General features: G+C 63.8%; 64 protein-coding genes and 1 pseudogene (1 of these 65 only partly in view). 40 read left to right on the forward strand and 25 right to left on the reverse strand.

Going from position 1 to position 52,098, the window contains the following annotated elements:
• Window positions 1–163 precede the first annotated feature (163 nt).
• Window positions 164–589, reverse strand: coding sequence for an ArsR/SmtB family transcription factor (locus tag NYP07_RS20425; protein WP_268153583.1), 426 nt, complete (start codon window positions 587–589; stop codon window positions 164–166).
• Between the two features lie 151 nt (window positions 590–740).
• Between NYP07_RS20425 and NYP07_RS20430 the strand changes: the two genes are divergently transcribed.
• Genes NYP07_RS20430 through arsH form a run of 6 tightly spaced genes read left to right on the forward strand, consistent with a single transcriptional unit; the run spans window position 741 to window position 3,973 of the window.
• Complete coding sequence (locus NYP07_RS20430; protein ID WP_268153584.1) at window positions 741–1,061, forward strand: ArsR/SmtB family transcription factor; 321 nt, start codon at window positions 741–743, stop codon at window positions 1,059–1,061.
• An 11-nt stretch (window positions 1,062–1,072) separates the two neighbouring features.
• Entirely contained in the window at window positions 1,073–1,543 is a 471-nt protein-coding gene (locus NYP07_RS20435) for an ArsI/CadI family heavy metal resistance metalloenzyme (protein ID WP_268153585.1), read from the forward strand.
• Between the two features lie 7 nt (window positions 1,544–1,550).
• Complete coding sequence (locus tag NYP07_RS20440) at window positions 1,551–2,045, forward strand: arsenate reductase ArsC (RefSeq protein WP_268153586.1); 495 nt, start codon at window positions 1,551–1,553, stop codon at window positions 2,043–2,045.
• Between the two features lie 8 nt (window positions 2,046–2,053).
• Window positions 2,054–2,557, forward strand: coding sequence for an arsenate reductase ArsC (locus NYP07_RS20445; RefSeq protein WP_268153587.1), 504 nt, complete (start codon window positions 2,054–2,056; stop codon window positions 2,555–2,557).
• A gap of 2 nt (window positions 2,558–2,559) precedes the next feature.
• Window positions 2,560–3,249 (forward strand): aquaporin, encoded by a 690-nt coding sequence (locus NYP07_RS20450; protein WP_268153588.1) that lies wholly within the window; start codon window positions 2,560–2,562, stop codon window positions 3,247–3,249.
• Window positions 3,242–3,973: an arsenical resistance protein ArsH gene (gene arsH, locus NYP07_RS20455; protein WP_268153589.1), complete on the forward strand. Its 732-nt coding sequence runs from the start codon at window positions 3,242–3,244 to the stop codon at window positions 3,971–3,973. Before NYP07_RS20450 ends, arsH begins: the two co-directional genes overlap by 8 nt.
• Window positions 3,974–4,208: 235 nt before the next feature.
• Here arsH and NYP07_RS20460 read toward each other — a convergent pair whose 3' ends face one another.
• Window positions 4,209–4,526 (reverse strand): ArsR/SmtB family transcription factor, encoded by a 318-nt coding sequence (locus NYP07_RS20460; RefSeq protein WP_268153590.1) that lies wholly within the window; start codon window positions 4,524–4,526, stop codon window positions 4,209–4,211.
• A 242-nt stretch (window positions 4,527–4,768) separates the two neighbouring features.
• On the opposite strand from NYP07_RS20460, the gene NYP07_RS20465 reads away from it, so the two are divergent.
• Genes NYP07_RS20465 through NYP07_RS20525 form a run of 13 tightly spaced genes read left to right on the forward strand, consistent with a single transcriptional unit; the run spans window position 4,769 to window position 17,022 of the window.
• Window positions 4,769–5,725, forward strand: coding sequence for a ferritin-like fold-containing protein (locus NYP07_RS20465; RefSeq protein WP_268153591.1), 957 nt, complete (start codon window positions 4,769–4,771; stop codon window positions 5,723–5,725).
• Between the two features lie 51 nt (window positions 5,726–5,776).
• Complete coding sequence (locus NYP07_RS20470; RefSeq protein WP_268153592.1) at window positions 5,777–6,682, forward strand: permease; 906 nt, start codon at window positions 5,777–5,779, stop codon at window positions 6,680–6,682.
• A gap of 14 nt (window positions 6,683–6,696) precedes the next feature.
• Window positions 6,697–7,140, forward strand: coding sequence for a hypothetical protein (locus tag NYP07_RS20475; protein ID WP_268153593.1), 444 nt, complete (start codon window positions 6,697–6,699; stop codon window positions 7,138–7,140).
• Window positions 7,141–7,142: 2 nt separating this feature from the next.
• The gene (locus tag NYP07_RS20480) at window positions 7,143–8,354 is read left to right on the forward strand and encodes an SDR family oxidoreductase (RefSeq protein WP_268153594.1); all 1,212 of its coding nucleotides are present in this window, start codon (window positions 7,143–7,145) and stop codon (window positions 8,352–8,354) included.
• Window positions 8,355–8,365: 11 nt separating this feature from the next.
• Window positions 8,366–9,235, forward strand: coding sequence for a transporter substrate-binding domain-containing protein (locus tag NYP07_RS20485; protein WP_268153595.1), 870 nt, complete (start codon window positions 8,366–8,368; stop codon window positions 9,233–9,235).
• Between the two features lie 42 nt (window positions 9,236–9,277).
• Complete coding sequence (locus NYP07_RS20490) at window positions 9,278–10,021, forward strand: amino acid ABC transporter ATP-binding protein (protein WP_268153596.1); 744 nt, start codon at window positions 9,278–9,280, stop codon at window positions 10,019–10,021.
• A 9-nt stretch (window positions 10,022–10,030) separates the two neighbouring features.
• The gene (locus NYP07_RS20495) at window positions 10,031–10,753 is read left to right on the forward strand and encodes an amino acid ABC transporter permease (protein WP_268153597.1); all 723 of its coding nucleotides are present in this window, start codon (window positions 10,031–10,033) and stop codon (window positions 10,751–10,753) included.
• A 2-nt stretch (window positions 10,754–10,755) separates the two neighbouring features.
• On the forward strand, window positions 10,756–11,496 hold the full coding sequence (locus NYP07_RS20500) for an amino acid ABC transporter permease (protein WP_268153652.1): 741 nt from the start codon (window positions 10,756–10,758) through the stop codon (window positions 11,494–11,496).
• A complete protein-coding gene (locus NYP07_RS20505) occupies window positions 11,483–11,956 on the forward strand; it encodes an OsmC family protein (protein WP_268153598.1) in 474 nt (157 codons plus the stop codon). Before NYP07_RS20500 ends, NYP07_RS20505 begins: the two co-directional genes overlap by 14 nt.
• Window positions 11,957–11,994: 38 nt before the next feature.
• Window positions 11,995–12,720, forward strand: coding sequence for an ABC transporter ATP-binding protein (locus NYP07_RS20510; RefSeq protein WP_268153599.1), 726 nt, complete (start codon window positions 11,995–11,997; stop codon window positions 12,718–12,720).
• Window positions 12,717–15,071 (forward strand): ABC transporter permease, encoded by a 2,355-nt coding sequence (locus NYP07_RS20515; protein WP_268153600.1) that lies wholly within the window; start codon window positions 12,717–12,719, stop codon window positions 15,069–15,071. Before NYP07_RS20510 ends, NYP07_RS20515 begins: the two co-directional genes overlap by 4 nt.
• Window positions 15,068–15,847 carry an outer membrane lipoprotein-sorting protein gene (locus NYP07_RS20520; RefSeq protein ID WP_268153601.1) on the forward strand — a complete coding sequence of 260 codons (780 nt, stop codon included), beginning with the start codon at window positions 15,068–15,070 and terminating at the stop codon, window positions 15,845–15,847. The genes NYP07_RS20515 and NYP07_RS20520 overlap by 4 nt, the downstream gene beginning before the upstream one ends.
• Complete coding sequence (locus NYP07_RS20525; protein WP_268153602.1) at window positions 15,844–17,022, forward strand: hypothetical protein; 1,179 nt, start codon at window positions 15,844–15,846, stop codon at window positions 17,020–17,022. Before NYP07_RS20520 ends, NYP07_RS20525 begins: the two co-directional genes overlap by 4 nt.
• 5 nt (window positions 17,023–17,027) lie before the next feature.
• Here the strand turns inward: NYP07_RS20525 and NYP07_RS20530 are convergent, their stop codons facing one another.
• From NYP07_RS20530 to merR, 3 genes are all read right to left on the reverse strand, one after another.
• Window positions 17,028–17,444: an ArsR/SmtB family transcription factor gene (locus NYP07_RS20530; RefSeq protein ID WP_268153603.1), complete on the reverse strand. Its 417-nt coding sequence runs from the start codon at window positions 17,442–17,444 to the stop codon at window positions 17,028–17,030.
• Window positions 17,445–17,546: 102 nt separating this feature from the next.
• Window positions 17,547–17,999 carry a DUF5990 family protein gene (locus NYP07_RS20535; protein WP_268153604.1) on the reverse strand — a complete coding sequence of 151 codons (453 nt, stop codon included), beginning with the start codon at window positions 17,997–17,999 and terminating at the stop codon, window positions 17,547–17,549.
• 247 nt (window positions 18,000–18,246) lie between these two features.
• The gene (merR, locus tag NYP07_RS20540; protein WP_268153605.1) at window positions 18,247–18,645 is read right to left on the reverse strand and encodes an Hg(II)-responsive transcriptional regulator; all 399 of its coding nucleotides are present in this window, start codon (window positions 18,643–18,645) and stop codon (window positions 18,247–18,249) included.
• Window positions 18,646–18,721: 76 nt separating this feature from the next.
• On the opposite strand from merR, the gene NYP07_RS20545 reads away from it, so the two are divergent.
• Genes NYP07_RS20545 through NYP07_RS20555 form a run of 3 tightly spaced genes read left to right on the forward strand, consistent with a single transcriptional unit; the run spans window position 18,722 to window position 19,577 of the window.
• Complete coding sequence (locus NYP07_RS20545; protein WP_268153606.1) at window positions 18,722–19,063, forward strand: mercuric transporter MerT family protein; 342 nt, start codon at window positions 18,722–18,724, stop codon at window positions 19,061–19,063.
• Window positions 19,064–19,074: 11 nt separating this feature from the next.
• A complete protein-coding gene (gene merP, locus NYP07_RS20550; protein ID WP_268153607.1) occupies window positions 19,075–19,353 on the forward strand; it encodes a mercury resistance system periplasmic binding protein MerP in 279 nt (92 codons plus the stop codon).
• Entirely contained in the window at window positions 19,350–19,577 is a 228-nt protein-coding gene (locus NYP07_RS20555; RefSeq protein ID WP_268153608.1) for a GDCCVxC domain-containing (seleno)protein, read from the forward strand. The genes merP and NYP07_RS20555 overlap by 4 nt, the downstream gene beginning before the upstream one ends.
• Before the next feature lie 67 nt (window positions 19,578–19,644).
• On the opposite strand, the gene cadR is transcribed toward NYP07_RS20555, so the two are convergent.
• Window positions 19,645–20,106, reverse strand: coding sequence for a Cd(II)/Pb(II)-responsive transcriptional regulator (gene cadR / locus NYP07_RS20560; protein ID WP_268153609.1), 462 nt, complete (start codon window positions 20,104–20,106; stop codon window positions 19,645–19,647).
• Window positions 20,107–20,393: 287 nt separating this feature from the next.
• Here cadR and NYP07_RS20565 point away from each other — a divergent pair, with 287 nt between their 5' ends.
• The 6 genes from NYP07_RS20565 (at window position 20,394) to NYP07_RS20590 (ending at window position 30,621) form a co-directional block, all read left to right on the forward strand.
• A complete protein-coding gene (locus tag NYP07_RS20565; RefSeq protein ID WP_268153611.1) occupies window positions 20,394–22,469 on the forward strand; it encodes a heavy metal translocating P-type ATPase in 2,076 nt (691 codons plus the stop codon).
• Window positions 22,470–22,526: 57 nt separating this feature from the next.
• Window positions 22,527–24,467, forward strand: a complete 1,941-nt coding sequence (locus tag NYP07_RS20570) for a cytochrome c/FTR1 family iron permease (RefSeq protein ID WP_268153612.1) — start codon at window positions 22,527–22,529, stop codon at window positions 24,465–24,467.
• 50 nt (window positions 24,468–24,517) lie between these two features.
• Entirely contained in the window at window positions 24,518–24,904 is a 387-nt protein-coding gene (czcI, locus tag NYP07_RS20575) for a cation efflux protein, CzcI family (protein WP_268153613.1), read from the forward strand.
• Window positions 24,905–24,973: 69 nt separating this feature from the next.
• On the forward strand, window positions 24,974–26,191 hold the full coding sequence (locus tag NYP07_RS20580) for a TolC family protein (RefSeq protein WP_268153615.1): 1,218 nt from the start codon (window positions 24,974–24,976) through the stop codon (window positions 26,189–26,191).
• A gap of 15 nt (window positions 26,192–26,206) precedes the next feature.
• Window positions 26,207–27,442, forward strand: coding sequence for an efflux RND transporter periplasmic adaptor subunit (locus NYP07_RS20585; protein ID WP_268153616.1), 1,236 nt, complete (start codon window positions 26,207–26,209; stop codon window positions 27,440–27,442).
• Between the two features lie 14 nt (window positions 27,443–27,456).
• A complete protein-coding gene (locus tag NYP07_RS20590) occupies window positions 27,457–30,621 on the forward strand; it encodes a CusA/CzcA family heavy metal efflux RND transporter (RefSeq protein WP_268153617.1) in 3,165 nt (1,054 codons plus the stop codon).
• A gap of 705 nt (window positions 30,622–31,326) precedes the next feature.
• Here NYP07_RS20590 and NYP07_RS20595 read toward each other — a convergent pair.
• From NYP07_RS20595 to NYP07_RS20605, 3 genes are all read right to left on the reverse strand, one after another.
• Window positions 31,327–32,310: an IS5 family transposase gene (locus tag NYP07_RS20595; protein WP_268153618.1), complete on the reverse strand. Its 984-nt coding sequence runs from the start codon at window positions 32,308–32,310 to the stop codon at window positions 31,327–31,329.
• 40 nt (window positions 32,311–32,350) lie between these two features.
• Entirely contained in the window at window positions 32,351–32,605 is a 255-nt protein-coding gene (locus tag NYP07_RS20600) for a helix-turn-helix domain-containing protein (RefSeq protein ID WP_268153619.1), read from the reverse strand.
• Between the two features lie 70 nt (window positions 32,606–32,675).
• Window positions 32,676–32,978: a helix-turn-helix domain-containing protein gene (locus tag NYP07_RS20605; protein WP_268153620.1), complete on the reverse strand. Its 303-nt coding sequence runs from the start codon at window positions 32,976–32,978 to the stop codon at window positions 32,676–32,678.
• A gap of 184 nt (window positions 32,979–33,162) precedes the next feature.
• Between NYP07_RS20605 and NYP07_RS20610 the strand changes: the two genes are divergently transcribed.
• Genes NYP07_RS20610 through NYP07_RS20620 form a run of 3 tightly spaced genes read left to right on the forward strand, consistent with a single transcriptional unit; the run spans window position 33,163 to window position 34,224 of the window.
• Window positions 33,163–33,663, forward strand: coding sequence for a hypothetical protein (locus tag NYP07_RS20610; protein ID WP_268153621.1), 501 nt, complete (start codon window positions 33,163–33,165; stop codon window positions 33,661–33,663).
• The gene (locus NYP07_RS20615) at window positions 33,660–34,001 is read left to right on the forward strand and encodes a hypothetical protein (RefSeq protein WP_268153622.1); all 342 of its coding nucleotides are present in this window, start codon (window positions 33,660–33,662) and stop codon (window positions 33,999–34,001) included. The genes NYP07_RS20610 and NYP07_RS20615 overlap by 4 nt, the downstream gene beginning before the upstream one ends.
• Before the next feature lie 13 nt (window positions 34,002–34,014).
• Window positions 34,015–34,224 (forward strand): hypothetical protein, encoded by a 210-nt coding sequence (locus tag NYP07_RS20620; protein ID WP_268153623.1) that lies wholly within the window; start codon window positions 34,015–34,017, stop codon window positions 34,222–34,224.
• Between the two features lie 210 nt (window positions 34,225–34,434).
• Here the strand turns inward: NYP07_RS20620 and NYP07_RS20625 are convergent, their stop codons facing one another.
• From NYP07_RS20625 to istA, 6 genes are all read right to left on the reverse strand, one after another.
• Window positions 34,435–35,133: a hypothetical protein gene (locus tag NYP07_RS20625; RefSeq protein ID WP_268153624.1), complete on the reverse strand. Its 699-nt coding sequence runs from the start codon at window positions 35,131–35,133 to the stop codon at window positions 34,435–34,437.
• Window positions 35,134–35,232: 99 nt separating this feature from the next.
• Window positions 35,233–35,811, reverse strand: coding sequence for an RES family NAD+ phosphorylase (locus tag NYP07_RS20630; RefSeq protein WP_268153625.1), 579 nt, complete (start codon window positions 35,809–35,811; stop codon window positions 35,233–35,235).
• A gap of 9 nt (window positions 35,812–35,820) precedes the next feature.
• Window positions 35,821–36,279 carry a hypothetical protein gene (locus tag NYP07_RS20635; RefSeq protein WP_268153626.1) on the reverse strand — a complete coding sequence of 153 codons (459 nt, stop codon included), beginning with the start codon at window positions 36,277–36,279 and terminating at the stop codon, window positions 35,821–35,823.
• Between the two features lie 36 nt (window positions 36,280–36,315).
• Complete coding sequence (locus NYP07_RS20640; protein WP_268153627.1) at window positions 36,316–36,825, reverse strand: hypothetical protein; 510 nt, start codon at window positions 36,823–36,825, stop codon at window positions 36,316–36,318.
• A 411-nt stretch (window positions 36,826–37,236) separates the two neighbouring features.
• Window positions 37,237–37,965, reverse strand: coding sequence for an IS21-like element helper ATPase IstB (gene istB / locus NYP07_RS20645; protein WP_268153628.1), 729 nt, complete (start codon window positions 37,963–37,965; stop codon window positions 37,237–37,239).
• Window positions 37,959–39,491: an IS21 family transposase gene (istA, locus tag NYP07_RS20650; protein ID WP_268153629.1), complete on the reverse strand. Its 1,533-nt coding sequence runs from the start codon at window positions 39,489–39,491 to the stop codon at window positions 37,959–37,961. The genes istB and istA overlap by 7 nt, the downstream gene beginning before the upstream one ends.
• A gap of 635 nt (window positions 39,492–40,126) precedes the next feature.
• On the opposite strand from istA, the gene NYP07_RS20655 reads away from it, so the two are divergent.
• Complete coding sequence (locus NYP07_RS20655; protein WP_268153630.1) at window positions 40,127–41,203, forward strand: hypothetical protein; 1,077 nt, start codon at window positions 40,127–40,129, stop codon at window positions 41,201–41,203.
• A gap of 158 nt (window positions 41,204–41,361) precedes the next feature.
• Here NYP07_RS20655 and NYP07_RS20660 read toward each other — a convergent pair whose 3' ends face one another.
• The 4 genes from NYP07_RS20660 to NYP07_RS20675 are packed head-to-tail and all read right to left on the reverse strand — an operon-like array spanning window position 41,362 to window position 43,949.
• Entirely contained in the window at window positions 41,362–42,537 is a 1,176-nt protein-coding gene (locus NYP07_RS20660) for a hypothetical protein (protein ID WP_268153631.1), read from the reverse strand.
• Window positions 42,530–42,988 carry a DCC1-like thiol-disulfide oxidoreductase family protein gene (locus NYP07_RS20665; RefSeq protein WP_268153632.1) on the reverse strand — a complete coding sequence of 153 codons (459 nt, stop codon included), beginning with the start codon at window positions 42,986–42,988 and terminating at the stop codon, window positions 42,530–42,532. The genes NYP07_RS20660 and NYP07_RS20665 overlap by 8 nt, the downstream gene beginning before the upstream one ends.
• Before the next feature lie 5 nt (window positions 42,989–42,993).
• Entirely contained in the window at window positions 42,994–43,332 is a 339-nt protein-coding gene (locus NYP07_RS20670; protein ID WP_268153633.1) for a thioredoxin family protein, read from the reverse strand.
• Between the two features lie 8 nt (window positions 43,333–43,340).
• The gene (locus NYP07_RS20675; RefSeq protein WP_268153634.1) at window positions 43,341–43,949 is read right to left on the reverse strand and encodes a DUF6624 domain-containing protein; all 609 of its coding nucleotides are present in this window, start codon (window positions 43,947–43,949) and stop codon (window positions 43,341–43,343) included.
• Window positions 43,950–44,301: 352 nt separating this feature from the next.
• Here NYP07_RS20675 and NYP07_RS20680 point away from each other — a divergent pair, with 352 nt between their 5' ends.
• Entirely contained in the window at window positions 44,302–44,631 is a 330-nt protein-coding gene (locus NYP07_RS20680) for a helix-turn-helix domain-containing protein (RefSeq protein WP_268153635.1), read from the forward strand.
• 238 nt (window positions 44,632–44,869) lie between these two features.
• Here the strand turns inward: NYP07_RS20680 and NYP07_RS20685 are convergent, their stop codons facing one another.
• Both NYP07_RS20685 and NYP07_RS20690 read right to left on the reverse strand, forming a co-directional pair.
• The gene (locus NYP07_RS20685; protein ID WP_268153636.1) at window positions 44,870–45,169 is read right to left on the reverse strand and encodes a BPSL0761 family protein; all 300 of its coding nucleotides are present in this window, start codon (window positions 45,167–45,169) and stop codon (window positions 44,870–44,872) included.
• A complete protein-coding gene (locus NYP07_RS20690) occupies window positions 45,166–45,555 on the reverse strand; it encodes a helix-turn-helix domain-containing protein (protein WP_268153637.1) in 390 nt (129 codons plus the stop codon). Before NYP07_RS20690 ends, NYP07_RS20685 begins: the two co-directional genes overlap by 4 nt.
• A 141-nt stretch (window positions 45,556–45,696) precedes the next feature.
• On the opposite strand from NYP07_RS20690, the gene NYP07_RS20695 reads away from it, so the two are divergent.
• The 4 genes from NYP07_RS20695 to NYP07_RS20710 all read left to right on the forward strand — a co-directional run bounded on the left by NYP07_RS20695 (window position 45,697) and on the right by NYP07_RS20710 (window position 48,149).
• Window positions 45,697–46,224: a hypothetical protein gene (locus tag NYP07_RS20695; RefSeq protein ID WP_268153638.1), complete on the forward strand. Its 528-nt coding sequence runs from the start codon at window positions 45,697–45,699 to the stop codon at window positions 46,222–46,224.
• Window positions 46,221–46,595, forward strand: a complete 375-nt coding sequence (locus tag NYP07_RS20700) for a hypothetical protein (protein WP_268153639.1) — start codon at window positions 46,221–46,223, stop codon at window positions 46,593–46,595. The genes NYP07_RS20695 and NYP07_RS20700 overlap by 4 nt, the downstream gene beginning before the upstream one ends.
• Window positions 46,596–46,761: 166 nt before the next feature.
• Window positions 46,762–46,917 (forward strand): hypothetical protein, encoded by a 156-nt coding sequence (locus NYP07_RS20705; protein WP_268153640.1) that lies wholly within the window; start codon window positions 46,762–46,764, stop codon window positions 46,915–46,917.
• 206 nt (window positions 46,918–47,123) lie between these two features.
• Window positions 47,124–48,149, forward strand: coding sequence for a hypothetical protein (locus NYP07_RS20710; protein ID WP_268153641.1), 1,026 nt, complete (start codon window positions 47,124–47,126; stop codon window positions 48,147–48,149).
• Between the two features lie 16 nt (window positions 48,150–48,165).
• On the opposite strand, the pseudogene NYP07_RS20715 reads toward NYP07_RS20710, so the two are convergent.
• The 4 genes and pseudogenes from NYP07_RS20715 to NYP07_RS20730 all read right to left on the reverse strand — a co-directional run.
• A pseudogene (locus tag NYP07_RS20715) lies at window positions 48,166–48,567 on the reverse strand (RES family NAD+ phosphorylase); the annotation flags it as partial.
• Between the two features lie 12 nt (window positions 48,568–48,579).
• Entirely contained in the window at window positions 48,580–48,744 is a 165-nt protein-coding gene (locus tag NYP07_RS20720; RefSeq protein ID WP_268153642.1) for a hypothetical protein, read from the reverse strand.
• Between the two features lie 9 nt (window positions 48,745–48,753).
• Entirely contained in the window at window positions 48,754–49,269 is a 516-nt protein-coding gene (locus NYP07_RS20725; protein ID WP_268153643.1) for a hypothetical protein, read from the reverse strand.
• Entirely contained in the window at window positions 49,250–49,756 is a 507-nt protein-coding gene (locus NYP07_RS20730) for a hypothetical protein (RefSeq protein ID WP_268153644.1), read from the reverse strand. The genes NYP07_RS20725 and NYP07_RS20730 overlap by 20 nt, the downstream gene beginning before the upstream one ends.
• Window positions 49,757–49,936: 180 nt before the next feature.
• On the opposite strand from NYP07_RS20730, the gene NYP07_RS20735 reads away from it, so the two are divergent.
• The 3 genes in view from NYP07_RS20735 to NYP07_RS20745 are tightly spaced (each overlapping or abutting the next) and all read left to right on the forward strand, a layout consistent with a single transcriptional unit that may run on beyond the window.
• Window positions 49,937–50,899 carry a LysR family transcriptional regulator gene (locus NYP07_RS20735; RefSeq protein ID WP_268153653.1) on the forward strand — a complete coding sequence of 321 codons (963 nt, stop codon included), beginning with the start codon at window positions 49,937–49,939 and terminating at the stop codon, window positions 50,897–50,899.
• Window positions 50,896–51,948 carry a tyrosine-type recombinase/integrase gene (locus NYP07_RS20740; RefSeq protein ID WP_268153645.1) on the forward strand — a complete coding sequence of 351 codons (1,053 nt, stop codon included), beginning with the start codon at window positions 50,896–50,898 and terminating at the stop codon, window positions 51,946–51,948. Before NYP07_RS20735 ends, NYP07_RS20740 begins: the two co-directional genes overlap by 4 nt.
• Window positions 51,949–52,098, forward strand: partial view of a Tn3 family transposase gene (locus NYP07_RS20745; RefSeq protein WP_268153646.1) — the 5' portion only. The gene runs 2,955 nt beyond the window's last position; 150 of the gene's 3,105 nt are visible here — the first part of the coding sequence; its start codon is at window positions 51,949–51,951; its stop codon lies off the right edge, out of view.

The following is a 52,098-nucleotide window of genomic DNA, read 5'->3' on the forward strand; positions in this document are numbered from 1 at the left end:
GTGGTTGCGGCGGGGTCTTCTGCTCATACTCTCGTTCCTTTGTCGCCTCGCTCTCACGGGCCGATCAATGAACCGAGTTTCCACTCATCGCCGTGTTCAGATTTCCGGCACCAGCTCTGAGTGGTTCGCATGGCAGTCCTGCTCGTTGGGTTTGGCTGTGATGTCAGCGAGGTGCTTTGTCGTCGGCCGGGTGTTCACACGTGCCGTCGCAAAGAGACGAAAAGGCCGTTGCGCAGGCCGAGGGGTCGCCGTTGCAGCAGTCGGACATCAGGTACTCCAGCAACCAGCGCATGCCCGCCATGCCTGCTCGGTAGACGACGGAGCGGCCCTGTCGGGAGCTAGTGACGAGCTGCGCACGGGCAAGGATCGCCAGATGGCCTGACGTAGTGTTCTGAGGGCACTGCAGCGCCGCGGCCACTTCGCCCACGGTCAGCCCGCAGGGCTCGTGGCTCACCAGCAGACGGAAAGTGGCCAGGCGGGTCTGCTGCCCCAGCGCAGCCAGGGCGCCAAGGGCTCGCGCGCCGGAAGTGCCGAGATCCTCTGGCGCTGCAACAGAAGCTTCTGCAGATTCAAGGACTTCACTGCTCATGTAGCGACATATCGGGATACCTGGAGATATCGCTAGTTTTCCGTTCGCTTGTGACGGACGCGTGACAGATCCGTGAACCGAACGGCCTACGACGCCGCGGTGCGACCCGGTCGGCTTTTCAAATCTACGTTATTTCCACTACAATCGAACAATGGAAGAAAAAGACGTCGTGCGCCTGCTTGGGGCGCTTGCGCAGGAACACCGCCTCAGAGTCTTCAGGGCTTTGGTGGTGACGGGGCCTGCCGGCCTCACACCCGGCGTGATCGCCGAGGGCACCGGGTTGGCGCCAGCCACGCTGTCGTTCCACCTGAAGGAATTGGTGAACTCCGGCCTTGTGACCCAGGAGCGCCAAGGTCGCCACCTGATCTACCGGCCGTCTTTCGAGCACATGAACTCGCTGCTCGCCTACCTGACCCAGAACTGCTGCCAAGGCAAGGCCTGCCTCGAACCGGCGGCGGCGTGCGACTGCTGAGCAGACCTCAGATGAAACGCTTTCACGTACACCTGAACGTCGAGAACCTCGCCCAGAGCGTGGCCTTCTATTCCAAGCTTTTCGGTGCCGAGCCGACCCGCGTCGAGGCGGACTACGCAAAGTGGATGCTGGAAGACCCACGCATCAATTTCGCGATCTCGACCCGCGGCAGCCAGGCAGGCATCGACCACCTGGGCTTCCAGGCCGACAGCGCCGAGGAACTGGCCGAGCTGAAGGCCCGCGCGCAGTCGGCTGACGTGGCGTTGCTCGATGAAGGGGCGACCAGCTGCTGCTACGCCGAGAGCGAAAAGCACTGGATCACCGACCCGCAGGGCATCGCCTGGGAGCACTTCCACACGCTGGGCAATATTCCTGTCTTCAGCGAGAAGCAGGATCCTGCTCCGGCGGCGAGTGCCTGTTGCGCGCCGCGCGGCAAGCCCATCGGCATTCCCGTGAAGTCGTCTTCTTCCTCTTGCTGCTGAGACCGCAATGTCTGACCGCGCTTACAACGTTCTCTTCATCTGCACCGGCAACTCGGCGCGCTCTGTCATGGCCGAGGGCCTGTTGAATGGCTTGGCCAACGGCCGTTTCAAAGTCTACTCAGCCGGCAGTCATCCCAACGGCACGGTCAACCCGCTGGCCTTGCAGACGCTGGCCTCGCTGCATCTCCCCACTGAGGGCTATCGCAGCAAGAGCTGGGACGAATTCGCCAAGCCGGGTACGCCCATCATGGATTTCGTGTTCACCGTCTGCGACTCGGCCGCCGGCGAGGTGTGCCCCATCTGGCCGGGCCAGCCCATGACCGCCCATTGGGGAGTGACCGACCCCGGCCACGCGGAAGGCAGCGACGCTGTCAGGCTGCAGGCCTTCCTGGACGTCGCCATCACCCTCAAGCGCCGCATCGAATTGCTGCTGGCGTTGCCCATCGCCAAGCTGGAACCCCTGGCCATCCAAGACGAAATCAAACAGATCGGCACTCGCTGAGCGCTCCCATGACCACCCACGTCCTCATCCTCTGCACCCACAACTCCGCCCGCAGCGTCCTCAGCGAGGGCATGCTCAACCACTGGGCCCAGAAGCTCGACAAGGACGTCAAGGCGCATAGCGCTGGCAGCGCCCCGAGCGGTCGCATCAATCCGTTTGCCGTCGAAGCACTGCAGAACGCAGGGGTGGACACCAGCGGGTACTACAGCAAGAGCTGGGACCAGTTCAGCCAGGACGGCGCGCCACCGCTGTCCATCGTCATCACCGTCTGCGACAGCGCCGCAGCTGAGCAGTGCCCGGTGTTCTTCGGCGGCAACGGCCAGCCGGTGAAGGTGCACTGGGGCTATCCCGACCCGTCCAACGCTGAGGGCGGCGACGAGGGCAAGCGCCGCGCTTTCGAGCTGACGCGCCAGGCCATCGGCTACCGCATGCTGCAACTCCTGCAGTTGCCCTTCGAGGACCTGAGCAAGGCTGAACTGCAGCAGGCCCTGGTCGAGATCTACAAGAGCTGAGCATGAGCCTGTCCCGCAAACTCCTCGCCGAAGGATTGGGCACGGCGCTGCTGCTGGCCGTCGTGATCGGCTCTGGAATCATGGCCGAGCGCCTGTCCGGCGGCAATGTCGCCATCGCGTTGCTGGCCAACACGCTGGCTACCGTCGGCGGCCTCTACGTGTTGATCGAGGTCTTCGGCCCAATCAGCGGCGCGCACTTCAACCCCGCTGTTAGCGCCGTCATGGCTTGGCGCGGCGAGTTGCCCGTCGGCGCCCTCGTGCCCTACATCGCTGCCCAGCTCGTTGGCGCCATGTTGGGCGCGTGGCTCGTGCACGCCATGTTCGACATGAGCATCGTGCAGTTCTCCACCAAGCTGCGCACCGGCACCGGCCAGTGGATCGCCGAGGGCGTCGCCACCTTCGGCCTGCTGCTCGTCATCCTGCGCGCGCCGGCCGGCCGTGTCTCTGCGATGGTGGCGGCCTATATCGGCGCGGCCTACTGGTTCACGGCGTCAACCTCCTTCGCCAACCCGGCCGCCGTTTTCGGCCGCATGTTCAGCGACAGCTTCGCCGGCATCGCGCCCAGCAGCGCGCCGGGCTTTGTCGGCGCTCAATTGATCGGTGCGGCCGTGGCTGTAGTTGTCCATCAACTGCTGTCGGCACCGGCCACTGCGGCCGAGTCGACCGCCGCTGGCGAGGCCCGCCATGTCTGAGCCACTGTTCCCCGACGCCACCTTCCCCGCGCTGCGAGCCGACCTATTCGACGTGCCTACGCAGGAACGGCTGGCCGTCTCGGTGCCGCCGCAGCACCGCCCGCGCTTCTTGATGCTTTACGGCTCGCTGCGCGAGCGCTCCTACAGCCGGCTGCTGACCTTCGAGGCCGCCCGCCTGCTGGAGGCCATGGGCGCGGAGGTGCGCATTTTCAATCCCAGCGGCCTGCCGCTGCCCGACGACGCGCCAGACACCCATCCCAAGGTGCTGGAGCTGCGCGAGCTGGCGGCGTGGTCCGAAGGCATGGTCTGGTGCTCACCCGAGCGACACGGCGCCATGACCGGCATCATGAAGGCGCAGATCGACTGGATTCCGTTGTCGTCCGGCTCCGTGCGGCCCACGCAAGGCAAGACGCTGGCCGTCATGCAGGTGTCCGGCGGCTCGCAGTCCTTCAACGCCGTCAACCAGATGCGCGTGCTGGGTCGCTGGATGCGCATGCTGACCATCCCCAACCAGTCTTCCGTGGCCAAGGCCTTCGCCGAGTTCACCGAAGACGGTCGCATGAAGCCCTCGTCTTTCTACGACCGCGTCGTGGACGTGATGGAGGAGCTGTTCAAGTTCACGCTGCTGACCCGCGACCTCGGGCCCTATCTCGTGGACCGCTACAGCGAGCGTAAGGAGAGTGCCGAGGAACTGTCCAAGCGCGTGAACCAGCGCGCGATCTGACACCCCACGGGGCCACGGCCCCGTTTCTCTGGCACAGGTAGTTGCTATTCACATCCAAATGCCCGAGTCCTCAGCTGGCAGCCTGCTGCGCGAAGTCGCCCGCATGTACACCCGCGCCCGGCGGGGCGTGGCGCGACGTGAGCTGGCGGCAGCCCGAGGTTGCAGATTTGGAGTGCAACGCATTGAAGTCGGCTGCCACGCCTCCGCTGGGGTGCCTTGACCCGCAGGACGTGAGCTACTCGACCTGGGGGCAGGCGTGCGACGACTGAGTTCCCTTGCGGCAGCTCTGGGTCAGATAGCTAACGACGGAGTCCATCCGGCCGCAGTCCGCGCGGTAGATCAGATTCCGGCTGGCACGCTGTTGAGTCACAAGGCCGGCGTTGACCAGTTCCTTGAGGTGAAAAGACAGCGTGGCCGGCGCCACTCCCAAAGCTTCATGAATCGCGCCAGGCGTCAATCCAGCGTCGCCGACCACCACCAGCGCGCGGAACACCTGTAGGCGCATCGGTTGCGCCAACGCAGCCAACCCCTTGACGACATCAGCTTCTTCCATATTTCCGTCTTTATGGAATCAATTTGACATTGCAAGCACGCGTGAGGTGGCAGAAGTGCCGGAAATCTCCCCCTGAGATACGGGGGTAGACGCCGGTGAGAGTGGAGCGATCGGTGCGAACGCAGGTCGTGGTCCCGCGGCGCCGTTTCTCCCATGAGACAGCACCCATTTCTCAGATCTGAGTGCGTCCCGAAATCCATGATCTACACGCTTCCAGGTGCATAAGAACTAAGCAACTAGGGATGTGTGCAGAAGACGGCCTTGTCTATTATGAGCATGCATGCACACACCTGCACGCATTTTTATTTTTAACCGGAGCGGTCATGGATGCAATGGCACAAACGCAGGGCGGGTCGCGAGACGCGGCTCTGCAAGCACTTTCCAGTTCGCGTGCAGAGCGGCACGGCAAGGACAAGCGGTACTTCGACCTGATGGCCTACATCGTGTCGAACACGATCTCTGGCGAGATCATGGCTGTCGAGAACTACTCGGAGATGGTCCCCATCATGGGCGACACCGAGGCCAAGATCGAGACGGTCAAGCAGGCCAACGAGGAGTCCAAGCACATTCGCATGCTGGCGAGCCTGGGCAAGCGTCTGGACTACCCGGTCAAGACCGAGATCGTCGAGCCGCAGTGGAAGGCGATTCGCGGCCACTTCTCCTCCGCGGTCAAGAAGAAGGACCTGGCGGCCTGCCTGATCATCCAGGACCTGATGACCGAGACCATGGCCATCGTCTTGTACAAGACGCTCGGCCGCGACACGGACTCCGACACCGCGCAGGTTGCCGGCCTGATCCTGTCCGACGAGATCGAGCACCTGGGTATCGGCGCCCGCCGCATCAAGGCCATGCTCGAGAAGGATCCCGAAACGGTGCACGACGCACTCGTTTGGGCGCATCACCGCGTGATGCCCGAGCTGTTCAGCATGATCAGCACGAGCTGCCACTCGCTGTGCGCCGAGCTGTCCGTCGACTGCGGCGGCATCGGCCTCGACAGCATCGCCACGGACATCGAGAAGCTGCGTGTCGACGCCCTCGATGCCTACATGGAGACGCTGGATCTCGTCGGCTTTGACCACAAGGTCACGATGCCGCTGATCGCCAGCATGTCCAGCTACGGCGTGCAACCCAAGGCGGACCTGCGTCTGCGCTCGGATGCGCCTTCGGCCTGCAGCACGCAAGCCGGCGCCTGCTGCTGAGTCGTCGAGCTAGACAGTAAATGAGGCGGCGCTATGAATGACTTGAGAGCGATGCTCGAGTTCATCGTCTATGAAGGCGCAATCCTGGCGCTGCTCTTCTTCACCATCGCGTTCGCGGTTGCGATGCTCCAGCAAAGTCTGGGCAACAAGCTGAATGACGCGCTGGGGAAGACTTCGCTTGAAACAGGCACGGTGCTGGCGGCGACCGCCGGGGCAGTCACGCCGTTCTGTTCATGCTCGACCGTGCCTGTGCTGTCCGGCATGTTGCGGGCGAGGGTTCGCTTCGGCATTTGCTTCACCTTCCTGATCTCGTCGCCGGTGATCAACGAGGGCGTGCTGCTGGTGCTGCTGCGGGAGTTCTCGCTGGCGATTGCAGTCGTGTTCCTGCTGGTGGCCGGCCTGCTGTCGATCGCATTCGGCATCGCGCTGGATCGGCTTGGGTTTGCCAGGTTTCTGCGGCTTGCCGGGCCGGGCTTCGACATCGATGACGCCGTGAGGGTGAGTTCGCCAGGCGGGGCTCCGGCGACGCCGTGGGGCATGCGTGCGCGCTTCGCGGTCATGGCAGCGCTCAACGAGTTGCGCGCCTCAGGACCCTACCTCGCGGTTGGCATCGCGATCGGCGCCCTGATCTACGGCTATGTGCCGGAAGACGCCATCGCGCAACTGCAGCACCAGTTCCCCGGGCTGCTGCTAATCCTGGTGATGGCCATTGCGGGCCTGCCGTTCTACGTCAACGCGACCATGGTGATTCCGATTGCCGTGGCGCTGCTTGGCAAGGGCGTCGCCATCGGCCCCGTCGCTGCTTTCCTGGTGTCCGCCGCGGGCACCAGCATCCCCGAAATGATCCTGCTGACGAAGCTCTTCCGCGCTCCGTTGGTGGTGTCGCACGTGGTCGCCATCGTCGTATCGGCCACGGTCATCGGCGTCGTCCTCGAGTGGGCGTCGCGGTTCATTTAACAAAGGAGACGAAGGTGTTCAACCCCAGCAATCTGCTCAAGATGATCTTGCCCTGCTGCGCAACCGGATCGTCTGACCCCGGAGCGATGAAGGCCCTGCTCGACAAGAACAACATCGGCATCCTTTCTGCCGCCTGCTGCGACTCGACCGCAGGCGCCAAAGACGAGGGCTTGAAGAAGAGCCTGCGGGAGGCGATGGAGAAGTCGGGCGACAACCGCGCCGTCATCGTCGACACGATCACCAGCGCCCAGCAGCAGTTGCGCAGCCTTGAAGCACAAGCCGACCCCGGCCAGAAGCAGCTGATCCAAAGCGTGGTCACGCTGTTCCAAGCCAACGGCCTCTCGATCTTTCCGCTCCTGATCATCAACGGTCGCGTCGCCTTCTATGGCGGCATCCCGACCGCGGAAATGATTCAAGAGCGCCTTGAAAAACAACCCTTGACCGCATTGGGTGCCTGACCATGGACAAGACACTGCGCGCCGTGCCCTTTACGGCCAGCCACATCCTCGTGACCGGCGCGACCGGCTACATGGGTGCACTGATCGTTGCCTCGTTGTTGCGCGATACGGCAGCGCAGGTCACTTGCCTCACGCGGTCCATGCATGACCGCCAGGCACTGCTCGAGCCCATCATCGAAGAATGGATGGCGCAAGGCCCGGAGCCCTGGACGCCCGAAGTGGCCCAGCGCATCGCGCAAATCCAACTGCCTGCCGATCTCGCCGACGTGCCCGACCTCGGGCCGCAGCTGGACGGTGTCGACGAGATCATCCATTGCGCGGGCTGCCTGGACTACTACGACCTGCCCAAGCTGCAGGAGGTCAACGTTGCCTACACCGCGCACCTGCTGATCCTGGCAAGGCATCTGACCTTGAAGCGCTTCGTCTACATCTCGACGGCGTATTCGTCGGGCTATCAGCCTCACATCACCGCCGAAGCGCAACTGCCCGACCCGCCGGCCGATCCGACGCAATACACGCGCACCAAGCGCGACGCCGAGCGGCTGGTCGCCGCGAGCGGCGTGCCTTTCCTGATCATCCGCCCGTCCATCCTCATCGGCAGCAGCACCACGGGCCGCTACAGCGGCAAGCGCTACGGTCTGTACCAGCAGTGGATGGGGCTCGAGCGCCTGGCATGCGATCGCTATCACGCCGAGTTCCACACCGTCGCGCCCGAACTGCCCTTGAATGTCCTTCATCAGGACGCCTTCTGCGACGCATTTAAGGACGCCTATCACTGGCTGCCCAACGGCGCTTGGATGAATCTCGTGTCCAACCCGCAGACCTCGCCATCGATGCGAGACCTCTGGGACATGTGGTTCGAGGTCACGCGCCCGCAGACCATTTACTACTACGCCGGCTTCGACGACGTGCCGTTCAAGGCGATCCCGACCCGGCAGCGCGCCTACCTGACCTTCGCCCAGGTCAATCTGGAAATCGCCTCGCATCACTGGCAGTTCGAGACGCAGTGGCTGGATCTGCTGAAGGCCGCTGGGCTGCAGTTCGCCGACGCGACGGTGGACTCGGTGCGGATCTGCCAGAACCGGTTCGTCCAGTCTTCCGAGCAAGTGGGCAAGTACCTGGCGGCGCACGGCGCGGAACTCGCTCCGCATCCGAAGGTCATCGAGGTCCCCTCCGAAACAAAGGTGGCTGAGCGCGCGGTCGCGCACAGCTGAGAAGTGTTGCCATGAATCTCCGACTCCCCACTCTCGCCGCCACACTCGCTCTCGGCCTTGCGCTCGTCGCACCTGGCCTGGCCGCGGCGCAGGGCATCCTCGAACGCGTCAAGCAGGCCGGCGTCGTCCGCATCGGCACGGGTAACGACACGCCGCCGATGAACTACCTCGACGACACCGGTAAGTGGACCGGCTTCGACGTGGAGCTGGGCGATGAGATTGCCAAGCGCCTGGGTGTGCGCGTCGAGCGCGTCGCGGTCAACAACAAGACGCGTATCGCCTTCCTCGCCAACGGGCAGATCGACATGGCACTGTCGAACATCAGCCGCACGCTCGGGCGCGAGGAACAGGTCGACTTCGTCGATCCGCCGTACCTTTTCACCGCCAAGGTCTTCTACGCGAAGAAGGGCCGCTTCAAGTCCCTGGCCCAGCTGGGTGGGAAACGCATCGGCGTGAACCAGGGATCTAACGCCTTCACGGCGGCGCCGGCCGAGCTGGCCAAGCACTCCAAGCTTGAACCGCAGATCCTGTCCTTCCAGAAGAACGCTGAGTGCTTCCTCGCGCTCAAGCAGGGAAAGATCGACGCGTTCACGCAGGACACCCCCATCATCGCTGCGGTCGTCGGCGCAGAGGGCTCCGCGTTCGAGGCTGTCGGCGCTGGCTACAGCCCTGGCCTCTACTCGATTGGCGTGCCGCAGAACGACAGCAAATGGCGCTATGCCGTCAGCGTCGCGCTGCAGTCCGTCATCAAGGACGGCACCTACGAGCAGCTCTATCAGGCCTGGTTCGGGCCCAAGGGCAAATATCCCCTGCCACTCAACGCGCGCCCCCGCCTGCCCGCCGATGTCTACGGCGAAGCAGCCATGGTCTGGCCGGACTGAGTCCTTGCATCTGAGCTGATCCCAGCGCTCCAGGGAGGAGTCATGATCGATTGCAAATGTGTGATCAAGCGCCTGGCGGGACGTGAAGTCCTCAAGGGTGTCGACCTGCACGTCGTCAGTGGCGAGACGCTGGTCCTGTGCGGCCCAAGCGGCGCAGGAAAGACGACCTTCCTGCGCGCCATCAACGGCCTCGAGCCCATCGACGGCGGAAGCATCACGATTGACGGCTGCCCGGTGTGGCCGAGCAAGAGGGGGGCGCGCGAACTCAAGGGCAAGGTCGGCATGCTGTTCCAGCACTTCAACCTGTTCGATCACCTGAGCGCCCTGGACAACATCTGTCTGGCACCGCGGCAGGTTCTCGGCGTGTCCAAGGCGGAGGCCGAGCGACGAGCACTGGAGCTCCTCGACGATCTCGGACTCGCAGGCAAGGGGGCCCATCACCCATCGCAACTATCGGGCGGCGAGAAGCAGCGCGTGGCGCTGGCGCGCTGCCTGGCGATGAAGCCCTCGGTGATGCTGCTGGACGAACCGACCTCGGCGCTCGATCCGGCCAGAACCGCGCAGATCGCGGAACTCGTGCGCAAGCTCAAGAGGTCCAACGTGGCGACCATCATCGTCAGCCACGACCAGCAGTTTGCCTATGAGGTTGCCGATCGCATGGTGTCGCTCGAATCCGGGCGCCTGGTGAACCTGCACGACGACTCATCCTGCTGTGCGGCCGTTGCATCGCTGAAGCATGCCGCGCGCTCGATGCGCCCCAGCTTCTCTGCACCTGCGCCGGTCTGAGGCATCGCCATGATGACCTACGACTTCGACTGGGCGTTCCTGGCCAAGCCGCAATTCCGCGACATGGTCTTGGATGGCATCGCGAGCACGGCCGCCCTGGCCGTGCTCTCCGGTCTGCTGTCGTTCCTGCTGGGCAGCCTGCTTGCTGCAGCGCGCCTGTGGCCGTCGGCCTGGGTGCGCGTCCCGGCCAACTCGGTCGCGGAGGTCGTGCGCAACATCCCCGCGCTGTTCTGGATCCTCTTCTTCTACTTCGTGTTGCCGGAACTGCTGCCGGATCCCATGGGCGCGGCACTGCATGCCTGGGGCGGTTACTCCTTTGCCGCTGGTGTCATGGGACTGGCCGTCGACAACGGCGTCTACCTCTCCGACATCGTTCGCAACGGAATGATCAAGGTGTGTCGAGGGCAGCGAGACGCCGCTGCCAGCTGTGGCATGTCGGTATGGCAGGAGTGCATGTGGGTGCTGTGCCCACAGTCGCTGCGAAACATGATGCCGGCGATCACGAATCGCATGATTCACAACTTCAAGAACACGTCGCTGTGCGTGGCGATCGCGCTGCCGGAGTTGACGTGGGCCACGCAGCAGATCGAGTCGATCACTTTCAAGGGCCTCGAGGCCACGCTGGTCGCCACTGCCGTCTATGCGATCGGCTCCTTGCTCATCGCATCGGCGATGTCCTATCGGCGCCGCATCAAGCTGGATGCGCCAACCGCTGCTGATGCAGCCGCGTGACCATGGACCTGCGGCTTTTCCTCATCGGCACCTTCCCCGAAGGCGTCATCGGCGGTCTTGGACTGAACTTGATGATCGCCTGCTCGGCATTCATCACGAGCTTCTTGCTCGGCCACATGCTGGCAGTCGGCCGCCTGAGCCGTCTTGCCCCGCTGCGGTGGGCGTGCACGGGCTATATCGAGCTCGTACGTTCCGTTCCGCTGCTGATCGTGCTCTTCTGGTTCTTCTTCGCGGTGCCCATCCTGCTGAAGACGCCCGCGTCCCCGATTTGGACGGCGCTGATCGCGCTGACCGCCTATGGCGCGGCCTACCAGGCCGAGTACATCCGATCAGGCATCCGCTCTGTCGCCGCTGGCGAGATCGAGGCCGCCCGATCGCTCGGACTATCCGCCGCCAACGTCTGGCTGCAGGTCATCTTGCCGCAGGCCCATCGCCGCATGCTGCCGACCTACGCCAGCTACTTCACCTCCATGTTCAAGGACAGCTCGGCGCTGTACCTCGTAGGCCTCGTCGACCTCATGCAGACAGGCTTGATTGCCGCCGAACGCAACCCCGACCGCATGTTGCAGTCCTACCTGACTGTGGGCGGCCTGTTCTTCATCGTTTGCTGGCTGGGCACGCGCGCCGGGAAGTTCCTCGAATGGAAGTTCGCACTGCGTGATCCCGGTTCGGCTGGCTCAAGCGCGCACCCACCCTCGCCGTCACCCAACCCCATCAAGGAGAACAAGCATGCACATGCGTAATCAGACTGAGCGCCACTTTGGCGCTCGTATCGAGTTCGTCGAAGGCTTCAAGTTCAAGTCGCAGGCGTTCGAAGGCGAGGCCCTGCATGGCGCGCCGGTCATCACCGATGAGCCCGATCCTGTCGGCAGCAATGCCGGGCCGTCCACGCCTTCGATGCTGGCGATGGCCGTCGGGCACTGCCTCTCGGCGAGCCTGGTCGAGACGCTCCGGCACACGGGCATCTATGTCCTGTCCTTGTCCACCGAGGCCATTGCCATCGTTGTTCCCAACGATGAAGGCAACCCGCGGATCAAGGAGATCAGGGTCACGATCACGCCGGTCGTGGAGAAGCCGTCCGGGAACATCGCCCGCTGCATCGCGGTGTTCGAGAACTACTGCACCGTGTGCCAGTCGATCCGGCCGGCCATTCCGGTGCATGTCGAAGTCCCGGTCGTCATCAAGTCGCCCGTCGCGGCCTGAGCCGAGAGCGTCAAACAACCAAGCAAGGAGACACCAAGATGTCCAAGCAAGAGCAAGTCGTCGTTGCCGTGAGCGGCCTGACCAAGGGGTATTCACAGGGCGGCGCCAACGTCGCGGTGCTCAACGGGTTGAAGATGTCGATCCGGCGCGGCGAGTCCGTGGCCATTCTTGGAGTCTCTGGAACTGGCAAGTCCACCTTGCTCAACATCCTCGGCGGCATCGACCCGGCGGACAGCGGTCAGATGTCGGTCGAAGGACAGGACATCGTCAAGCTCGACGCCGAGGGACTGGCGCGGTATCGGCGCGAGAAGGTCGGCTTCATCTTTCAGTTCTACAACCTGATCCCGACGTTGACTGCGGTCGAGAACGTCATGACCGGCTGGGAAGCAGCAGGCAAGCCTTCCAACCTGGGCGACAAGGCCGCGCGGGACATCCTGGCCTCGCTGGGCTTGCGCGACAAGCTGGACCGTTTTCCCGAGCAGTTGTCGGGCGGTGAGCAGCAACGGGTCGCCATTGCGCGCGCCCTGGTCAAGCGGCCCGCCATCGTGCTCGCCGACGAACCCACCGGCAATCTGGACCCCAAGACGGCGGCGGCCACGACGGAGCTTCTGCTGGAGCAGGCCAGGCAGTTCGCGAGCGCATTGATCATCGTGACGCACAACCCGTCCATTGGCCAGCACACCGACCGCACGCTCGTCCTGCGCAATGGCGTCCTGGAGGAGCAGCAGCACGCTGCTTCGGCCCCAGAGGCGTACGCAGCATGATCGCGCGCCAACTTGTCGCAGCCATGCGCCGCGCGGCATGGCAGATGAAGGGGCGACTCTTTGCCGCCGGACTGATCATGGGCACGGCGCTCGCCATGTTCGTTGGCGTGTACAGCGCCATCGACAGCCTCTTCGACTCGAGGGCGGGTTGGTACAAAGAGTTCAACGTCGCCAAGCTCGAGTTGCGTGTTGTTCCCGAAGACAACATCAACATTCCGAGGCTTGAGGGCATCGATGGCGTTCAGGCCGTCGAGCGCCGTTTGATGCTTCCCGGCAATATCGATACCAAGGCCGGCGCCAAGCTCTACGCGGTGATGATCGCGACGGAGAAGTCGCCCATCGTGAACCGGCTGCGCATTGACGAGGGGCAGGATCTCGATCCGTCTCAACCGACGGCTGTGGTGATCGAGCGGTCGATGGCGCAGCATCACGACTACAAGGTGGGCGACAAGTTCCGCCTCAACATCGGCAAGGATCACTACGACCTGACCGTGCGCGGCATCGCCATGTCGCCTGAGTTCCTGATCGACAGCGCGAACCCGAACTTCTTCCTGCCCAGCAAGGGCTCGCTGGGCGCCGTATTCGTTCCCTACTCCCTGGTGCAACCCCGCCTGGGCTACCAGTTGGTCAACAGCCTGCTCGTCGACATCAAGGACGGGGCAGACCATCGCGCCGTTGAGAAAGCGGCCCTGAAGGCGCTCAGCAAGAAGGTCACGGTTGAGGAAAGTCTGCCGCTGGAGCGGCAGTTCGGTCACCTCTATCTCGAGCTGGACCTCGGTGCGTTCGAGATCTTCGTGCCCGCCATCGTGCTGATCTTCGTGTTGACCGCGTTGGTGATCACGGTGTTCCTGCTGTACCAATGGATCAACGAGAAGAAGGCCGAGATCGGCGTGATGATGTCGATCGGCTATCGGACGCGGGACATCATGCTGTCCTTCGCGATGCCGGCGGCCCTGATCGGGATGATCGCCATCATCTCGGGCACCTTGCTGAGCTTCGTTCTCCTGTACGGCTTCGGGACGGACTACGCCAAGGCCCTCGGCCTTCCAGAGCCCAACCTGACCCTGCGCGCGTTGCCCCTCGTCCAGGGCTATCTCGGCTTGTTAGCGATCCTGATCGTCGCGACCGCGATCCCCTTGCGCAGCATCCTGCGCATGACGCCTCGAGAAGCGGTGCGCGGCAACACGCAAGACAGCGGCACCGTCGCAGGCAAGGTCAGCGCAGGACTCGGTCGACTCAGCCAATCGGTGGCTTGGCGCTATGCCGTGCGCAACCTGCAACGCGGCAAGGGCCTGGCCCTGATGTCTGTCGTGGCGGTGGCCTTGTCTCTGGGCGCCTCGCTGTCCTACTTTGTTTCGCTCACCTCCTTCGAGCAGAGCATCGTGAAGCGATTCAGCACGGACGATTGGGACGTCGCGGTCGACTTCCTCGCGCCCGTCTGGACGGACGAGCTCGCCGACATCAAGAAGACGGCTGGTGTAACGCGTACCGACGCCTACCTGCGTGGGACCATCAAGGTCCAAAAGGGCGACAAGGTCGAGCCGTCCTTCCTGCTCGGCATCGATCCCGCAAGCGGCGCCCGTCAGCTGCGCATGATTGCCGGCCGCAAGGTGCAGGCGGGTGAACGAGACGCCATCGTGCTTGAGCGCAAGACGGCGGACACCCTGGGCGTGGGCGTCGGGGACGAGGTGTCCATCGATGTGAGGGACAAGGCCTGGAAGACCAAGGTCGTCGGCATCTTCTCCGGCGTGCTGCCCGGCGAGTCCTACGCGTCGCTGGCTGATGCCCAGGCTTGGTTTGACATGGACGACCAGGTCACGGGCATGTTCCTGAAGACCGGCGCAGGCTTCGGGCAACTCGACGAGCTCTACAAGCTCGACCGAGTGGGCCGAGTGACCTCGAAGGCGAACCTTGTCCACGAGTTCGTCGTCCACCTGAAGGAGATCGCCGGCATCGTGTACCTCGCCTTCATCTTCAGCCTCCTGGTGGCGGTGCTGTTCCTGTTCTCCACCACGGCCTATGGGGTGCTGAGGCGGCTGGCCGAGTATTCGACGCTGCGCACGATTGGCTTCGCCGACCGCACGGTCCTCAAGATGATCCTGTTCGAGGTTGCCACCATCGGCGCCGTTGGCACCGTGGTCGCCGTCGCGGCCGGCATCGCGATATCCACTGGGCTGAATGGCGTGTTGAGCAATGCGTGGTTCCAGGTCGATACGACCATCACGCTGCAGGACATGCTGGTCGTGCTGCTGCCCGCACTGATCTTCCTGCCTCTGACGGCCATTCCTCCCTTCAAGACCATTGTTCGCGCCGGCATGGTGCCGACGCTTCGCCGGAGGGCGTTCGGATGAGCAAGCAGACCTACATCACCACAGCCCTGCTGGTGCTGGCTTCGGCAGTCAACGCTGCCGACGGCAACAGCGTCATCAAGGATTCCGAGCGGCGCATCAAGAGTGCCACCGAGAAGACCATCTATCGGATGGAGCTGCTGGACGGCGCCGGGCAGGTCCAGCAGACGCGCGGCATCGAGCTGTACTACAAGAAGGTCGAGGGAACCGAGACCACGCTGTTCAAGTTCACGACGCCCCCGGTCATCCAGGGCACCGGCCTGCTGATCGTGGATGGTGGCAAACCAGTCAACGACATCTGGATGTACCTGCCGGCGACGCGCAAGATCCGTCGCATCGCCGGGTCGGAGAAGTCCAACTGGTTCATGGGTACCGAGTTCACCCATGAAGATTTCGAGGACTACAAGACCAGTGCCTACAGCTTCACGCTGGACAAGGAAGACGAAGCCTGCGGCGAGCAGCAAAAGTGCTTCGTCGTGACGGCTTCGGCTAGCGATGCAGCCGAGAAAGAGGCGTCTGGCTACGGCAAGAAGACGTACTGGATCGAGAAGCAGACGCTGTATCCCGTCCGGATCGACTACTTCGACAAAGCAGGCGCGCCAGCGAAGCGGCTCGACGTACGAAAGCTGGCCAAGTCGGGCGAATACTGGCGGCCGCAGGTCTACGAAATGCGCAACCTGGCCAACGGCAGGACCACGCGCCTGACCGCTTCCTCTCGCGAGGTTGACGGCAAGCTGGATGACTTCTACGTGTCCCAGCGCTATCTGCGATCCGAATGAGGCCAGCCAAGTGCGCTGCCTGGGCGCCGCTGGTTGCGAGCCTCTTGCTGGCTTCTGGCGCGCAAGCGTCTGACGCCACCTGGGGGCTGAAGTCGACAGCCCTGGTCGGCACACCAATCGCGGACGCCGGCGACCGCTCCAGCCGGCTGACCTTGGAGCCATCCCTGAAGTGGCAGGTGCAAGGCATCGAGCTTCGCGCCAGAGAGCGCCTGCGCCGCATCGCCGGCGCGGGCGCTCATCGCGGGGACGCTGACCTGCGCGAGCTCACGGCAGCATGGCGCGGGGATGACATCACCGTGACCGTGGGAGCCCAGCAGTTGAACTGGGGGCGTATGGACATCCTGCGGGTAACCGACGTGATCAATCCTATCGACACCTACGACTTGTTCTACGAAGAGCTGCCCGAAGCCAAGCTCGCGCAGTGGATGGCCAACTTCGAGTGGCAGGGCGAAGGTCAGACACTGCAGTTCATCGTCTCGCCTCAGGTGCCCGTCGACCGTCTGCCGACCCAGGCCATGGGCCTGCCCGTCCAGACGGATCGGCCGTCTACGTCGCTGAGCAACGCCACGCTTGCCGTCCGCTACGGCGTGGAAGCCGCCGGGTGGAACGCGGATTTCCTGGCTCTGCATGGATGGCTCTCTGCACCGACCTTGCAGCCCGTGATCGAGTCGACTGGGCCCAAGCTGCTCGGCCGGCTGTCACGGCAGACGGGTGTCGGTTTCTCCGCAGACAAACCCGTCGGCCCGGCTGTCATTCGCCTGGAAGCGTTGTACGCGCGCATAACGCCCGAAGTTGATGCCGTGGGAACTGCGCCTGGCACCAGGACGCAGGCCTCGTTCGGATTGGGTGTCGACGTGAGGCACGGCCCATGGTTCTTTGCGGCGCAAGCCATCGCGGCCCACGACCGAGGCACGACCGCCGGCTCCGGCAACAACGCCTTTCTGAGCCTCATCGTGCAACGGAAGTGGCTTCAGGATCGCCTGGCGGGCCGGGCAATGCATATCCGCGATTCCAGGAACGGGTCGTCGTGGAGCTCGTTGCAAATGGCCTATGAACTCACCGCCAACCAGCTGCTGCAGCTGCAATGCGATCGGTTCGACGGCGCGCCATCGACGCCATTCGGCGCTTTTGCAGACCGAAGCCGCGTTGCCGCGTCGGTCAGGTTGCAGTTCTAGGGTGTTCAGCGAAGCTGATCTGGGGGGCAGCAAACCTGGGCGGCATGTCGCAGATGCGACAGGAGCAATTCGAGCTTGCCAATGATGGCGGGACCATCGAGCTCGTACTCCGTGAACCGTTGGACGCGGTGGCTGCGCACGAAGCCGGCTTGCTCCAGAAACGCGAGGTGCCTGGACACCACCGACCGATCCTGGACGAGGTGTTGGGCGACCTCCTGGACGTTCGAACGGCCTTCCTGCAGCAGGATCAAAACGATCTGCTGGCGAACTGGCTCCGCAATGGCCTTGAAGAAGTTCGCATCGAGCGTACTGGCCAGCGCTTCGACGGCGTTGTTCTTGGCCCGCTTTGATATGGCGCGTGGCTTGGGTTGCTCTGTCGCCACCGGTGCTTCCATATCTCGAGGTTTCTTGGCGACCAACATGGCTGTGATGCTAACTGTGAGTGGATGCCCGTGCCAAGGCGCGGATGTTTGCAAAGATCAAAAATGAAACGTCTGCCGGCTCACAGAGGCCGGCCTGAAGAGCTACAGCTTCACCGTTAGGCGCCACGAGATCGCATGAGGCCGAATGCTGGCGCATACCGGCCCCCCATCGCCAGCCGTTCCAAGAATACGAGCTTCGATGGCGCAGGCTGGGTCACCCACAGCGGACTCGATCAGGGGGCGAGGAATCGCGGCCAGCTTGACCTTTGCTCTGCGCTCCCAGCACGATGCCGATTGGCCAGCGAGAGTGCCGGAGTTCAGGTAGATGAAGCGGTCGGCCGGCGCGCCTTGCGCATAGGGGCCGCGAAAGTTGAATGCCCCATCCACAAGGGGCGGCCCGAGACGCATGGTGATGGCAAACGCAACGGATTCGACATCCGATGCATAGGGCGGCAGCAGCTCGTCGCGGCCCCGTTGCACAGCAAACACAACCCCAGGTGGCGGCGCCAAGACCGTCAGCAAGAGTTGAAGTACAGGTGCGGCGCTCTGCTGCATGGGTTCCGTCCAAGTCGTCAGCCGGCGGCTAGCGTCGATGCTCGGGGAGCGAGCATCTTTACCTCCGGCCTCACATTGGAGCAGCAGCGCAGTCACTGCTCTGAACCTGGCCTTCAGATCGGCGAGCTTGCCCTAGTTGAAGTTGGTCACCAACGTAGCGCTGTCCAGAACTCGGCGTCGCATCAAAAGTCGTCAGGCAGGGGCTGCGCCGGCATCCACAACGGTTGCTTGACGCGGGCTTAGTGGTTCAGTCCGCCGTCAGCGCATGGATGATGGGGCAGTTGCCCTGCGCCTCCCCCGTGTCGCACTGCTGCAGCAAAGCCGTCAGCGCCTTGCGCATCGCCCTCAGGTCGGCGAGCTTGTCCTCGATGACCTGCAGCTTGTGCGTGGCCAGCTCGCGCGTCTCGGCACAGGCACAGGCCTCGTCCAGTGCGAGCAGGCTGCCCACCTCTTCGAGCGTGAAGCCCAGCACCTGGGCCCGCTTGATGAAGCGCACGCGCTTGATGGCGGCCGGGTCATAGCGCCTGTGCCCGCCCATGGGCTTATCGGGCTCGGCCATCAGGCCGCGGCGCTGGTAGTAGCGGATGGTCTCCACGTTCACGCCGGCCTCGTCGGCCAGCCGCCCTATCGTCAACTCACTTGTCATCTGCCCCCTTGACTCCGTACCATGGTACGGACTCTAGACTGTCGGCCGTCGTGTAGGTGCACCCCGGTGGAGGGCAATGTCCAAGGTCAAGAGTTCGTTGGTCGCCAGCGTGCTGGCGGCGGTTGGTGCGTCGGTGTGCTGCGTCGGGCCGCTGGTGCTGCTCACGCTGGGCATTGGCGGCGCCTGGGTCTCCAGCCTGACCGCGCTGGAGCCGCTGAGGCCCTGGTTCATCGCCCTGACGCTGCTGTTCCTGGGCCTGGCGTTCCGGCGCCTGTACCTGCAACCGCAGGTCTGCGAACCCGGCTCTGCGTGCGCCGAGCCCATCGTCCTCCAGCGCCAGCGGCTGATCTTCTGGGCCATTGCGCTGGCGTTGTTTGTGTTGTTGTCGGTGCCCGGACTGGCGCCGCTTTTTCTCTGAAGGGACTCCCCATGCGCAAGTTGCTCACCGCCGCGCTCGTCACGCTGATGCCACTGGCCGCGTTCGCGGCCACACCGCAGACCGCCGTGCTCGACCTCCAGAACATGACCTGCGCGCTGTGCCAGGTCACGGTGAAGAAATCGCTGGAGCAAGTGGCCGGCGTGAGCCAGGCCCGCGTCGACTTCACGAAGAAGACAGCTACGGTGACGTTTGATGCCGACAAGACCAACGCGACGGCGCTGGCCAAGGCCACGACCGATGCAGGCTTTCCCTCAACGGTCCACAAATGACCCCGACCGCGCCCCAGCTTGAGTCAGTGCTGACCTGCCCCGAATGCGGCCACGCCAGACGCGAGGTGATGCCCACCGACGCCTGCCAGTTCTTCTACGAATGCGAGCACTGCAAGGCCGTGCTGCGGCCCAAGGCCGGTGGCTGCTGCGTGTTCTGCTCGTATGGCTCGGTCAAGTGCCCGCCGGTGCAGATGCAGCAGGGCTGCTCGAGCTGCGGCGCCTGAAGGCTACCAACTGATTGGGTACCCCCCAATGACGAGGGTCGCCAATGTAGCCGCGCAGGCCCGGCGCCTAGTGGCCGTGGACTGAGCGCAGGTGGCTGTGCTCCTTCGTCGCAGCCGTAGCGGCCGCTGGGTCTTGTGCCGCCTCGGCCAGGCCGGCCAGGATGCCGCACTGGTCGGCCGCCCGCGCGGCGCCGCAGCGCAGACGCAACTCCTTCAGTTCGCGCTCCAGTGAGCGCAGTTCCTTGATGCGCCTGGAGACATGGCCAATGTGCTCGTCCAGCAGTGCGTTCACGTCCCCACAGTCACCGGAAGGCTCGTCCTTGAATCGCAGCAGCACGCGCACCTCGTCCAGCGACATGTCCAGCCCACGGCAGTAGCGGATGAACTGCAGTCGCTCCAGGTGGGGCGGCTCGTAGATGCGGAAGTTGCCGCCCGTGCGCGCTGGTGGCGGCAGCAAGCCTTCGCGCTCGTAGTAGCGGATCGTCTCGATCGGCGTGGCCGAGGCGGTCGACAGCTCGCCAATTTTCATGAACAGCCCCTGAAGGATTGTGGAAAGTGTAGAGGGGCTTGACTCTGGAGCCACTACAGGTTGTCCAATGGCGATCTTGCTGAACGATGCCGCCCCCAATGCCCCACTCTGAACATGCCCACACCGGCCACGAGCACGGGCACCACGACCATCACCACGGGCATGAGCACAACCATGCGCCGGCGAAGGCCTGCGGCACAGCCACCTGTGGTGGTGGAGCCTGCACCTCCGCAGCGGCTCCGGCGGCCGCGCTGGTTGACGGTGGGCTGCTCTTGCGCATCCCGTCCATGGACTGCCCCACCGAAGAGGGGCAGATCCGTCGGGCGCTGGAGGGCTTCGCCGAAGTGCGGCGCCTGCAGTTTGATCTGGCGGGGCGGGCCCTGGCCATCGATGCGCCGCCTGCCTCCTGGGATGCCGTCACCACAGCCATCAACGCTGCCGGGTTCAAGACCGAGACGCTGTCCGCACCACCGGCTGCCGAAGACACCGCCAAGGCGCAACGCGCCGAATTGGGGCGGCTGATCGCGGCCCTGGTCGTGGCCATCGGTGCCGAGTTGGTCCACTTCCTCGCGCCGGACGCGCTGCCGTGGCGAGTCGCGGGCATGGGCATCGCGGCGGGCGCCATCGCTTTGTCGGGCACGGCGGTCTTTCGCAAGGGCGTGGCCGCGCTATTCCGGGGCCAGCTCAACATCAACGCGCTGATGAGCGTCGCCGTTGCTGGCGCGTTCGCCATCGGCCAATGGCCCGAGGCGGCGATGGTCATGGCGCTGTACTCGCTGGCCGAACTTATCGAGGCGAGATCGGTCGAGCGCGCGCGCAACGCCATCACGGGCCTGCTGCAGCTGTCGCCGGCTCGGGTCGAGGTGCGCCAGGCCGATGATGTCTGGACCAGCGTCGAAGCCAAGGCCGTGGCCGTGGGCGCCATCGCACGGGTCAAGCCCGGAGAACGCTTCGCGCTCGACGGCCGGGTGACCGCAGGGCAAAGCGCTGTCGACCAGTCTCCGGTCACGGGCGAGAGCATTCCCGTCGACAAGGCGATCGGCGACGAGGTGTTTGCCGGCACCATCAACCAGAGCGGGTCGCTGGAGTTCGAGGTCACCAAGCCGGCCAGCGATACCGTCCTGGCGCGCATCATTCACGCCGTCGAAGCCGCCCAAGGCCAGCGCGCGCCGACGCAGCGCTTCGTCGACCGCTTCGCGGCCATCTACACCCCTGCGGTCTTCGTGCTCGCGCTCGCCGTGGCCGTGGGCACGCCGCTGGCGCTGGGCTGGCCATGGCTGACGGGGATCTACAAGGCTTTGGTGCTGCTGGTCATCGCCTGCCCCTGCGCCCTGGTCATCTCCACGCCCGTCACCGTCGTGAGCGGCCTGGCCGCCGCGGCGCGCCGAGGCATCCTGATCAAGGGTGGTGTCTACCTGGAGAATGCGCGCAAGCTGAGCGTTGTGGCGCTCGACAAGACCGGCACGCTGACCGAGGGCAAGCCCAAGCTGGTCGCGCAGGTGATGAGAACCCAGGCGCTGCCGGAGGATCAGGTGCTGCGCATCGCACGCAGTCTTGCTGGCCGGTCTGATCACCCGGTCTCCAAGGCCATTGCCGCTGGACTGGCTGGCGAGGCGTCCGTGGTCCAGAACTTCGGTGCCGAGTTGGGGCGCGGCGTCCACGGCTCGGTGGACGGCCAGGACTACGTGCTGGGTAACCACCGCTGGATTCACGAACGCGGCCACTGCTCAGCCGAGCTTGAGGCGCTGATGCATGAGCATGAGGCTCAAGGTCGGACCATCACCGTCCTGGCTAACGCCCAAGAGGTGTTGGCGCTCTTCGCCGTTGCCGACACGACCAAGGAGTCCAGCAGGCAGGCCATTGCCGAGTTGAAGGCACTGGGCGTGCGGACCGTGATGCTGACCGGCGACAACCCGTCCACGGCGCAGAACATCGCCAAACAGGTGGGCATCGATGATGTTCGCGCCGACCTGCTGCCGCAGGACAAGCAGAAGGCGGTCGAGCAGTTGGGCGCCAGCGGCGAGGTCGGTATGGTCGGTGACGGCGTCAACGACTCCCCCAGCCTCGCGGCGGCGGCCATTGGCTTCTCGATGGGCGGCGCCGGCACCGACACGGCGAAAGAAGCGGCCGACGTCCTCATCATGAACGACGATCTGCGCAAAGTGCCCGAGACCATCCGCTTGTCGCAAAAGACCTACTCGGTGCTCTGGCAGAACATCGCACTTGCGCTGGGCATCAAAGCGGTGTTCTTCGTCCTGGCAGTCTTCGGCAGCGCCACCATGTGGATGGCCGTCTTTGCTGACATGGGTGCGAGCCTGCTGGTTGTCTTCAACGGCCTGCGCCTTTTGAAGAGCACTCGCTAAATTTTTCGGCCACACAGGCTCGCGTCGCGCGGGCCATCTTTTTGCACAAGAACCGAAATGAGTCTCACTAAGACAGCACGCCGCGGCGCCCAAGTCCTCGCAGTCCTTGCTGCGGTCCTCTTCTCAGGCGTGCTGCAAGCGTCAGAAGCCGACGTGAAGCGCGTTTGGCAAATCCTCGACTACCTGGCCGTCGACTACGCGGGTGCGGTCAAGGACGGCAAGGTGGTTTCGCAGTCCGAATACGACGAGATGAAGGAGTTCGTGCTGACGGCGCGAACCAAAATCACAGCATTGGAAGCCAAGAGCGAGCAGGCTGCGCTGATTGCCCAGGCTACTGAGCTGGAGGCGGCCATCGGCGCCCGAGCCGAGGCGAGCAAGGTCGGCACGCTGTCCAAGGCTTTGGCCAAGCATCTTGTCGCCGCCTATCCGGTCCCGCTGGCGCCTTCGACCATCCCAGACGTCAAACTCGGCGCGAAGGTCTACGCGGAAAACTGCGCGAGTTGCCACGGCACAACCGGCGACGGCATGGGCCCCGTCGGTAAGGCCCTGAACCCTCTGCCGGTCGCGTTCACCGACAAAGAGCGTGCGCGCCAACGCAGCCTCTTTGCTCTCTACCAAGCTGTATCCCAAGGCATCACCGGGACAGCGATGCCCGCGTTCGGCCAGCTCTCGGATGACGACCGATGGGCGGTGGCCACCTACCTGGGCACCTTCGCACACGACCGCAACGAGGTTGAGCAAGGCAAGAAGGTCTGGGCTGAGGACGAGAAGGCGAAGGTCGCGGTCCCCAGCTTTGACCGCTTCGTTGGCCTGACGCAGAACGACTTGGCCGAGTCGCTGGGCACGAAAGACGCGAGCTTGGTCATGGCCTACCTGCACGCAAATCCGGACGTGCTGAACCAGGTTCCCGCAGGCGGCATGACGCTCGCGCGCAAGCAGCTCATCGATAGCTTGGCGGCCTACAAGGCAGGTGACGTCAAGAAGGCCCAAGACCTTGCCTTGTCGTCCTACCTGGATGGAGTCGAGCCCTACGAGCAGGCCCTCGCGGCCAAGGATGGCTCGTTGAAGAACCAGATTGAAGTGGCGATGAGCCGCTACCGGTCGAACATTTCGGACAGATCCTCCGTGGACATGGTGGCCGCATCGGCGGCTGAAGTGGAGCAGCTCTTTACGCTTGGCGACAAGGTGCTTGCGGACTCACGGGCGGACGCAACGGCTGCCTTCTTGGGCAGTCTGACCATCCTGCTGCGCGAGGGTCTTGAGGCCCTTCTTGTCGTGGTGGCCATGATTGCGTTCCTGCGCAAGGCGGAGCGTCCAGATGTCCTGGCATACGTTCACGCGGGCTGGTTGACAGCGCTCCTCGCAGGCGCGGCGACCTGGGGTGCGGCAACGTATCTCGTCACCATCACCGGCGCGAACCGGGAAGTGACGGAGGGGTTGTCGAGCCTCTTCGCTGCGGCCGTGCTTGTGAGCGTCGGCGTCTGGATGCACCAGAAGAGCGTCGCCGGACAGTGGCAGGCCTACTTGCGCGAGCGCATGTCCGCAGCCTTGAACCGAAAGTCGGCGTTCGTCATGTTCGGCCTGGCCTTCATTGCCGTGTATCGCGAGGTCTTCGAGACCATCCTGTTCTACGCGGCGCTTTGGGGTCAGGGCAACGACCACGCCATCCTGGCCGGCCTGGCTGCCGGTGTCCTGTCTCTGGCAGCAATCACCGTCTTGCTGCTGCGCTTCAGCGCGAGGTTGCCCATCGGCAAGTTCTTCTCCGCCAGCTCCTGGCTTGTCGCCGTGCTTGCCGTCGTTCTCACCGGCAAGGGCGTAGCAGCGCTGCAGGAGGCCGGGTGGATTGCCCCGAGTGCGCTCACCGCTCCAAGGTTGGAACTGCTTGGTGTGTACCCATCCACCATCGGGCTCACCGCGCAGGCGGTCGTTCTGGCGTTCGTGCTGGGATTCTTCCTTTGGCATGGCCGCACGCAGTCCAAGCCGGAGCAGCACGGATGACGACACGGGGCCAGCGTGTGTGAACCCAGGCCGCTAAACTGCCAACGCTGATGACTATCCGTCGCCTCCACCGCCTGACCGCTGCGTTCCTCGTGGCGCTGTCCTTCCTGCTGCCGCTTCAGGTCGCGTGGGGCGCTGCGGCCGCGTATTGCGAACACGAGACGACGACTCAGGGAGCCAAGCACTTCGGGCACCACCAGCACGAGCACAAGGCCGACGCGCACGATGCTGAAGCGAAGAAGTCCGTGGCGAAGAAGTTGGTCGTCGACAACGACTGTGCTTCTTGCCACATCAGCAGCTCGGCCATAGCCGCCGATGCAGCAGCTGGCCTGTGGCCTGCAGGCCTCGCGGCCGGCTTGGTCGCCGTCACCTCCGACGCACATGCGTCTGCGCCCACCAGGGCGCCAGACCGCCCTCAGTGGCGCCGTCTCGCCTAGCCGGCGAGACAGGAGGACTTCCAACCACACCCCTCTCGCCGAATCCCTGGTTTCAACCTATGAGATTCGATGAGAAGAATTCTTTGGCCGCTCGGGCTGGCGGCAGCATTGCTCAGCCCATTCACCGTCCGCGCTCAGCAGACGACAGACACCCTCACCCTTGAACAGGCGCTCGAGCTGGCGACATCGCGCAGCTTCGTGGTGTCGGCAGCGCAGCGTGAGCTTGAGGCCCAGGACGGCTCCGTCCGACAGGCGGGCGCATTTCGCAACCCCGAACTCGCGGCAAGCGTCGAGGACACGCGCAGCGCGACACGGACGACAACGACCACGTTGAACATCCCGTTGGAGCTGGCCGGCAAGCGCACGGCCCGCGTCAATGCGGCACAGCGGGCTCGCGACCTGGCTGAGGTCGAACTGACCAATGCGAAGGCCCAGGTTCGCTCGTCAGTCATCGCCGCCTACTTCACCGTCCTCGCCGCGCAGGAGCGCTCCAAGCTCGCTGCCAACTCGGCGGACCTCGCGACCAGCGGTGCCCAGGCCGTGACCAAGCGCGTGGCCGCCGGCAAGGTCTCCCCCGTGGACGCCACCCGCGCCCAGGTCGACCAGGCCAACGCGCAGCTCGAAGTCACAGAGGCACAAGCCGCGCTGACGACTGCCCGTCACGCCCTGGTCGCGCTTTGGGGCGACACGGAACCGCGCTTCGCCAGCGTCGCGGGAGACATCAGCGTCGTCCCTGAACGCGCACCTCTCCCTGAGCTGGTGAGCCGACTTGAGGAAGCCCCCGCGCTGCTGGCTGCCCGTACCGAGGTAGAGCGTCGCAAGGCCTTGGTGGACGTCGAGCGCAGCAAGGCCGTGCCCGACGTAACCCTCAGCGTCGGCGCCAAGCGCGACAACGAGATGGGGCGCACCCAGGCCATCGTCGGCCTGTCCATCCCGCTGCCGCTCTTTGACCGCAACCAGGGCGCGGTTTACGAGGCCAGCAAGCGGGCCGACAAGGCGGAGGACGAGTTCCAGGCCGCGCGCCTGCGCGTCCTTGCCGAGTTGCAGACAGCGGCAGTGCAGCTGTCCATCGCACGCACCTCGCTGCAGGCGCTGCAGTCGACGGTCCTGCCCGCAGCGCAGCTGGCTTATGACTCGGCCAGCAAGGGCTTCGAGGCTGGGAAGTTCGGCTTCCTCGACGTCATCGACGCGCAGCGCTCGCTGCTGCAAGCCCGGGCGCGCTACCTGAGCACGCTCTCCAACGCATACCAGGCCGCCACGGCCATCGACCGTCTGCTCGGTCGGTAAGAACGGAACACGAACATGGCAATCACAAAGAAACAGCGCATCGCGATGGCGGTCATCGTCCTTGTCGGCCTGCTGGCCGGCGGTGGCCTGCTGCTCACCGAGCGACACAAGACCGGCGAAGCGGCCGAACAGGCCGAAGCGGCGGGGCACGCTCACAAGGAAGGCGATGGCGACGACAAGAAGGCGGCGTCTGCATCCAAGGAGGCGCACGAAGAACATGAGGAGCGCTCGGTCAAGTTGACCGAGGACCAGGTCAAGAAGGCGGGCATCGCCGTGCAAGTCGCAGGTCCGGCCAAGCTCCAAGCTGCCGCCGAGTTCACCGGCGAAATCCGGTTCAACGAGGACCGTACGGCCCATGTGGTGCCGCGCATGGCCGGCGTGGCCGAGCAGGTCGTCGCCAACCTGGGCCAATCAGTGCGCAAGGGCGAGGTTCTGGCCGTCATCGCCAGCAACTCGCTGTCCGAGCAACGCAGCGAACTGCTGACTGCCCAGGAGCGCCGCGATGCGGCCCGCGTCACCTACGAACGCGAGAAGAAGCTCTGGCAGGAGAAGATTTCTGCCGAGCAGGACTACCTGCAGGCCCAGTCCGCGCTGCGGGAAGCCGACATCGCCGTCCGCAACGCGACCCAGAAGCTCGCGGCCGTTGGCGCCACCGGCTCATCGGTCAACCTCAACCGCTTCGAGCTGCGCGCGCCCTTCGACGGCACGGTGGTCGAGAAGCACCTGGCGCTCGGTGAGGCCGTCAAGGAAGACGCCAGCATCTTCACCGTCTCCGACCTGAGGACGGTTTGGGCGGAGTTCAACGTCGCACCTAAGGACCTGGCCACGGTCCGCGTGGGTCAGCGAGTCTCGGTTTCTTCTACGGCCTTTGAGAGCAAGGTGCAGGGCACCATCTCCTACGTGGGCGCGCTGCTCGGTGAGCAAACCCGCACCGCCCGTGCCCGCGTGACGCTCACCAACCCTGATGGCGCATGGCGGCCGGGCTTGTTCGTCACCGTGTCGGTGTACGGCGAGAACCAGGACGTGGCGCTGACGGTGCCGGCCGATGCGGTCCAGACCATCGAGAACCAGACCATGGTCTTCAAGGCCGTGTCCGGCGGCTTCGAGGCGCTGCCTGTGAAGGTCGGCCGCTCTGACGGTCGCGTGGCGGAAGTCGTGAGTGGCCTGAAGGCTGGCGACCAAGTCGCGTCCAAGAACACGTTTGTCCTCAAGTCCGAGCTGGGCAAAGCCAGCGCCGGGCACGAGCACTGAGCCGGAGGACTCACATGTTTGAACGCATCATCCGCTTCTGCATCGAGCAGCGATGGCTGGTCATGCTGGCCGTGCTGGCCATGGCCGCCCTCGGGACCTACAGCTACACCAAGCTGCCCATCGACGCTGTCGTCGACATCTCCAACGTGCAGGTCGTCGTCAACAGCCAGGCGCCGGGTTATTCGCCGCTGGAGACCGAGCAGCGCGTCACGTATCCCATCGAGACCGTCATGGCGGGCTTGCCAGGCCTCGAGCAAACACGCTCGCTCTCGCGCTACGGGCTGTCTCAGGTGACGGTCATCTTCAAGGATGGCACCGACATCTACTTCGCGCGCCAGCTCGTCAACCAACGCCTGCAGGAGGCGCGCGAGCGGCTGCCCGTCGGCGTGACGCCCAGCATGGGCCCCATCTCCACGGGCCTCGGCGAGATCTACCTGTGGACGGTGGAGGCCGTGAAGGGGGCCAGGAAGCCGGACGGCACGGCCTACACACCCACCGATCTGCGCGAAATCCAGGACTGGGTCGTCAAGCCGCAGTTGCGCAACGTGCCGGGCGTGACCGAAATCAACTCCATCGGTGGCTTCGCGAAGCAGTACGTCGTGGCGCCCAACCTGGAGCGGCTGGGCGCCTTCGGCCTCAGCCTGGCCGACGTGGTCAACGCGCTGGAGAAGAACAACGCCAACCTGGGCGCCGGCTACATCGAGCGGCGCGGCGAGCAGTACCTCGTGCGCGCGCCGGGCCAGGTCAAGTCCATGGAGGACATAGCCGAAATCATCATCGGCACGGCACAGGGCCAACCCATCCGCATCCGGGATGTCGCCGCCGTCGAGCTGGGCCGCGAGCTGCGCACCGGCGCGGCCACCGAGAACGGCCAGGAGGTCGTGCTGGGCACCGTCTTCATGCTGATGGGCGAGAACAGCCGCACCGTCTCGCGTGCAGTGGACCGGCAGATGGAGGCCATCAACAAGACGCTGCCTTCCGGCGTCAAGGCCGTCACGGTCTATGACCGGACCACGCTGGTCGACAAAGCCATCAAGACCGTCCAGAAGAACCTGGTGGAAGGCGCGCTGCTGGTCGTCGCGGTGCTGTTCGCCTTCCTGGGCAACTTCCGCGCGGCGCTCATCACGGCGACGGTGATCCCGCTGTCCATGCTCTTCACCTTCACCGGCATGGTGAAGTACGGCATCAGTGCCAACCTGATGAGCCTGGGCGCCCTGGACTTCGGCATCATCGTCGACGGCGCCGTGGTCATCATCGAGAACGCCGTGCGCCGCCTGGCCCACGTCCAAGCGCACAAGGGCCGAGCGCTGACGCGGGCCGAACGCTTCCACGAGGTGTTCGCTGCCGCCAAGGAGGCTCGTCGCCCGCTGCTGTTCGGACAGCTCATCATCATGGTGGTCTACGTGCCCATCCTGGCCCTGACCGGCGTGGAGGGCAAGATGTTCCATCCCATGGCCTACACGGTGCTGCTGGCGCTGTTGGGCGCGATGGTGCTGTCGGTGACCTTCGTGCCTGCCGCCGTGGCGCTGTTCATCGGCGAGCGCGTCACCGAGAAGGAAAACCGCCTGATGGACTGGGCCAAGCGACGCTACGAGCCCGCACTCAAGGCGACGCTGGGCAATGCGCTCGTCGTGATGACCTTCGCAACGGTCATGGTCGCCCTGTCTGTCATCGTGGCCACCAAGCTGGGCAGCGAGTTCGCCCCCAACCTCAACGAGGGTGACTTCGCCATTCAGGCGCTGCGCATCCCGGGCACGAGCTTGACGCAGTCCGTGGAGATGCAGAAGCAGCTCGAGGCCACGCTGACGGCCAAGTTCCCCGAGATTGACCGCATCTTCGCCCGCACCGGCACGGCCGAGATTGCGGCGGACCCGATGCCGCCCAACATCAGCGATGGCTACATCATGCTCAAGCCCCTGGACCAATGGCCCGAGCCCCGCAAGACGCGCGACGAGCTGCTGGCAGCCATCCGCGAGGAGGCCGCCAAGGTCCCTGGCAACAACTACGAGTTCTCGCAGCCAATCCAGCTTCGTTTCAACGAACTCATCAGCGGCGTACGGTCGGACGTTGCAGTCAAGGTCTTCGGCGACGACAACGACCAGCTCAACAAGACGGCCAACGAGATTGCCGCGGCGCTGCAGAAGGTGCCCGGCGCCACCGAGGTGAAGGTGGAGCAGACGACGGGCCTGCCCATGCTCTCGGTCAACATCGACCGCGCCAAGGCCACGCGCTACGGCTTGAACATGACCGACGTGCAGGAAGCGGTGGCGACTGCTGTCGGTGGCCGGGAAGCCGGTACGTTCTTCCAGGGCGACCGGCGTTTTGACATCCTCGTGCGACTGCCAGAAGACGTTCGGCAGGATGTGGAAGCGCTGAAGCGTCTCCCCATCCCGCTCCCAAAGGCCGGTGGCGAAGGACGCGCGGCCTACATCCCGCTCGGCGAGGTGGCAACGCTTGAGGTTTCACCAGGGCCCAACCAGGTCTCTCGCGAAAACGGCAAGCGCAGGGTGGTGGTCAGTGCCAACGTGACCGGTCGCGACCTGGGCTCGTTTGTGGCTGACGCACAGTCTGCGATGACGAACGTGAAGATTCCGACGGGCTACTGGACCGCCTGGGGCGGCACCTTCGAGCAACTGCAGTCCGCCTCACAGCGCCTGCAAATCGTGGTGCCGCTGGCGCTGGCCATGGTGTTCGCCTTGCTCTTCACCATGTTCGGCAACGCCAAAGACGGCCTGCTGGTCTTCACGGGCATCCCGTTTGCGCTCACCGGTGGCGTCCTGGCGCTGTGGCTGCGTGGCATCCCGCTGTCGATTTCAGCGGCGGTTGGTTTCATCGCTCTATCGGGTGTCGCGGTACTGAACGGCCTGGTCATGCTGTCGTTCATCCGCAGCCTCCGCGAGGAGGGCAAGAGTCTCGATGAAGCCATCTGGGAAGGCGCCTTGACCCGCCTGCGCCCGGTGCTGATGACGGCCCTGGTTGCATCGCTTGGCTTCGTGCCTATGGCCATCGCGACCGGCACCGGCGCCGAGGTGCAGCGGCCGCTTGCGACGGTGGTCATCGGAGGCATCCTGTCCTCGACCGCGCTGACGTTGCTTGTGCTGCCGTTGCTGTATCGGTGGGCACATCGACGGGATGGCGACGAGGTCGAGGTTCCAACTGCGAGCCTGATGAAGGCCTAGAAGGAAGTAGCGATGTCCGCTGGCGATGGATTGCAGCTGCTCGATTTCACGTCGCCAGCGCATTGGCTCTGGACTGACCGGCAGCTGCGGGAAGAGGTCGGTGATGGCAGCGGCAAGCGACGGCGATACAAGCTGGCGAATTGGCTCCGGCGCGAAGAGCGCGCCTACGAGCTGATCCGGCCGCTGGTTGAGGGCCGAACGCTGGAACAGATCGTGTTTGACGGCGCATTGCCTCGGCTGCTCCGCGAGCGCGCTGAGCAGCTGGACTGCTCGCAGGTGGCGGTTCGGCGAGCACTGAACGCCTACCTGTTTGGCCTCTGCAACCGACGCGCATTGCTGCCGTGGTACGGCCGATGCGGTGGACCTGGGCGCCAGCGCTACTGCAAGGCAGCAACCGGGCGGCCAACATCACGCCCATCGGCCTGCTTGGCGGGTTCGGCGCAGCGGGCTTTGTCATCTGGTTCAGCACCAGGCAGTCCAGTGCATTGGACCGCGACGGCTAGCGACGGCGCTTGAAGACCTTTTCCACAGGTCCGAGCAGCTCCCATGACTCGCAACCGAGGCCCTTAGGGACACGCTGATCAATAGGCCAGTAGAGCGATCTGCGACCGGCCAACGCACGGTTCGCGGCGAAGCGATTTGAATTCGATCCGATCGGCGACCGCGTCTCTGCTTTTGGGGCCGTTTGCAGCCCCATCTGGCCGTTCAAGACGCACCTCGGGCTTGCAGGTCCAACAACGATCGCTTGGCGATCACGAGATTGGCCAGACCGAACAGGCTGAACAGCTGCCCCTGGTTCTTCGCCATGCCCTTGTAGCGAGCCTTGCGATGGCGGAACAGGTTCTTCACCACATGGAAGGGGTGCTCGACCTTGGCTCGCATGGCGGCCTTCAACTGTTCGGCTTTGTCCAGCAGCCGCGCCCACTTCTTCGTCAGGTCCAGCGCCCGGCGCTTGCCCGGCTGCATGGCGACTAACCAGGTCGGCCCCATGGCCTCTTCGCGCTTGTCCACGCCACGGTAGCCGGCATCGCCGAAGGCCGACGTCTCCTGTCCATGCAGCAGAGCACCAGCCTGCGTCACATCGTTGACGTTGGCCGCCGTGCCGATGACCGTGTGCACCAGCCCCGACTCGGCATCCACACCGATGTGCGCCTTCATCCCGAAGTGCCACTGATTGCCCTTCTTCGTTTGGTGCATGTCGGGATCGCGTTCGCCCGTCGCGTTCTTCGTCGAGCTGGGCGCGGCGATGATCGTCGCGTCCACGATGGTGCCCGAGCGCATCAGCAGGCCTTGCTCGGCCAGGTGGGCGTTGATCTCGTCGAACAGCGTCTTGGTCAGGTCGTTGGCCAGCAACAGGCGCCGGAACTTCAGCAGCGTCGTTGCGTCGGGCACCGCCTCACGCGACAGGTCAATGCCGACGAAGTCGCGCATCGACTGGCTGTCGTACAGCGCGTCCTCCAGGGCCTCGTCGGCCAGGCCGTACCACTGCTGCAGGCAGTACATGCGCAGCATCTTCGGCACGCCGATGGGCGGGCGCCCGACCCGGCCGCTGCGTGGGTACGACGGTGCAATGGCCGCCTCCAGCCGCGACCACGGCACGATGCGCTCCATGTCGGCGAGAAACATCTCGCGGCGCGTGCGCTTCTTCTTCAAGGCGTACTCGGCGCTGGCAAAGCTGCGTTGACTCATATCGCGATGCTGCCGTCGCCAGGCCCAACGCGCATCGCGGTCAGCCCGGATAAATCAGCGTCTCCTTAGCCAGCTTGAGCAGCGCAAGCAGCGTGGGCTGGCTTACTCCCCGCTCGAGCCGGCTGATATAGGAGCGTTCGATGCCCGTCTCCAGGGCCAGCGCTTCTTGGGACATCCCGGCCTTCAGTCGCGATGCCTTCGCCGTCTTCCCGAAGACCTTGGCAATGCCCTCGTCGAGGCTGCTGTAGCCCTTGGGGCGACCGGGTTTAGGAGCGTTCTTGGGGCGGATTGGCATCCGCCCAAGGCTCCGAGAATGGAGCTATCTAAGCCACGTTATACATAACTCAAATCCATCGGGAAATGCATCAGGATGGCGGGCGCTCGGATGCCTTTCCGCGCAGCACGCGCAACTGGGACGTGCCGTACGGCCCCAGTTCGGCATGCAGCTCGCTGAGGAACTTGATGAAGTCGATTTCCAGCGCGATCAGCCAGTCGCGAAGCTCGATGACGTCGAGCCTGCGTTCGCCGCTCTCCACCTTGCTGACCAGGGCCTGATCGCGGCCCAAGCGGTCGGCAAGGTCGGCTTGGCGGAGGCGCTTTCCGAGGCGCGCAAGCTGAAGCTTCTCCAGGAATATCTCGTTGTGACGGGTGTGAAGAGTCTTGGCCATGGTGATTTCAGCGCCGGACCCTAGCTCATGTCGTGCCGTATTCGGTAAGCGCATTTTTGCCCCGATGGCGGGCTCGCCCTTGGGCTGTTTTGCTTGGGGTAGATGCGCGGGCCGCGCAAAATTACTCTGAGTTATTTAAACCTCAGGCGATCACCTTGTGGTCGCCGCCATCACACCGCAACCTATGTTCGTTTCGCACCCCGAGTACGAGTTCCCGATCCCACCCGCCCTCGAAGAGCCAGGCTCCCAGCACTGGCGCATGATGGAGCTGAGTCTGCATGCGCCATGGTTCCTGCTCTCGGTGGAGGTCGTCGATCCGGATGTGCCCGACCTGGGCATCACGCGCACCCTGTGCATCGCCTGGGAGTACGACTTGGCCGACGTGCTGCGGCCGCTCGACGCCGACCGGGTCAAGGGCATCGTCTGCATGATGCCGGCCTGGCAGTCGCCCACCGGCCAGTGGTGGTCCCGCGAGATCCGCGAGGTATGGGTCTATAGCTCGCCCGGTGGCAAGCACGTCGTTCTGGCCGACATCGCCGGCGAGAAGTTCGACTGCGGCCTGATCCCGGAGCACGTCGGCGACATTGAGATGGAGTTGCTGCTGCGCGTCGATCCGAAGCCAGCAGGCCGAGGCCCCAACCGCCGAGCACACCGAGCCGCTCGCCACGGGAAGAAAAGCTCATGAGCAGCGCAGGCGGTAGAGGTGTTCACGGCATCGTTTCAAGCGGGCGCGAGGAGCATCACGTCGAACGCCACTTTGATATCCGCAAGCAGATCATGCTGGGCTTCTTCAATGGCCGAGAACAGTACGACGTTTTGATCGATCCGGGCCAGGGGACGCTGATGTTCAACGGCCGAGATATCTACTGGCTGACCGACAACGAGCAGCGGATGTCGGACACGATCAACAACGCCATCGAAATCTGGCTCAGCGACGGCAGCATTGAAGAAGTGTTGGTGCCATCAAGCGCTTCAAGAGTGGCTAGATCGGACGGGCCCTCAGGCCGAAAGCATGAGGAATAGCCCACCCCCATCAATGGTGACTCGGCTGAAGCGCCGTCCCGACGGTACCCGGCAAGTGGTGCTGCCTGAAGGCACTGTGCCGTGGCGGCTGGGTCAGCGCGTGTGGTTCTATGTCGGCTTTGGTCAGATTGAAGTCTCACCGAAGCCACAGGGCCGCCGCGGCGATCGCCGACACACCGGCCGTATTCGACGGGGCTTCAAGTCGCTGCTGAACAAGGGCTAGGGCGAATGGCCATGGGGCGGCGTACGACAGTCGCCACCATCTTCGGCGCTGGCGACTTTCGCCGGCCCCGCAACCGTCCCGTCACCGACGATTCCCGCATTTCCCGCTGAATGCGGAAGTTCCGCATCGAGCGGGAACGTGCGGATTTCATGAGATTCGAGAGACGCAGGCCGCCGTTCGAGACGGGCCTCTACAGCAGACGGCTGGCCATCAGTCGGGCATCGCATTGGCCAGCGCCATGCGCACTTCATCGTTGCCCGCCAATCCCAGCAATACGATCCAAGCGGTCTCAGGATTGGCCGGCACCCGTATATCGTCCTTGCCAGGCTCGAATGCCAGGCCAATCTTGACGTGGGTCCAGAGGACATCTTTCAGGTATCGAACCTCCACCTCGAGCCTGGCGCGGGACTGCGCCAGCATCAGCTGTTGATTGGCAGCAGCCTCTTCGTCGAACGGGTTGGATACATGCAGGTGCTCACCAGCGAGTTCGTAGATCTGCACGAAGCGCTCGACCGTCTCCTTCTCCTTCCCGGCCTCGAAGTGCTTGGTGCCATCTTTGAGCAGCAGCATGTCGCCCAACGGGCGTGGCAGGTAGTGCGGCGTGATTTCGGCCAGGCGCTTCAAGATCTGCCCCACCTTCCAGTCACGCCGGTAGTTCGGGTTGTCCTTCGCCTCGGCTCGGAGCGCCGCATAGCGGGCCTCGTCTGCCATGACGCCACCGAAGGTCACCAACTCCACGATCTTGCGGACCTGCAGCCACATGAACTCGTTGTCGAGGTCGGCCGTCAAGGTCCTTGGCTTCTTGGCGCCCAACACTCTGTCGATGGCGCGCAGGCGTTGCTTGACCTCCACCATCGCCGACCGGTAACGCTCGTGTGGCTGGATTGGCGATCCTGAACTGTCGCTCATAAGGCCTCAGGCTCTTCGATGAAGGAGTTTGTCGATTGTGGGCGAGCTCGGTTGGTCGCTGGCTGGATGACATGCCCTTCACCGATCCGAGGTTTGCGATCAGACAAGCGGCAGCCCCGCGCCGCGCGCCACCGTCACCACCAGGCGGTGCAGGTTGCCTGTCTCAACTTCAATCAAGCGCTGCCTACTGCGCGTGCGAATGCCGGGCAAGACCGGCTCGAAGAGTGCAAAGCAAATGCCGCCGTGCCGCTGAGCCGAGTGATAGGCCAGGCCGTCGTAACCCGCGGCTGCCGCCTGAACGGACAGCGCCTGGGTTTCGGCGAACCGGGTGGCCTGCAACACGGGCCACTCGGCGGCGTGCAGGGTGAGATCCAGCAGGCTGAGCTCCTTGCCAGGCTGGGCCCACACAACCTCGCGGCGTCGGAGGAAGTCGAGCGACAGCCATTCCTGCTCGCGGCGGCCGAAGGCCTCGTAGCCAGCCGTCTCGGGAGAGTCGGCAAAGTAGGCGACGCGTTGGTCAGGCTGACAGAAGCGGCCACTCCGAGCGCCGGCGGGAGCTACGCGAAGTTGGCCGATGGGGCGGTGTCCCGGGCGCGAGCGAGCCAGTTGAATCCTGTAGAGGTCTTGGCTCGGGATCAGGCGGTAGGGAGGATGTTCATCGAAGGTGTCTAGATTCATCGTGGAGGGTCAGAGACCCTCCGCGCCGGCCAGCAACAACACCCGATCAGCTTGACCCTGTTCCAGCGCCTGGCGAGGGGTAGCCCCGCCAAGCCCGCCGTGAGGGGTCTCAAGGAACGACAGCATGGTCCAGCCATCGACTGTGCCCAGCGCCTTGGCCAGCTTGGGTACGACGTCCCACAAGGCCGGTTCGAACTGCCACACGGGCAGTCTGAAGCCGCGAGTCGTCCGGGGAAGGCCGATGGCGCGTCCCTTGGCAATCCATGCGTTGATCGTCACTCGACTGGTACCGGCAATCTTTGCCGCCTGATCAGTGTTCACCATGTCGTCGGCCTCCAGACGCGAGTTGCGCGCGGCCAGGCTGCTGCGAAGCAGAGCTTGGGTTTCAGAAGCCGAGACATAGGGTGATGGTTGTTCGCCGTGCGCCTCATCGGGGCGCTGCGCGGAGGTGGTTGAGGGGTAGGTCATCGTTGATTCAGGCAACGCGTGCCTTCAAGTTCGCCCTCATGGGAGATTCCGCCCATCAACCTTCGCGGCGCTGAAAAAGCCTAGCGCCCGACGCACCACGGACATGACGCGAACCCGCCGCGGCGCGGTCAGCTTCATCGACCGGTAGAACGTATTCAGCAGGCTGACGAGGTTGCGCCATCGCAATCGCCGGCTGAGCAGGAAGCGCTGAGCACCCGACAGGACTTCCAGCGCGGCGCTACGGTAGGCCACCGCCCAGCGGTACTGGTCCAGCGCAGCGCTGATCTCGTTCAGGAAATGCGGGGGCAGCGAAACCGTCGCTGCCTTGATGCGCTGGGCCTCGCGCAGCACCTCCAGCATGATGTCGTCGACGCCAAGTGCATCTCGAACCTCGCGTGCATAGCGCACCACTTCGTTCCAGCCTGCGGCCCCGGCTGTCCGCTCCCAGTCGGTCACGCCATACCGGCGCAGACGTTGCATTTCCGCCAGGACTGTCTCCAGTCGGGCGTCGTGCGCTGCCAGCAGGTGGTAGTCGTACCAGGTCACGAATTGGATAATTCAGTGAAGTTCGTTAAGTTCGATTATAGGGGTCATCGCCGACCACGCAAGTCCAGAGGCCGCTTGATGGCGCTCCTGGCGCTTGATACCGGCGTCCGCATTCAAGTGATCGGCTTTCAGCGTCATACCCGGCGGGACTTGCCGAATATCTCGGGCTTCGCCTGCTGGTTCCCGGCCAACGCGTCACGCTATTGATCGACAGAGGAGTGCGGGGTGGTCTCCGCCCACGGGTGGTTTCAGAGGCCGACGTCGTATCAGCCTGAGCAGCCGGACGGGATGGTGCGTCCCGCCGACCAATTGGTACGAATCGCAAGCGGCACCTTCGCCTAGAGCCGATGGCCCGATGCACACAACCCGCCCGGCGCATTCTTCGGAAACGTGCCGGGCTTGGTGACCGAACTAGCGCTTCGACTGCTTCCGCATGGACTCGCCCTTGAGCTCGATTTGATGCGAGCTGTGGAGGACGCGGTCCAGAACAGCGTCGGCGATCGTGGGGTCGCCGATGTAGTCGTGCCACTTCTCGATGGGCAACTGTGAGGTCAGCACCAGCGAATTGGTGCCGTGGCAGTCATCGATGAGGTCGAACAAGTCCTGCCGCTGACGGGCACCCAAGGCGGTGAGGCCCCAGTCGTCAAGGATCAGCAAACGAGCCTTCGCCAGCTGCGCCCGAAGCTTTGGCAGGCTTCCATCGGCGCGGCACACCTCGAACTCCTCGAGCAGCTTGCTGAAACGCCGGTACAGGACGGGCATCCCTTTTCGGATGGCCTGATGGCCAAGCGCACAGGTCAGCCAGGTCTTGCCCACTCCCGTCGGTCCAGTGACCACAAGATGCTGAGTGCCGATCCAGTCACAGCTGAGCAGGGCGCTGAACTTCCTCTTGTCCAGGCCACGCTCTGCACGGAAATCGACGTCCTCCGGCGCTGCGGTCACCTTGAGTCGCGCCGATTTCAGCAGGCGAGCCATGCGGCCACTCTCGCGCCGCGAGATCTCGGCGTCGACCAGCATGGAGAACCTGTCCTCGAAGGGGAGGTCTTGCAAGCTGCTGGATGCACGTTGGCGCTCGAACGCCTCTGCCATGCCATACAGCCGGAGCGTGGCCAGCGATTCCACCGTGTTTTTAATCAGCATGACGTGCCCCCCTTGTTGGCGTAGTACCCGGCGCCTCGGACGTTGTGATGCAGTGGCAAGCCGACTTGCCGCGGTTCGTCTTGATGGGCGTCGCGGTACCGGCCGGTGCTCAGTAGGGACCGGACGGTCTTGAGCGTGGGCGACTTGATCTGTAGCGCTCGCTCGCAGGCCTGCTCAAGGCGGTTTTCACCGTACTGGCGGCTGAGCTTCTTCAGCGAGTCACAAGCCGGGAGCCCCAACGCCGGCACTGGTCGGTCAAACTGCTGTTCGACCACGGCCACGGTGCTCGCGCCGACAGATCGTGCCCAGTCCAGAAACCGATCGGGCGTGCGTTCCGCATAAGCGCGGTGCTTTGGTGGCAGGTGCAAGGGGTCCGTGCTGGTCTTGCCCTCGGCGCACCGTGCATGCGCGGCAATCCGGGCGCCCCTGTGAAAGATTTCGATGGTCTTCAGGGCCGCGCGAGCTTCTACGGTCTCGCCGACCAAATGGAACGGCACGGAGTACCACGCACGCTCGACGTTGACGTGGTAGTCCGGTCCGACGGTCAGTGGGGCCGTCCAGTTGGCCCATTCGAAACGATCAGCCGGCAACGGCTGGAGATGTTGCCGCTCTTCCTGCTCAAGGCGTTCTTGACGGCAGCCAGGCAGCTTCTTGAAAGGACGCAGATTGAGTGCGTCACAAAGGCGTCGAATCTCTGCGTTGAGTTCACTGAGCGAGAAAAACTGCATTCTTCTCAGACATGCCAGGATCCACCGTTGAGCTATTTGCACGGAGACCTCGACCTTTGCCTTGTCTTTAGGATGCCGGCTACGGGTTGGCATGACTACCGTGCCATAGTGGTTTGCCAGTTCAAGGTAGATTCGATTGAGCTTGAAGTTCGCCCCTGGCTTGATGACCGCCGCTTTCAGATTGTCAGGCACGATGACCTTCGGAACGCCACCGAAGTAGTTCAGCATCTGGACGTTCGCCTCCACCCAGTCGGGAGAACTCTGGCTTTCAACTGCAAGCGCAAACGTGAAATTCGAGAACCCTAGCACCCCGACAAACAATTCGACGACTACTTTCTCGCTCGTTTCCTTGTTGATGTAGTGCGGCCGCTTCCCGCTGAAGTCCACGAAGGCTTTATCGCCGGGCAGGTGTACTTGGCGCATGCTCAAGGACAAATGCCCCTTGAACTCTCGATAGTGGTGTGTAAATTGAGAATACGAGAGTGCATCATCGGGCGCAGGCAATCGATACTCTTCCCAGAGCAATTGCAGCGTCACCATTGGGAGCGCCATCTGCTCATGAATATGAGCGAAATCCGGCATGCGCCTAATTGTCAGTTGGCCAGTTTTCTTGTTGAGAATCTCGTCCAGCTCGGCGGCAGTCTTCGTACATATCTGTTGCCATTGCAAGCCATGCTCGGCTGCCAGCAATCTGTAGCGACGTACCGTGTTTTTTGACACCGCCACGGCCTGGCCGATCTCTCGGTCAGAAAATGAGGTGGTCAGAATCAGCCGCAAGATGTCGCGGATCTTGTTCATTCAGTCTCCTTGCTCGCTGGCCCGTCGCCAGCAAAGTTCCGGATGACGCCTGGTCGTCAGCACGCACAGCGATGCTTGACACGCGAGCATGGAAGGAAGAGACTGAAGGCGGATCTAGCGATAGTCCACTTTCACCGGGGCCTCGTGAGCTGTAACTCTCGAGGCCCTTTTTCCATTCCGATCGTGACCAGACGCAGGTGTCGATGAAGGACGTTGCTGGCTAGGTCATGCTGAGGTCCTCCTCTGAGGGGGGTTGGCGGTTTATGCCGCCACTCGGGCCGTGCTGCGACGCTCATAGAGCCACCGTGCGACCTCCTGAGTGAGTGCGAAGCGGCCACGTCGGTTCGGGACGGTGAACGTGGGCACGGGCACGGTTCCGCGCAACGTCGCTTGACGAAAAGCGCCTGCAGTCGAGAAGCCCAACACCCTTCTCAGCTCTCTACCCCCGAGGACCGGCCCGTACTGCTCCAAGAGCTGCGCTCTCAGTTCCTGCTCCGTCATCGTGGCGGTGGGTGCGCGGCAGTCCTCTTGCGTCACGTTGTTCTCGCGTCAGTTGCGCTTCGTGACGAATCCTAGGACCGGCAAGTTGTGCCGTCGAGGAGTGACAATGCGCTCGAACTTTACCCCTCCGGCCGATGCGAAAAATTCGCCAAGTCATTGGTACAGATCGATTTTCTCTGGAGGAGTTCTTTGCCCATGCCGGTTTCCAGGCGGGCACGTCAATCAGCGGCGGTCAGCGCCGCGACGTCGTAGACGCCCTGGCCACGGTGGCTTGGTTCCGGCACCTACGAGGGCGCTCGCAGGACACATCCCCGTACGCCATAGGCCGCAGCGTTGAGCCAGACGCCTACTGGAAGACGGAGGAGCGAGTCCGCTTCCACCGCAATAAATGGCCGAAATACGAGCGCGGGAAGCATCGTCCCGATGCTGCGTTGACGAACCTGGCTGAGCAGGTTTATCCCGGGAGTGCTAGGGAGCTCAATTCCGCGTTATGGCGGTTTCTGAAAAAAATCCCTGAATCTTCCAAGGCTCTCGGCGAGCTTGAACAACTTCTCGAGCCCGAAGTGCGCCTTCAAATTGCTCGATGGCAGCCACGAATTCAAGCCAGTAAGAATGGCTCAATCGGAAGACTCGCTACAGCTTTCGAAAGAATCGGCACAGTAGATGCGCTGACTGCAATGCTGATTCTGTGTCAATCTGCGCGACTGGAGGGCCGAACAGCGCAGGCGCATGAGTGGACCCTTTACATTTACCGCTGCATGCTGATGCTTGGCTCATTTTGGATGTCTCGCGGTATTGCAAGGCCGCTATTCGAATTGATCGAGCAGCGATTCTTGAAAGAAGTTTCGCACCTCGGCTGTCGCTATAGCTTTCCGGCGGTTCTTTATGGCCAAGCTATTGGAAAATTGGAGAGCGTGCTCTGGCACATAAAGGATGCTCCGTATCATCTGATGAGCGAACGTCAAAGGAACAGATATACCCAGCGAATATTGGATGGCAATTTTGGCTGGGATCTGAAGTTCGCCTTTAATCCGTACGAAACGCTCCTTTCGTCCGATTCAGCAAGCGAGGCAACAGCGGAATCATGCTTGCGGAAAATGCGAATATTTGTCTGGGCATGGAATATGCTGCATAGTTACAGGGCGCACCCAAATATGCCGCCAAGCTCAGTGTTTGACGGAACGGACCTGACAGCTCGTCGAACCGATTGAGGTCGCGTAGCGGTTGCGGTCAGGCTCAGCGCCTTGGTCAACGCGCCAGCCGCGGTGATCAACGTCAGCGCGATGGTCAACGACAGCACCTTGGTCGGCGACAGCGGATAGGTCAGTCCAAGCGGGCCGGTCATCACCGGTGCGGTGAGTCAGCCTATTCAGGCACGGTGGTCAAAGCAGGCCAGCGCCCGCAGAAGATCGACGGTCGACTGCTGCTCCGTGGCGATGAACGCGTCTGCCGCCTGCCCGAACGCATGTCGTTCGGCCGCCGATGCATCGCTGATTTGTTGCGAAGAAAAGCCGACGATCCTCAGCAACTGCGTATGCACCTGGGCCGTGTATGCCTTGATGACCCGCGCGTGGTCGAAAGGGGCGGCTGACGCGCCTAGGTGCAACTCGACCTGCCGAAACAAGCCTGCCAACTCACTGATCAGCCCGTGGACGTTGTTCGGATAGGCGACGCCAACACCGACCGGATCCAGATTGATGTGTCGATAAGACGGGATCGAGCTGGAGGCGCCGAAATCGAGAATGGCCGCGTTGCAACTCCAGTTCGACAGCGTGGGACTTCCCTGGTTCAAGCGGTGTGCAAAGAAATAGCCCAGCTGCATCGCCGCAGCCTCGCCTACGAGGTTCAGCCAACGAAACACACCGTCGCTGCCCTTCGCCTCGCGAAAGCGCATGAGCATGTCAGCAACTCGCGCGTCATCCGCAGAGCCGTCACGCTCGACGAAACTTTTGAATCCCAATGCACGGGCGAAATGACCGATTCGCATAAACCTGCGGCGAATTACCAGCACCAGCGTTTCGGTCTTGTCAACGGCATCCCAGAAGACCGATTGCCCGTAGGTCATGATCGCCAACGTCCGGATCGCGCCGAACGGGCACTCGGCATGGAAGATCTCGGCAAAGATCGCTTCCCTGACCGCCTCTTCCAGGTAGGCATCCCCGGAGGCATGGCTGAAATCGTCGCTTACACCCAGCAGCGGTGTCCTGCCCACGCCCTTCACATAGTATTGATTTAGGAATGCCGCGCGGCCCGCGCCGCCGTTGCCGGCGAGCCCGCGTCCGCCGTAGCGATCCGCCGCTGCGAAATGCTCCCCGGGCCCGTGGCTCGTCACCCTGTAGGCGCATTGATCGAGGAGGTGACTCCTATACGCCTCCTCATCTCGGCCAAGGGCGCTGAATACAGGATCATCCTCCGCCAGCGCCCAGTTCACCCATGCGAGGCTGGCTTGCTCGACGCGAGCCATCGGCATGCGAACGGATGCAGCGACGGGCCAGTCTTGATGCAATGGTGGTTGCAGGAGGTCCAGCTCGCCGTGATCAACCATATGTCCGATGGTTCCATACCATTCTGACGGCAAGCGCCGGATCGGGTTTTTGGCAGGGGCGGGTCCGATACCCTTCGCCAAAAAAACGGGCGATGCCGGCGATGGGGGTCAGGAGCCAATCGCGAAGGCCCTTTGGGATGAGCATCAAATGGCGCATCCATCGCGGCCAACGGCGCGCCATGCCTAGCGCACCGAGAATTGCATCCGAATTCGTGTCGATGCGTTCGGCTGACAGTAGGATGAACTTGGCAAGCGGTGCACGCCGCCGCAATGCCACGCCCATTTCGGATTCGGCGGATGTAAACAGAAGGTCACCGCCGGTGGCCGCAGCTAGAAACTTCACCCAGATATTGCAGGTCGCGCATTTGCCATCAAACAGGAACACCTTGTCAGCGGGCTGCAGGACGACCGGGACCGGGGTGGCGGCGGTGAGTTTTCGCAATGACCTCATTTCGCCTAACCGTTTGTCAGAATCGCCTGCGCCTTCTCTGCCATTGACTTGAGCAGCGCCGTCGACGTGGGAAACCTGCACTCGCCCAGCGCCTGATCGCCGCCGACAAACAGGAACGACGGTATGGACGTCAGAGAAAATGCCTCCCAGACGTCGGGCATTGTATCGGTGCAAACCGTTCCAAAATGAATCGGCAGGCCGGCAGCCTTCAATTCGTCATATAACGGCTTGGCCACGCTACAGGCTGCACAAGATTTGGAATAGATATACAACAGCCCAATTTGATCCCGAGCTCCGATCATGGAATTGACCTGCTCCATGTCGAGGTCGTCGCCGAATGCCATCCGCGCTCCTACTTCTCGCCTGCTGCAGGGCAGTTGTTATGTTCGTCGATCATTTTTTTATACACATCAAGGCTTGGCCAACCAATAGCGGCACGACGCGCATTCACCGCCTCGAGGCTGTCATATGGTTGAAATTGAAGGTTACATTTCCCGTGGACCGCAAGCTGCGTCCCATACTTCTGTTGTTTCCCCTCGCTCACCGCGACGCGGTCGACGAGAAATGCAAGCTGCTGGCGCTGTTGCGTGTCGCCTTTCGCAATTGCACGCTCAATCAGGCCAACAGCATGCTTCTGCAACGTGGCGTCTCGATCCGCGTGCTGCGTGATCAACCATGCGTTGTCAACGTCGGCATCCGAATGCACCGGCCTTGCCGGCCATCCGCATGCAGACAACAGCCCCTTGAGTCGCCGCGTGTTTTCTCGATCCACGATTTCCGTGAGATTTAAAAACCGCGGCGTTTTCCTGGCGGTGGCCAGCTCGTCAAGATCCCATGTACTGCGCACGGCTTGATCGGAACTTGCCATCTGCGCGAGATCGGCACTGAAGTTCTTGCAATCAGGTCGAATATTGGTGGCGGAGATGGCTTGGCTGAGCGCCACGAGGAAAAATGCGTACATTCAATCGGACTCGCCAGAGGACTCGCAATAAATTTAGCAGCTACCCGTGCCGTCGGATGCGTTGCGATGCATTCATGTTAGGGGTGGGGGAATATTCACCTGAATCGCTGCACCTTTCGTAGAGGCCAGTTGGTGTGAGTCAAACCTCGACGGTCTGACGTTCGGCGAGTTGCCGGTAGTAGTGTGCTACGCGCTCTGCCTGATTGAGTCGTGGCCGCCGGATGCGTGGCAGCGATGCGATGGCTCACGTTTCCCCGTGTCTGGCTAGCGGTGAGCGAGCGTAGAGCGCACCTTATAAGGTGTAGTCCTTTAAGGTACGGAATGAGCCAATGCGGGTCGATTGACGCCCGCAATGAGTTCCAAGGCTTCCATTCCCGACTTCGGCAAGGCGCTGCGCGCCGTGAGGCTGGAGCGCGACCTCTCACAGGAAGACTTCTACGAGGTCTCCGGGCGGACGTACGTCAGTCGGCTCGAACACAACGGCGCCGATCCATCGCTGAACAAGATCGTCCAGTTGGCCCAGGTCATGGGCACCCACCCCCTGACGCTCCTCACGCTGGCCTTCTGCGGCAAGGGGACGCCCGCCGAGGTCGAGCGGCTGCTCGACGGCGTGAAGGAAGAGATCGCCTCATTCAAAGACCTGCGCCTGGGGCGGCGCGACCGGCGCAGGCCTGGGCAATGACCGCTCGGGCGTGCCAGGGATTGGCCCACGCCGTGTTCCTTGACGAGCTGGTTCGACTTCGCATGCAGGCCAGTCTCACTCCGCAAGAGCTCGCTCAGCGCTTGGGCGTCAAGGTATGTATCGTGACGCGGGCCGAGGCAGGCATGCGGCGCGTCGGCGTCGTGGAACTGCAGCTCTGGGCTTTCGCGTGCGGATCGACCCTGGAAGATTTCGGACGGCGCCTGGACGCCCGTGTTCCTCAATAGAAATGCCGCAGTATCACCAGCAAGCTGTATCGGCGGCCTTTTGAGCAGGCCGAACTCACGCGCATACGCTGGAACAGGTCCCTGGCGGCCGCCAGAACATTGGCGTACTGAATCTGCAGCGACTCCAGGTCGTGGTCACCACAGTCCCTGATCATGGCAAACGCGGGGTAGCGGATGAGCAGCTCGGCCGACGCCTCGCGCCAGTTTTCGGGCAGTGCTACGTCGACTGACTGCTCCTCAAGCGCCTCACGCCCCCAGATCAGGTTGCGCCGTCTCTCGTCTGGCGTTGTCATCGCCGCACCTGTCGCTTGGCGGGCTTCGCCTGCGCCGGCGTCGCCGTCGACTGGTCCATGGACAGGCCGGCCTGTACGAGTTGGCTCAACGGACTGCGCGCCAGCCGGTGGGGAGGCTTGGCCCGTAGTCGTATCGCCTCAAGAAGCCGCAATTCGACATCCAGCTCGTTCAAGAACTCCAGGAACTCGACACCCAGGGCGGCGAGCCACTGCCGCAGCTCAATGATGTGGAGGGTTGTCTGGCCGGATTCGACGTAGCTGACCCAGCCCTGGCTGCGGCCGAGCAACTTGCAAAGGTCGGCTTGCCGAAGCTGGCGGGACTCTCGCAGCTTGCGAAGCTTGTCCAGGAAGATCTTGTTGTGACGACTGTGCAGGGCTTTGGACATGGACGCGATGGTTCTCAGCCTCGCACCGTAGCTGAGCCGGCGCCATATCAGGAATTTTGATATGGCCGCGTGGGTCGAACAATTCATGGGAGTTCAACAATCCGGCCGCTGAACCTGTAGCTGTTCACGACCGCGCACCCAATGTTCGTGTCCCAGCCGCAATATGAATTTCCGTTCCCGCCGGCCCTGGAGCAGCCCGGCTCCCAGCACTGGCGCATGGTCGAACTGACCTTGCATGCTCCCTGGTTCCTGTTGTCGGTGGACGTCGTCGACGCTGAGATTCGCGACTGCAGCATGACGCGCACCGTCTGCATCGCCTGGGATTACGACCTGGCCGAAGTGCTTCGGGGGCTCGATCCCGATCTTGTCCGGGGGATCGTCTGCATGATGCCGGCCTGGGCATCCCCCAACGGTCAATGGTCGTCGCGAGAGGTCCGCGAGGTTTGGATGTGCAGTTCCCCGGCCGGGCAGAGCGTGCTGCTGCTTGACGCGGCCGGTCAGGAGTTCGACTGTGGGTTGGTGCCGGAGCACGTGGAGCCGACTACGAAGGATCTTTTGCTGCGTGTCTCGCCCGCCAAGCCTGGGCGCCAGCCGCACAGCCGGCGCAAGACACCGCCTGCGGGAAACCGCCGCACTCGTCGGGCCGGCGCGCGCAAGGACGCCGCATGAGCGATAGCGAGCCGGGGGCTCCCGCCATTGCCTTCGTCAATCTGAGGGATGCGCCGGCGGCCGACGCACAGCCGCGCATGGAGGTGCATTCCTGGCGCTCTATCCGGGCGCCAGCCGGAACTCTGCACCTGGTGACCCTCAGGGACCTTACCGAAGAGCGCGGTACCGTTCGCGTCACCTCGGCGATCACGGCCGTCGACAAGGAAGCCGGAATCGTGACCACCTCATCGGGTCGACAGTACGCGCTGATGCGCCCGGCCGAGGAGCGCGAGTTCGAGCGCGACCTGCTACAGGGCGGGGCTGTCAGGTTGGGCCTGGGCGACGCCGTAGACGTCAGCGTGCTCGCTTGGGATCAGGTCGAAATCGGCTGATGTCGAGTTGCGACTTCGACGTTCAGTTGCGACTTTAACGAGAAACGCCAATGGTTATTTCCGCCAGCGTCGCTGCCTTCATCGGCGGGCAGCGCGAGCTACTGTTCCGGCTGGAGCAATTTGCCGATACCCCGGATACCGTCACCTGCTGGCCATTGCGGCGCCCATGGCCGACGGCGACTTGGCGCCCTGGCTCGCAGAATGGCCGATTCAGCCTGCCTTCACCCTGCGGGTGTTGCCCATCGACGCGCTGGCCCGGAAAGGCGGCTTGGAGTTGGTCGAGCAGCAGTTGATCCGGATCGCCGCCTGCGTCGTCGCATAGCCTTCAGAAAGTACGTACTTCGTGTGTTGTAGCTACTTCAAGTGGGCGACTCTGCCGCAGGCCAGGCACCTCACGACCCTTGACCAGGGCACGCCTGCATCTCCAGTCGTCCGGCAAGGGAGCGATCCTCTCGGACGAAGGGACTGGCGCGGTGGCAGACATGGAATGGCGGTCACCGTTAAGCTCCACGGGGAGCGAATCAGCTGATGGATGCCCGCCTGATGATCGATGCACCTACCGCGGAAGCCCGGTTCTGGGCTGCGATCGAGGACCTGGATGCGGCCCAGCCGGACGAGTATTTCTATCGGGTCGACTCGCACCGCAGCGTGCGGACTATCCGGCGCCACCCGGTTCTGCGGCCATTGCGCTGGGATTCCAAGGACCGCTTTCCGCATAGGGCCCTGATCGAGGCCACACGCACCATGCGCCCCGGGCAGGCGATCTTCCGGCTGTCGTTTTGGCGCGCGCTGGCGCCGGCCATGAAGGATTGGAAGTGCCGGTCCAGCGAACACACCATGATCCTCATGCGGGTGCGGCGCAGTGTGGTGGGTCAGGCGCTGCCCGGCTGGACCTTCGACAACGACGACCATCTGGATGACGCCGAGCTCATTTGGAAGGTGGGCAGCGTCGAAGAGGATCTGAACGACTTCTACGCCGGCGGCGTGCCGCTGGAAAAGGTCGAGGTATTCGACGCAGAGGGCGGTCGATGGTCAGCTTGGCACGCCAATACGGCGACGGCGCCAGATCGCGTCCGCCTGCCTGCGATCGGCTGGTCGCCCGTCGCCATCCACCCTCGCCAGGGGCCAGGCATGGCGTACTGGGCAGCCGTTCCGGAGCCCGGGCCGCGGACTCGCGAAGCCGCCTTCTGGTGTCTGCTCACACTGGACGAGGAGGCGCCCGGCAACCTCGGCGGCGAAATCCCCGCAATCACCCGCGTCATGACGCACCTGCTGCTGGGGCAGCTGCGCGAACTCGCCCTCAGCCGTGTCCATGTGCTGACGCTGGCGCCGGACCGCGACCGCGTCTGGGCCGAGCAGTTCGACACGTCCTGGTCGGCTGGCGCGACGCGTTGGCCCGGCTGGCTACGACCTGAGCCTGAGCCGGTGCTCCAGCTTGAGCGGTGCGCGCGCTTGAGGCGCGAAGAGCTGGCGGCGCTGGTGGCAGCGTCACGCCTTCCGGACGCTCGGCCGGAGTTCAAGCGATCGATCTGGACATGGGCCTGGGACCGTTGAGCCTCCCGGCTCGGCTTCATGCAAGTGGCAGACCGCTGCCCCGGGCAACAGTGGCCACGACGCGGTGCAGGTTGCCGGTCTCAGGGTCGATCAGGCGTTGGCGCCAGCGGGCGCGAATGGCTGGGAGGACGTGCTCGAAGAGTGCATAGCAGATGCCGGCGTAGCGCTGTGCCGACAGGTAGGCGATGCCGTCGTAGCCAGCTGAAGCGGCGCGGGCGGCCAGGCCCTGGGTCGGGCCGAAACGGGTCGACTGCAGCGCCGGGTAATCGGCCGCATGCGGCGTCATGTCGAGCAAGGTTATGCCGTCGGCCACACCGGCACAGAGCAGCTCGCCGCAGCGCAGGCGGTCCAGCGAAAGAAGCGTTTGCTCGCGGCGCCCGAACGCCTCGTAGCCGGCTGTCTCTGGCGAGTCGGCGAAGTAGGCGACGCGCTAGTCCGGCAGGCAGAAGCGGCCGCTCAGCGCGCCAGGCAGCGACACGCGGAGGGGGCCGACGGCGCGGTTGCCGGGACGTGAGCGCACCGGCTGGATCCTGAAGAGGTGTCGGTCTGGCGTCAGCCGATACGGTGCGAGTTCATCGAAGGCTTGGAAGTTCATCTTGGAGGGTCAGAGACCCTCCGCGCTGGCCAACGCCAACACCCGATCTGCTTGGCCCTGTTCGAGAGCCTGGCGGGGGGGAACCCCACCAAGGCCGCCGTGCGGGGTCTCCAGAAACGCCAGCAGGGTCCAGCCATCGAGGGTGCCCAACGCCTTGGTCAGCTTGGGAATCACGTCCCACAGCATCGGCTCGAACTGCCATGCCGGCAGCCGAAAGCCGCGCTGCATGCGTGGCACGCCAATGGCGCGCCCCTTGGCAATCCAGGCGTTGATCGTCACTCGAGTAGTCCCGGCCAGCTTGGCCGCTTGATCGGTGTTCACCATGTCGGAGGCCTCCAGGCGCGCGTTGCGCGCGGCCAGACTGCTGCGGAGCAGTGCTTGGGTTTCAGAGGCCGAGACATAGGGTGTTGCTTGTTCGCCGGGCGCCTCATCGGGGCGACGCGCGGAGGTGGTTGAGGGATAAGTCATCGTGGAGTCGCGCAATGCGCGCCAATTGAGTGAACCCTCATGGGAGATTCCGCCCATCGACCTTCGCGGCGCTGAAAAAGCCGAGGGCCCGGCGGACCAGCGAGATGCCTCGGACCCGCCTTGGCGGCCTCAACCTCACTGATCGGCAGAACGTGTCCAGCAGGCTGACGAGGTTGCGCAGGCGCAGCCGTCGGCCCAGCAGGAAGCGCCGGCAGTCGTTCAACAACTCCAGCGTGGCGGTCCGGTAGGCCGCCAGCCAGCGCTGCTGTTCCAGAGCAGCGCTGATCTCGTTTAGGAAGTGGGGCGGCAGCGAGACCGTCGCCGCCTTGATGCGCTGCACCTCGCGCAGCACTTCCACCATCGTGTCGTCGAGGCCCAGTCCGCGCATCTCGCGGGCATGGCGAACCACCTCGTTCCAGCCGGCGGCGCCGGCGAGCCGCTCGCGCTCGGACAGGCCGTACCGGCGCAGCTGGCGCATCTCCGCCATGACTGAGTCCAGTCCGGCGTCATGCGCTGCAAGCAGGTGGAGGGTGTCCCAGGTCAAAGCGGATAGCTCGGTCAAGTTCGTTAAGTTGGATTATATACAACAGCGCTAGGGATGCAAGGCCAGCGACTCCACGCACCTAACCGGGGCGCACGCGGAGAACGGACCCCAGTAGACACACGGTTTAAAATACATATGATTTACAACTATGTGTTGTAGATGGCAGTCATGCCAACCCCTATGCGCGAACTAAGAGCCCTTGCCACGTTGTTGAAGGCGGCCGAACTCGGCAGCCTGACCAACGCCGCTGCCGACCAGGGCATCACGCCACAGGCCGCGAGCAAGACGCTGGCACAGCTGGAGCGGCAGCTCGGAGTCAAGCTGCTGGAGCGCACGACGCGGCGGCTGGCGCTGACACCCGAAGGTCAGGTGCTGGTCGACGCATCCCGACCGGCACTGGAGGCGATGAACGCAGCGTTGGACGCCGTGCGCAAGGCGTCGTTCAAGCCGCTCACCGGCCACCTGTCCATCGCAGCGCCGCGGATGGTGGTGTCGACCGTACTGGCGCCGGTGGTCGACGCCTTCAGCGCTTTGCATCCCAAGCTGAACCTGCACGTCAGGTCTGTCGACCAAGCGACGCCGGCGATTCAGGGGGAAGACGAGGTGTGCTTCAGTTTCGGGTCGATGCTGGAGCAGGACGTCAGCAGCACCTTCCTGTTGGAAGCGCTACTCCTGTACTGCGCCTCGCCGGGCTACCTGGCCAAGCACGGCGTGCCGCGTTCGGTAGAGGCCCTGTTCGCGCGCCAGGCCGGCGCGCCGGTGCCTGAGGTCCGGACGGGTAGCAGGGAGCGCGAGCCGATGCTGTCGACCAACGACGACCAATTCGAACTGCAGATCGCCCGGTCCGGTCGCATGGCCATGCAGCTGATCTCGCTGACGGCGATGCCGTACATCGAGGACGGTACGCTTGTGCCGCTACCGTCGCTGGGGGTCGATTCGGCCCACCTGTTCATTTGCCACTACAGCGGTGAAGTGCTGCCGCAGGTCAGCGCCTTCGTCGAGTTCGCCCTGGACCGTCTGCAAGGTAGCCAGGCATTTGCACCATCGGAAACCCGCCTGGCGGCGCTGGAGCGGGCGGCCACGCGGCGACGGCCTTCACCGAAGTCCTTCCGGCGACTGGAAGCGACGAGCTTGGCGCCATGAGCGCCACCGTTGAGCAGTACGTCCTAGCGGCCGACCGGGATAACACGGTCAAGAGCTATGCCGCAGCGCTGCGCAACTTCGAGCAAGTCTGGAGCGGGCTGCTGCCAGCGACGGCTGACACGGTGGCGCGCTACCTGGCCGAGCACGCCGAGGTCTACCGCATCAGCACGCTGCGTCTGCATCTGGCGGCACTGGCGCGATGGCATGCCGACAACGGCTTCGGCGATCCCACCCGGTCGCCGCTGGTGCAGAAGGTGCTGCGCGGCGTCCGGGCCAAGCACGCCGTGCCGCAGAAGCGGGCCCGGCCGCTGCAGCTCGACGTGCTCGAGGCGGTGTCCGACTGGCTGCTGAAGGCGCAGGCGTCGGCACGCGAGCACGGCCGCCAGGCCGAGCAGCTGCGCCGCAGCCGCGACCGCGCGATGCTCCTGCTGGGCTTTTGGCGCGCCTTCCGATCCGACGAGCTGGCCAGCATGCGCATCGAGGAGGTCCAAGCCCAGCGGGGCAAAGGGCTGACCTGCCGGCCTCGAAAGACCAAGACCACTGACGAGGGCGAGGACCGTGCATTCCATTGCCCGGCGCTGTCGCGGCTGTGCCCGGTGGACGCCTACCTCGACTGGATCGAGCTGAGCGGCCGCAAGATCGGGCCGGTGTTCCCTGGCATCGATCGTTGGGGCAACGTCTCAGAAGAGCACATGCTGAGCAAGACCGTGCTGCCGCTGTTGCGGCGCATCCTGCACGAGGCCGGCGCCGAGGAAGCCGCCACCTATTCCAGCCACTCGCTTCGCCGTGGTTTCGCCAACTGGGCCAGCAGCAACGGCTGGGACCTCAAAGAACTGATGGAGCACGTCGGCTGGCGCGACGTCAGCTCGGCATTGCGCTACGTCGATGTGTCTCACGCCGCGTTGAAGGGTAAGTTCGAGCGCGGCCTGGCCAATAGCCCTCCAGCGTCAGCACTGGGCACCACGGAGCCGAACAACTCGATGCAACCGACTGGCGGCGATGATGCGCTCGCGCAGCCCAACGAGCGGCATCGCGTCCCACCACACTGAATGTCGACGGCCTCCGACTCGCACCGCCTCGCACTGCTCAGCGCCGCGGAAATCGAAGCCCTGTATGGCTTCCCGAATTTTTCCGAGGAGGACCGGCAGGCCTACTTCGAGCTGTCCGAGCAGGAACTGGCTGTCGTCGAGGCGCGATAT

It is taken from the genome of Pelomonas aquatica, from assembly GCF_026712205.1.
GTDB classification, from domain to species: domain Bacteria; phylum Pseudomonadota; class Gammaproteobacteria; order Burkholderiales; family Burkholderiaceae_C; genus Pelomonas; species Pelomonas aquatica.

What these genes read in the sequence shown, in the direction of transcription:
- NYP07_RS20725 (WP_268153643.1), bottom strand. Translation starts at nt 49,269, where the DNA reads ATGGGCGGAATCTCCCATGAGGGTTCACTCAATTGGCGCGCATTGCGC.
- NYP07_RS20710 (WP_268153641.1), top strand. Translation starts at nt 47,124, where the DNA reads ATGGATGCCCGCCTGATGATCGATGCACCTACCGCGGAAGCCCGGTTC.
- arsH (WP_268153589.1), top strand. Translation starts at nt 3,242, where the DNA reads ATGTCTGAGCCACTGTTCCCCGACGCCACCTTCCCCGCGCTGCGAGCC.
- NYP07_RS20655 (WP_268153630.1), top strand. Translation starts at nt 40,127, where the DNA reads ATGCGAAAAATTCGCCAAGTCATTGGTACAGATCGATTTTCTCTGGAG.
- istA (WP_268153629.1), bottom strand. Translation starts at nt 39,491, where the DNA reads ATGAACAAGATCCGCGACATCTTGCGGCTGATTCTGACCACCTCATTT.
- NYP07_RS20480 (WP_268153594.1), top strand. Translation starts at nt 7,143, where the DNA reads ATGGACAAGACACTGCGCGCCGTGCCCTTTACGGCCAGCCACATCCTC.
- NYP07_RS20430 (WP_268153584.1), top strand. Translation starts at nt 741, where the DNA reads ATGGAAGAAAAAGACGTCGTGCGCCTGCTTGGGGCGCTTGCGCAGGAA.
- merR (WP_268153605.1), bottom strand. Translation starts at nt 18,645, where the DNA reads ATGACAAGTGAGTTGACGATAGGGCGGCTGGCCGACGAGGCCGGCGTG.
- NYP07_RS20545 (WP_268153606.1), top strand. Translation starts at nt 18,722, where the DNA reads ATGTCCAAGGTCAAGAGTTCGTTGGTCGCCAGCGTGCTGGCGGCGGTT.
- NYP07_RS20670 (WP_268153633.1), bottom strand. Translation starts at nt 43,332, where the DNA reads ATGGCATTCGGCGACGACCTCGACATGGAGCAGGTCAATTCCATGATC.
- NYP07_RS20635 (WP_268153626.1), bottom strand. Translation starts at nt 36,279, where the DNA reads ATGACCTACCCCTCAACCACCTCCGCGCAGCGCCCCGATGAGGCGCAC.
- NYP07_RS20740 (WP_268153645.1), top strand. Translation starts at nt 50,896, where the DNA reads ATGAGCGCCACCGTTGAGCAGTACGTCCTAGCGGCCGACCGGGATAAC.
- NYP07_RS20615 (WP_268153622.1), top strand. Translation starts at nt 33,660, where the DNA reads ATGAGCAGCGCAGGCGGTAGAGGTGTTCACGGCATCGTTTCAAGCGGG.
- NYP07_RS20500 (WP_268153652.1), top strand. Translation starts at nt 10,756, where the DNA reads ATGGACCTGCGGCTTTTCCTCATCGGCACCTTCCCCGAAGGCGTCATC.
- NYP07_RS20450 (WP_268153588.1), top strand. Translation starts at nt 2,560, where the DNA reads ATGAGCCTGTCCCGCAAACTCCTCGCCGAAGGATTGGGCACGGCGCTG.
- NYP07_RS20515 (WP_268153600.1), top strand. Translation starts at nt 12,717, where the DNA reads ATGATCGCGCGCCAACTTGTCGCAGCCATGCGCCGCGCGGCATGGCAG.
- NYP07_RS20735 (WP_268153653.1), top strand. Translation starts at nt 49,937, where the DNA reads ATGCGCGAACTAAGAGCCCTTGCCACGTTGTTGAAGGCGGCCGAACTC.
- NYP07_RS20440 (WP_268153586.1), top strand. Translation starts at nt 1,551, where the DNA reads ATGTCTGACCGCGCTTACAACGTTCTCTTCATCTGCACCGGCAACTCG.
- NYP07_RS20580 (WP_268153615.1), top strand. Translation starts at nt 24,974, where the DNA reads ATGAGAAGAATTCTTTGGCCGCTCGGGCTGGCGGCAGCATTGCTCAGC.
- NYP07_RS20490 (WP_268153596.1), top strand. Translation starts at nt 9,278, where the DNA reads ATGATCGATTGCAAATGTGTGATCAAGCGCCTGGCGGGACGTGAAGTC.
- NYP07_RS20465 (WP_268153591.1), top strand. Translation starts at nt 4,769, where the DNA reads ATGTGTGCAGAAGACGGCCTTGTCTATTATGAGCATGCATGCACACAC.
- NYP07_RS20530 (WP_268153603.1), bottom strand. Translation starts at nt 17,444, where the DNA reads ATGTTGGTCGCCAAGAAACCTCGAGATATGGAAGCACCGGTGGCGACA.
- NYP07_RS20495 (WP_268153597.1), top strand. Translation starts at nt 10,031, where the DNA reads ATGATGACCTACGACTTCGACTGGGCGTTCCTGGCCAAGCCGCAATTC.
- NYP07_RS20570 (WP_268153612.1), top strand. Translation starts at nt 22,527, where the DNA reads ATGAGTCTCACTAAGACAGCACGCCGCGGCGCCCAAGTCCTCGCAGTC.
- NYP07_RS20605 (WP_268153620.1), bottom strand. Translation starts at nt 32,978, where the DNA reads ATGGCCAAGACTCTTCACACCCGTCACAACGAGATATTCCTGGAGAAG.
- NYP07_RS20610 (WP_268153621.1), top strand. Translation starts at nt 33,163, where the DNA reads ATGTTCGTTTCGCACCCCGAGTACGAGTTCCCGATCCCACCCGCCCTC.
- NYP07_RS20565 (WP_268153611.1), top strand. Translation starts at nt 20,394, where the DNA reads ATGGACTGCCCCACCGAAGAGGGGCAGATCCGTCGGGCGCTGGAGGGC.
- cadR (WP_268153609.1), bottom strand. Translation starts at nt 20,106, where the DNA reads ATGAAAATTGGCGAGCTGTCGACCGCCTCGGCCACGCCGATCGAGACG.
- NYP07_RS20700 (WP_268153639.1), top strand. Translation starts at nt 46,221, where the DNA reads ATGAGCGATAGCGAGCCGGGGGCTCCCGCCATTGCCTTCGTCAATCTG.
- NYP07_RS20675 (WP_268153634.1), bottom strand. Translation starts at nt 43,949, where the DNA reads ATGTACGCATTTTTCCTCGTGGCGCTCAGCCAAGCCATCTCCGCCACC.
- NYP07_RS20600 (WP_268153619.1), bottom strand. Translation starts at nt 32,605, where the DNA reads ATGCCAATCCGCCCCAAGAACGCTCCTAAACCCGGTCGCCCCAAGGGC.
- NYP07_RS20460 (WP_268153590.1), bottom strand. Translation starts at nt 4,526, where the DNA reads ATGGAAGAAGCTGATGTCGTCAAGGGGTTGGCTGCGTTGGCGCAACCG.
- NYP07_RS20535 (WP_268153604.1), bottom strand. Translation starts at nt 17,999, where the DNA reads ATGCAGCAGAGCGCCGCACCTGTACTTCAACTCTTGCTGACGGTCTTG.
- NYP07_RS20590 (WP_268153617.1), top strand. Translation starts at nt 27,457, where the DNA reads ATGTTTGAACGCATCATCCGCTTCTGCATCGAGCAGCGATGGCTGGTC.
- merP (WP_268153607.1), top strand. Translation starts at nt 19,075, where the DNA reads ATGCGCAAGTTGCTCACCGCCGCGCTCGTCACGCTGATGCCACTGGCC.
- czcI (WP_268153613.1), top strand. Translation starts at nt 24,518, where the DNA reads ATGACTATCCGTCGCCTCCACCGCCTGACCGCTGCGTTCCTCGTGGCG.
- NYP07_RS20505 (WP_268153598.1), top strand. Translation starts at nt 11,483, where the DNA reads ATGCACATGCGTAATCAGACTGAGCGCCACTTTGGCGCTCGTATCGAG.
- NYP07_RS20690 (WP_268153637.1), bottom strand. Translation starts at nt 45,555, where the DNA reads ATGTCCAAAGCCCTGCACAGTCGTCACAACAAGATCTTCCTGGACAAG.
- NYP07_RS20585 (WP_268153616.1), top strand. Translation starts at nt 26,207, where the DNA reads ATGGCAATCACAAAGAAACAGCGCATCGCGATGGCGGTCATCGTCCTT.
- NYP07_RS20665 (WP_268153632.1), bottom strand. Translation starts at nt 42,988, where the DNA reads ATGAGGTCATTGCGAAAACTCACCGCCGCCACCCCGGTCCCGGTCGTC.
- NYP07_RS20620 (WP_268153623.1), top strand. Translation starts at nt 34,015, where the DNA reads ATGGTGACTCGGCTGAAGCGCCGTCCCGACGGTACCCGGCAAGTGGTG.
- NYP07_RS20485 (WP_268153595.1), top strand. Translation starts at nt 8,366, where the DNA reads ATGAATCTCCGACTCCCCACTCTCGCCGCCACACTCGCTCTCGGCCTT.
- NYP07_RS20435 (WP_268153585.1), top strand. Translation starts at nt 1,073, where the DNA reads ATGAAACGCTTTCACGTACACCTGAACGTCGAGAACCTCGCCCAGAGC.
- NYP07_RS20630 (WP_268153625.1), bottom strand. Translation starts at nt 35,811, where the DNA reads ATGAATCTAGACACCTTCGATGAACATCCTCCCTACCGCCTGATCCCG.
- NYP07_RS20425 (WP_268153583.1), bottom strand. Translation starts at nt 589, where the DNA reads ATGAGCAGTGAAGTCCTTGAATCTGCAGAAGCTTCTGTTGCAGCGCCA.
- NYP07_RS20520 (WP_268153601.1), top strand. Translation starts at nt 15,068, where the DNA reads ATGAGCAAGCAGACCTACATCACCACAGCCCTGCTGGTGCTGGCTTCG.
- NYP07_RS20445 (WP_268153587.1), top strand. Translation starts at nt 2,054, where the DNA reads ATGACCACCCACGTCCTCATCCTCTGCACCCACAACTCCGCCCGCAGC.
- NYP07_RS20695 (WP_268153638.1), top strand. Translation starts at nt 45,697, where the DNA reads ATGTTCGTGTCCCAGCCGCAATATGAATTTCCGTTCCCGCCGGCCCTG.
- NYP07_RS20705 (WP_268153640.1), top strand. Translation starts at nt 46,762, where the DNA reads ATGGCCGACGGCGACTTGGCGCCCTGGCTCGCAGAATGGCCGATTCAG.
- NYP07_RS20510 (WP_268153599.1), top strand. Translation starts at nt 11,995, where the DNA reads ATGTCCAAGCAAGAGCAAGTCGTCGTTGCCGTGAGCGGCCTGACCAAG.
- NYP07_RS20720 (WP_268153642.1), bottom strand. Translation starts at nt 48,744, where the DNA reads ATGAACTTCCAAGCCTTCGATGAACTCGCACCGTATCGGCTGACGCCA.
- NYP07_RS20680 (WP_268153635.1), top strand. Translation starts at nt 44,302, where the DNA reads ATGAGTTCCAAGGCTTCCATTCCCGACTTCGGCAAGGCGCTGCGCGCC.
- NYP07_RS20470 (WP_268153592.1), top strand. Translation starts at nt 5,777, where the DNA reads ATGCTCGAGTTCATCGTCTATGAAGGCGCAATCCTGGCGCTGCTCTTC.
- NYP07_RS20595 (WP_268153618.1), bottom strand. Translation starts at nt 32,310, where the DNA reads ATGAGTCAACGCAGCTTTGCCAGCGCCGAGTACGCCTTGAAGAAGAAG.
- istB (WP_268153628.1), bottom strand. Translation starts at nt 37,965, where the DNA reads ATGCTGATTAAAAACACGGTGGAATCGCTGGCCACGCTCCGGCTGTAT.
- NYP07_RS20625 (WP_268153624.1), bottom strand. Translation starts at nt 35,133, where the DNA reads ATGAGCGACAGTTCAGGATCGCCAATCCAGCCACACGAGCGTTACCGG.
- NYP07_RS20525 (WP_268153602.1), top strand. Translation starts at nt 15,844, where the DNA reads ATGAGGCCAGCCAAGTGCGCTGCCTGGGCGCCGCTGGTTGCGAGCCTC.
- NYP07_RS20685 (WP_268153636.1), bottom strand. Translation starts at nt 45,169, where the DNA reads ATGACAACGCCAGACGAGAGACGGCGCAACCTGATCTGGGGGCGTGAG.
- NYP07_RS20660 (WP_268153631.1), bottom strand. Translation starts at nt 42,537, where the DNA reads ATGGTTGATCACGGCGAGCTGGACCTCCTGCAACCACCATTGCATCAA.
- NYP07_RS20555 (WP_268153608.1), top strand. Translation starts at nt 19,350, where the DNA reads ATGACCCCGACCGCGCCCCAGCTTGAGTCAGTGCTGACCTGCCCCGAA.